The following is a 57,671-nucleotide window of genomic DNA, read 5'->3' on the forward strand; positions in this document are numbered from 1 at the left end:
ATTAACGAGTTTAATTCTAACCACCGACACGCCGTGGGCATTAATTTCCTTACGGATCTCATCGATAATGGTCCGTAATCCAGTGGTTTCATCCACGGTTGGGCCATTTGGATGCAGGGCTATCTCATCGATATATTCATGGTTGATACAGAGTAAACCGTCATCGCCTGCGTCATTCAATGGGAAGAAATGCATACCATCATGGTGCATACCGACGGAGTTTGCTTGGTCATCGGCGGTATTGCTGCCATCGGCTTTCCAAGGCGCGGCCTTAGAATTTAATGGTGTTCCCCAAGGGGCGAGTACTTGTGCGCTGTAACCTTCGGGTACCACAACCGCATCCAAGCGAGCACCAGCGACGGATGTGAAGTTTAATTTGGCGCTACTTTGAGTCGGTGGCAGTGGCGGCACGGGATCGATAGGTGTTGGGGCAGGGGAATTGTCCGAACCACAACCCACTAATCCCATGCCTGCGAAGGCGGTCATCGCACCTAGGCCTAATCCGCTTTTAACAAAATTACGGCGGGATAAATGTTTATCCAACACTTGATTAAAAGGTTCGTTATTACTTTTATTATAAAGTGTCGGGTCAAAGGTGGCCTTGCTCATATTTTATTCCGGCTAGTTCGATGAATTAAATTTCGAACCTAAGCCTAAAGTAGCAATATGACACTAAAGCTGAGTTTATATGACAGTAATACTGCAATATGTAAAACTTATTGTTTATTAATTTTATCTTAAAAATTACAGTGTTTTTTAATCAATAGATAAAAAGAGAGTTGTTAATTAAGAGATAATATTGCGGTTAATCTTCTTTCGGTTTTAAGTAATGACGCAGTGAACGGGGATCCGTATGTCCAGTTCTAGCCATGATATATAATGTATCTTTATTATTTTCATGTAGTTGTGTAACACAACCGCTACGCAAACTGTGGGCGCCATAATATTGCGAAGGTAATCCCGCTTTTACACAATATTGTTTAATGATCCGATAAATATCATCACCATTTAAGAACCCACTATTTCTGACTAATGATGATTTGCAAGTGACTTTATCACTTATCTGATAGGGTCTTAATGTTTTACCGTCACGGGAAATGGAACGAAATAGATGCCCGTCTGTAATTTGACTCTCCTTTAGCCAGTCCTTAACGGCATTATATGCAGCAAAAGGTTCTGAGTCGGGTAAATTCTTCCATTCCCTTAGTCCCTGTTGATTGCTTTTAGAAAATGGCAGCCGTACTTTTAATTTGTCCCGCATAAAACTTAAATATTGTACTTTTAAATTGGCCAATTCTGAGCGGCGAAATCCGCCCTGTAGTCCAAGTTGAATAATGGCTTTATCCCTTGAGCGCAGCAGTGGATGGGGTTGTTGCTCTATCGCTTGGATCAATAACTCGACCTCATCGTACATGATTGGTTGCTGATCATAATCTTGGACTTGCCTATGGTGATTACGACTAAGGCCGCGCATCACACGGATCACCAACGGGTGTTCGGTGGGGGATGGAAATCCTGCTTGAATATGATAGTAACGGATCGCGGCTAGCCGAGTCGTTAAGGTTTGCTTTGAAAGCTGAGTCCCACTGCTTGCTTGGAGCAATTCTTTTTGATGACCGATAAAAGAAATAATACTGCGCGGATCGGCGGGTAAGGACTGCAGCTGATGCGCCACGCAATATTGTTCAAATAGGCCAAAGCTGGTCCGATAAACCCGACGGGTATTGATGGAGATTTCGTATTCAGTTTCAGCGGCCGCGTTAAAAAAATCACTGTGAACCGATTGGGGCAGTGAGCTTTCCTCAAAAAATGGCGTATCCATTTTTTTATCGCTTGCTGTGAAATTCGATGCTATGCCAGAGGAACGGCTAGGAGCACTTCCACCTGTGGAATAATGGATAATCGATTTAGACATGGAAGTATTTTATGGCCGATAAAACTGGCGCAATTATACGTAAAAGCAGCCTTTATCTACCAGTGATAATCGTTATTATCACTGGTAGAGCAGTTATTTGTATTTTAATTAATCGTATCGGTCAAAAAGAAAGCATTATTTAAGATGGAGGGGTAGGCAAGGCGGGCTCAATACGAATTAAATGTATAAGGTGGACTCAGATAACAGATTAATAAGCGATAAAGATGAACTTGGTTAATTGGTTGTTATTTCGTCAATTACAGCTGTGCTAGTTAAATTTGGCGAGAAAACAACCTGCATTTATTTTGCTAGTTGGCTAACTGTGTAGGTTAGTAGCTATATTTTTAAAAGATGGTTTAACCATTTTATAAGGTTGAAAAGTAGCAGAAAAATTTAACTTATGATTTGCTGATGTAAAACTGATATCGATTTAGCCATGCTAAAACAGGGGATTAGAGGACAAGAGAACTACGAGCTCCATCTCGTTTGTTTGTGGAGTGGAGCGTTTAACCTTGTGCTGTAAAAATGAACCTATAAAATGGTGTAACCATTCTTTTAATCTATGTTGTTTGTCGCTATCATAACTCTATTCATAAACCATTATTAGAAAGTATAAAACGATACCAATGACGACAAACACGCTATGGGAATATCATCATGCCGCGCCTACCGCGGGCCGAAAATTATTACTGTTAGATAAATCTGAATTAGTGTTTGCCTTGCCGTTAATTTATCGCATGGTTCATCCCGAAAGTGTCACTGAGCGGGCAGAGTGGTTTCAGTTAAATCAGTCTCAATCCAGTTATACCGAATTAATTGCTAATTTAAATTTACTGGTTCAACTGCGCAAAAAAAATCAGCCCGTTGACCAACAACTACAATCTGTAAATCGAATGCTGAATCAATATTTCAGTGATTTGGGCTGGCGCATGGTGCGAAAAGAACTTTCACAAATTAAAAAGCGCCAAAAGAAATCCCACATCGAAGTCAGTAAAGATATTATTTTACGTTTGAAGCGTTATATGGAACTCGAACGTTTGGACAGTTTTGATCAAGCGCTCGATACGTTATTATCGGAACATGCCGCGGCCGTAGCTGCCATGGCTGAAGACGAGAGTCAGGTTTAAAATATTCGTGTGTGTTTTTAACCTTAGCGTACGTGACTTCTTGCGGGTGTCACATACACTCAAAGAGAGGAAGCTTAAGCGTGAATATAGCTAATTCGCTGCTGCCACCTCTTAGTAACTTTCTATTTTTGATGAGTTTTATACAGGGAATAGCATGTCACAGCATAGAACTGTTGCCGTCCTTTGCCGCGTGGAGCCAGGGTGTTTGGGGCCCGATGGACGTGAGCATATTGAAGCTTTTTGTGCCTTAGCACAGCAAGCTATGAAGCTTTTTGCCGCCGATATGGTGACTTGGACGCTAGTGCCCCGTTACGATAAAACACTGCCAGAAATGGAATACAGTATCGCCAACAAAAGTTTATCTCGCGTGCAAGTGACACAGTATTTCAATACCTTAGGTCAAGATGTTGATACCTTTGAAGAAGCCTTCAACGACAAACTCACCGCCTTTATCAATTTATATTTAGCTAGAAAATCATAGCGGCACGCTTACTCGCATTCACTCGCCCATTCATCTGTTTGCGTGGTCGCCACCGCCGCCACACTTGTGGTGGCATAAGGATTTGTTTATGTCTTATTCAATAACGCCGTCAGCGAACGCCGCGGATTATGCTTCTTTATTACAGCAACAGTTTGGTTTTGATGGGTTCAGGCAAGGGCAACATGAGGTTGTCTCGCAGTTGTTGTCGGGCCATTCGAGCCTTGCTATTTTTCCCACCGGCTCAGGAAAATCACTCTGTTATCAATTTACCGCTCTGCAACTTCCCCATTTAACCTTAGTGGTGTCACCCTTGCTGGCGTTGATCAAAGATCAACTGAGTTTCCTGCATGGGAAGGGCATTAAAGCGGCAAGTATCGACTCAACCTTAACGCCTGAATTAACCCAACAGGTCATGCGTGATGCTCGCTCTGGCGAGTTAAAACTCCTGATGGTATCGGTTGAACGTTTTAAAAATGAGCGCTTTAGGCAATTTATTCAATCAATTCCTATCTCTATGCTGGTTGTCGATGAGGCGCACTGCATCTCGGAATGGGGACATAATTTTCGCCCCGACTATTTAAAGCTTCCCGATTATCGCCGTGAATTAGCAATTCCATTGGTGTTGTTACTCACGGCGACCGCGACACGTAAAGTGAAACTGGATATGGCGGCGCGTTTCGATATCAAGCCACAACATATTGTTCAAACAGGCTTTTATCGTTCAAACCTTGACTTGACCGTCTTACCTGTAGCGAGCCAACACAAACTGACAGCACTGCAAGAACAACTTAATCTCTTTACTGGTGCGGGGATTGTGTATGTGACTTTGCAGCATACTGCGGAGGATGTTGCGGCGAAACTGTGCCAAATGGGCTTTGATGCGAGTGCCTATCATGCGGGGTTTGAGGATGAAAAACGTCAGCAAATTCAGCAGGATTTTATGCAAGGTAAGATCCGCATCGTGGTTGCGACTATCGCCTTTGGTATGGGCATAGACAAAAGCAATATTCGCTTTGTGGTCCACTACGATTTGCCTAAATCCATTGAGAATTATTGCCAAGAAATTGGCCGTGCAGGAAGGGATGGCCAGCTCTCCCATTGCGTGACCTTGGCCAATTTAGATGGCATAAACACGGTCGAAAATTTTGTTTACGGCGATACGCCGGAACTGGCCAGTATTACTGCCGTGATTGATAACATTCGCGAAGAAACCCATAACGGACGTTGGGAGCTGCAACTTCATCAGCTATCAAATGTGAGTAATATCAGGCAGCTTCCCCTTAAAACCTTGCTAGTTCAGCTTGAAATGATGGGCGTGATTAAGCCGCTATATGCTTATTACGCCGATATCAGTTACCGTTTTATTGAGCCACAGGCGCAGATCTTGAGCCAGTTTTCCCCCGAGCGTCAGGCATTTTTAAATGACATTTTTACCCATACACAGATGAAGCGAGTATGGGGCAGTTTAGATTTTTCCGCGCTCTACCAAGCCACAGGTGCGGAACGTACTCGAGTATTAGCGGCGTTAGAATATCTTGCCAGTCAACAACTTATCGAATTGGAAGCTAAGCGAGTGACGGATGTCTATCAAGTAAATACTGAGGTGTTAGCACAGGGGCATTTAGCCGACGAACTCCATCAGTACTTTACCGACAAAGAGGCGAAAGAAGTCGCCCGTATTGCCCAGTTAGTCCGATTTTTTGAGCTAACGACTTGCTTAAATTACAATTTGGCCCGCTATTTTGATGATAACGCCGCGCCTCAATCCTGTGGTCATTGCAGTGTATGCCGTGGCCAATTGGCTAAATTGGCGTATTCCGAAGTGCCAAAGTGGCCTGATGATGCGCAGCTTAAGGCCGATTTGCATGAGCTGGCGCGTACGGCGGAGTCGAAAGGTTTAGCTTCATTATCCTTAGATACTCAATGCCGGTTTTTGGCCGGCATGGCATTACCGCTATTTACTCGTCTGCAAGTACGGAAATTATCGGGTTTTGGTCGCTGCGAACACCTCAGATATGCAGAAATTAAAGCTAAATTAGCGCAGTTAGCTGACGCAGCTTGCTGATATAAAGGGCATATCTTGTGAGATATGCCCTTTATATCACCGCAGTAATACCATTAAATAAACAACTTATATTGATTCGCGTTTATTTAGCGTAGTGATATGTTGAATCGACTTTCCAGGTTCTAAAGCGCAGCTCTGTGCCTTCTGGTAGATAAAATACCTTAGGCAAACGGCTGTCGTAACGCATTTTAAGTTCACCTGGAATGCGGACAAAGGCTTCTTTTTTCGCCATATCTAAACAGGCCATCATAGTGCTTGGGCCTTCTGATACTTCAGACACTTGATAATAGCTATAACCCCAGCCCTTAACCGAGAGTTCTTTTAACTCGCCGTTCAGACCATGCTTATTACAGTCGACTAATTGGGTCTGGCCAATTTGGATTTCAACCATGTAATCGTCTTCATTTTCGAGTTTAGGTAAGGTCAAAATATGTTGCACCATACCCGCCTCAGGCGCAGGAAACATTTTCGTGGCTTCTTGCTCGGCATAATTTTTATGGTTAAAACTTGCGACACTGATCATAGGTGCATTTAATCCCGTTGGATGTGGTGGGCTCACTGCTGCGGCATTAAAAGACAGTAATGCGAAGGCAAGGGGAAGTGCCGCAGTGTTAAATACGTGAGTCAATTTCATAATAGTCTCCTAGTGATGTTGATAAGGCCTAGCACAGATGGTTGTATCATCATTTGCTGTATTCCTATCTTTGTAAACGCAGTTGCAGCAAAAAAGGGTTAATCTTTTTGAAAAAAAATTTCAAAAAAGATCGGTATTTTCTACAACCTTATGAAAATAATAGCTTTTAAAACTTAATCTATGCGTAAATTTCTAGCGTTATGATAGCTTCGTCGCGGTTAACCTGAGCTGAATAGCGCGGGAATATCCACCGAATGATTGATGGGGATATCTCTAAACGGCTTAATTTGTTGACTATAATCTGTTCAGAAACAATCAATATCGGGTTGAAATAGGGCATGAATGAATTTGAGCCATGGGATCAAGAAACGGTTGAACAGATTAAACAGGATCCGACCATTCTCAAGTTATTGGCCAAATTACCGCCACACGTTGCCGACAGTTATACAAAAGAACAATTAATGGGGATACGTGTGGCCTTGGGGGATAGAACTTGGGGTAAACACTTTATAGATAACCGAGGTACGTTTGCGCTGCCTTTTATTAAATGGCGCTTTTATTATGTCTTTCTTTTAGGCAAAAACAGACGTGCTTATACACGCCGAGAAAAACGCTTCTCCTTGGTTATGTTTAGCCTGTTCTTTATTGCTTTTATCTTGCTGTGTACCTTGTTCGGCCTCTTGCTGTTATATCTGCTCAAATCGGCGCTCGGTATCGATTTATTACCCGAAACCTCACTCGGGATCTGGGATTGGTTTAAAGACACCTTCTTATAAATGGCTTTATACCAGAGCCTTAATATCTGAACTTTCATATTTGAGGCTTAATATCAGTGCCAAAGGCAAACTTAAACGACTGAGTTTGCCCTTGGCGTAGATGCCGCTCTATGCGTGCAAAACTGTCATCATGCCTTTCATTGATAGATACACCATCAATAGACAAACCATCAGTCACTAAGTTATCCGCAGATAAACCCGTAGCGTGCTGCGACCAATACAAACGCTGTAATTGTTGGTAAGCCTCGCAGGGCTGGGGTTTGGCGTTAAGGTGACTCATCTCCTGCAGCAATGCCAATAAGTCATCGAATTGATAGGCGACCTGGCCAATACTGAGCGGATCTTGACCTATATCGTAGCAATCGCGGCTCTGATTGAGATACTGCTCATGGTCAAAACGGAAGAAGAGAACAGGGATCTCAAGTGGCAGTACATCGATAAATAACGACGAATAATCGGTGATCAGCAGGTCGACACGATGCAAGATCCCATAAACATCGTCCCAATCGCTGATATCGAGTACATTGGGATAGGCACAAAACTGCGCTGCGTAGTGGCGTTCATTGGGATGCAGGCGTAACAGTAACAAGGTATCGGTATCGACTAAATGGTGGGACAGGCTTTGCCAGTCAAAGGCGGCTTGGTAGGGCGAATCGCTATTACCGCTCGTTAAATGTGGGGTCGAATGTGAAGTTAAATGTTGACTATTTTGCCATAGGGCATCCCGCCAAGAAGGGGCGTAGAGAATCACTCGGCGATAGGCCGTCGCATCCGTCTTTAAGGGCAGGGTTTGGCGTTGCTCTGGATAACGCAGATAGTAATCGGTGCGCGGATTAGTGCTGGAAAGCAGCGAATCCTCTTTTAACCGAAAGGCGCGTTGGAAACTCTCTCCGACCAATGGGCTTGGGCTTAGCATCAAACTCGGACGGACATATTCCTGATGATAACGCAGCGCCTGTAGCCCAGCTTGCCAAAGGGACTGGGTTTGATACTGGGCGGCTAACGGCCCAGTGGTGATATCAAACTCAATTTTTTTAAGTGGCGAGCCATGCCAGAGATTGATACGAATCGCGCCTGCTGCAAGCCACTGATTAATATCGCCAATATAACTATTGTACACATAGTATTTGGCCGTAAGCGCATGGTAAATGCCCAGCAGGCTCCAGCGTGAATGGGCGGTATAGCCTTGTTGCCTGAGGGCATGGATAAGGGCTTTATCGCCGCTTATCCAAATGGTTTGCATGAAGTGTGTCTGCTGCCAATGCAAAAACAGGTATTTGCTATTGTCGGCAAAACGGTTTTTGTAGCAACCCAATACCGCCTTGTTGGCGTTTCTTGGCACCAGCCAAGAGAGGGCGAAAATGCATTTCTTCACTAAGGCTAACGCTAGATTTGTGCCCATGATATCCCTCGCTTACCCATTGAGATCCTGTAACTGGGTTCTGCTTACTTGACCAATAGTGGCGTTGCCAAATTGCCCCGAGTTTGCGGTATCGCTAAGTTGGTTTTGATTTCCGTCGTGGAAATGGCTTCGGTGCGGCCTAAGTAAATCACCTGACAAAGGGTGCCGAGGTAATCAAACTTGCCTTGCCAGTCATCACCCATGCCGAAGATGTCGACATCTAACGCCACAATATCCTGAGGTTTTTGCTGCCAGTGCGTCTCGGGGATCACGACATCGACATACTTACAGGCGGCCACCATTTCGGCGCGCTGTTGATAGTTGAAAAAGGCTGCTTTGCCCTTGAGCGCATTAAACTCATCGGTCGATACGCCAACGATCAGTTTATCGCCCATGGCCTTTAAGCGCTGAAACAGTCTCACATGGCCATAGTGGAACAAGTCGTAGGTGCCATAAGTGATGATGGTTTTCATTGTCCGTTCCCCCATTCATTGGCGATATCTTGCTGGTTTGGAGTAAGTTGGTTTGCACTAAGCTTATTTGCATTGGATTGTGTTGCCGTGGTTGAGCCTGTTGAAGCCACTGAAGTTGAAAGCGAAGCGAAACACAGTTTGAGTATGTGGGACCATTGTGCTGCCTTAGGCTTGGCCAGAAACTCCTGCTCAATCAGCGCTTGTTCTTCCTCTGGTAGTTCGGCGCCAAGCAGCTGCAGCGGGCCGTAAACGCCATATTGCGGCGCGGCGTCGCTAATCGAGGCGGCTGAATGTACCTCGGGAGATTGCGCGCCTAGCAGGAACAAGCGCCCCTGACACACGTGATAGAGTTGTGGCAACAGTGCTAATCCCATGCAGGATTGCGGCAGATTGACGCGCCAGAGTGTAATGGGGTGATGCTTAATACTCAGTGCCTGCCTTGATGCGCCAGCAGTTGATAAATTGCACAGACTCCACAGCCAGAGTATTACCAAGAGTGGAACACTAAGGCCAAGTAATATCAACGCCATAAGCCGACTTGTCCATGGCACATTGGCCTGCAACTGTGGTTGGGTTGAGGCGATAAGCCTAGGGTCTTCAACCTCAATGGCGGTATTAAAGCCGACATTAATCAGCAGGTTTTTACTGATAATGCAGTTATCGACATTCAAGCCTTCACCGACAAAACTGTTGGTTAAGATCACGCTGTTACTCAAACGGCAGTTATTCTCGATAACACATTGATCGCCTATCATCAGTTGATCGTGCATATCCACATCGGGGGCTATCCAGGTTTGCTCACCAATTGCGCCCCAGGCTGCCTGTTGGTCTAATTTGCCCGTTTGCGCCTTAGCCCCAAGGTGAAAAAACTTGGCGCTTCGGCCACTTGGAATAGGACGGCCTGAGGGCACGAGTCCATCGAAGCAACCATCGCCGATCGCTAAGTTGGCATTTAAGTAGGACTCGAAGCTGTCCAACATGGCGCATTGTCCATGGAGCGGCTCCATCATGGCATTGGTAATATTTGGATCTCGCTCCAACGGCCAATCGAGCAGATATAGGTGATTACAAGCACTTGGCAATAGCAACATGCCAGGGTTGCAATCGGCCAGCACTGGCAGGACTAAATGATTGGGTCTGTTAACACTGTAATCGACAAAACGTTTGATGCAGGGGGAGCGCAATATATCGCCCCTTACCACAAGGTAGCTTTGGTCGAAATTCAGTTTTAAGCGCGACATTACGCAGTTAACAGGTTCTTGTTCTCTACTGAGGAAGTAATCAATCTTAACGCCCCAGCGGCTACCGTCGCCAAGATGCTGCTCTAAGGCTTTGGCATGGCTTGAGATAATCAGTTTTACCTCAACAATCCCCGCACTGGCGACATCTTCTAGGGTGTATTCAATCAGGGCACGGTTTCCCATGGGGAGCAATGCTGGACAGTATTGTTTATCCAGCGGCGCCAGTTCGTGTCCATGGCGATTGGCAAAAATAATGGCTTGCATAGTAACCCCCTTAGTAGGCTCCACGGCTGAAAATCACGGCGGGTATGGTCTTGAGTAGCAAGTACAGATCCGCCATTAAAGATTGTTGGTAGATATAATCCACATCCAACTCGACCTGTCGGTCGAAGGGAATGTCAGAGCGGCCAGACACTTGCCAGATACAGGTAATGCCGGGTTTAACTTCTAAACGGCGGCGATCGCTTGGGCTGTATTGCGCGACTTCTCTTGGCAGCGCTGGGCGCGGGCCAACCAGTGACATCTCGCCCTTGAGCACATTCCATAACTGTGGCAGCTCATCGATGGAGGTTTTACGGATAAATTGACCGACACGGGTGATGCGTGGGTCTTGTTTCATCTTAAACAGGACACCGCCTTGCATTTCGTTCGCCTGTTGTAGGCTAGCGAGCCGCGCCTCGGCGTCTTGGTACATGGAGCGGAACTTCCACATGGTAAAAGGTTGATTCCATTTGCCGACGCGCTGCTGGCAAAACAGCACTGCACCGGGGGATTCTAAACGGATAAGTAATGCGACTATCAAGAGCAGAGGCGATAGCAACAATATGGCGATGGCCGCGACCCATATATCGAGGCAACGTTTGACTATGCGGTTTAATAGCAGATGCAAGCGGATGCGTTTGCAACGTTTGAGTGAGCCTGAGTCACTCAAGTTAGGATACAGTAGCGTTTCTTGCGGCTGTGCCTCTGCTTGAGTTGTCGCCTTGAGGCTGGCGTTAGCACGCAGCGCTTTGTATACCCGATATAAAAACAGGGGGTTACCGATAATATAGCGGCGCCACATTCTCTTGGGCTCTTGCATTAACCGCCAAATCCACTCCATGCCAATTTGTCTTAACCAGAGCGGGGCACGGCTAATGCGGTTGGAGTAAAAATCGAACAGCCCGCCCACACCTATCCCAACGGCTGGAGTGAGTTTGGCTTGATATTGATTAAGCCAAAGCTCTTGTTTAGGTGCGCCCATGGCCACCAACAACACGGCAGCGCCAGATTGATTAATCTTTTTAATGACTTGCTTGGTATCAGCCTCATGGAAATAACCATGATGTGTGCCTGCAACTTGCAATTGGGGAAAACGGCGTTGTAACTGCTCAGCAGCTTGGTGGGCTACTTCTGGCGCACCGCCCAGAAGATAGAGCGACAGATTGGCCTCAATCAGGCGCTCACATAGGAGTGGCAACATATCGGTGCCATTCAAATTTCCTTTAAGATCGACACCTTGCCAGCGGCAAGCCATACGTACGCCAATCCCATCGGCAAACACGGCCTCGCACTCATTGAGTTTTTGATGATATTGAGGATCGCAATAGGCTTTGTTTAAACAGTCGGCATTCACAAAGGCAAACGGGGTTAAGTGATGCTTTGGCCGCTGCGCTTGTTGTAAGAGCATATCCAGCATTTGATTCATACTGAGGTTACGCATGGTCACGCCAAAAATGGTGACTTGACTTGCGTGTGATCGGGACTCTGAGGTCATAAGACGATTCAATATTGCGCTCGCTAGTGCAAGGAGGTAACGACTGAGGCTGCTATAGGCGCTAACTAAACTTTGCTCGCTGGACTCAAACTCAATCCCCATACGGCGCTGCATGGCACTAATCGAGAAAATCCCGATCCGGGAGATGCGGATTTCTTGCGAAACATGGATTGAAGCTTCGATGGCAAATTGCGCTTCAACACCCAACAGGCCGATTTCTCCTTTGAGTAGATTCAGCAGCTGCGGCAGGCGATACCCCGCACCTTGATAGGCAAATTGCCACAAGCCCACTTGGCCTTGAGCGCCATGTACATATACGCGTTCGAATACGCTTTGTCCCTGAAGCTTACGAAACACACAAACGCCAAGGATAAAGGGCGAGCAGATCAAGAGGGCCAACGCCGCTACTGCGCTATCGAAGAGTCGAATAGACCAGCGTACTTGAGTCGAGTTCTGAGTATTCATCATGACCTCCATGCATTTCGCTTAGCATTACGCCTTGTGCCAAGTAGGGACGCTCGCTAACGGCTTAGTTGTGCGCTTGGCAAGAGTCACATAGCATAATGCAGGCCAGATTGATAACTCATTTAAAAACAATAACTAAGGCGCTTTCGTTTCATAGGCTAAGTGATTTTTCGCAGTTTGCTTTGCAAGCTGCAAATCCTTTTGAGATGGAAGTATCGGCTAGGGTGTGACTATCTAAGGCGTTGTTATTGCCTTCATCACCAATGCTCAAAAACAAACGCCCGAAATCGATATCAAAGTCATAGAGTGCCACTTACGACAAAAGCAAGGCGGCTGTGTGAGCCGCCTTAAATCTGCAAATGATAAATGTGTCACGGTTAATACTGCCATTTATCTCATTTTAATTGGGTCGTGAGTAAGCTTGCCGTCACCCCATCACGTTTGATTTGCATACGTTGGCGATAGCCTAGGTACTTTTGCCCAAGGGTTTCGCACATTTGATATAAACCGCGTGGCATTAACCATTGCAAATAGGCCGCGACCAGTGTGGTCAGGGTGCGATTAGTTTCCTTGATTAAGATCTGCGGCGAAGTCAGCAGCGCTTGATTGACTAAGTTTTTCGCCATACGGCCATCGCCTAGGCGAATGGCTTGTCTGGCTAAATAGCGAAGCTGATAGGCTCTGGCGGCATTTTCATGCTTTAACAATATCTTAGGGGCATAGCGGCGCGCTTTAGTGACCATTTGCTCCCAGGATGCCAGTTGTTTCACTAAATTCGCCGACAAGCCGCCGTGGTTTAAGCGGTAGTAAGTTAATGGCTCGGGGATCCCCTCCATTTGCCACTGGGTTGTCGCCACGATGCGAAACCAACACTCAATATCTTCCGATTGGCGAAATTGTTCATCGAAATAACAAGTGTAATGTTCGCTGTGGTTCAGCGCTTGGAAGCGAATGTCATTTAAGGTCTCGCGGCGGATCACCGGCGCAGAGCCATTGCCCACCGGATTGCGGCACAGCAAATGGCCCGCATCTATGTCTGTGAGCTGCGGCATCTGGTAAAAATTGATCGGGTTGCCCCGATAATCGATAAAGCTTGAGCGCGAGAAGCTTATCCCCACCTTAGGCGATTTTTGTAGGTGATCCACATGCAGCTTTAACTTATCAGGATGCCAGAGGTCGTCCGAATCGATAAAGGCGACATAGCGACCAATTGCATGGCGTATGCCGGTATTACGTGCGGCGGCTAACCCCTTATTCACGGCGTGCTGCACGAGTCGAATGCGGCTGTCGCAAAATTGTTTACAGCGGGCAAGGCTATTATCGGTGGCACAGTCATTGACTATGATTAGCTCAAAATCCGTAAAACTTTGAGCTAACACAGAGGAAATGGCTTTTGATACAAAAGCTTCCACATTATAGACCGGCATCACCACTGAGACGGTAGGGATCATAATGAACCTCCTAATGAAGGGGATAAGGTGGGTAAACGCAGTTTTTGTGCGGTGGGTTTCATCACAAAATAAGCAAACAGCGGCATATAAATCAGGTAACAGAGGAAGATGCCCATGGCGACACCTTCTAGCCCCCACAGGGTGCCGAGGCTGATACTCATGGCCAGTAGGCCAATAAAACTAGCATTAGCGACTAAGTTGAGTTTGCTAAGCTCGCAGGAAATCAGCAGTTGGCTCGCTGCCTCGCCTAAGGGGCGAGTTAAACCACTTAAACAGAGCAGAATAAAGACCGGCAATGCGCCAGCGTCGAGCCAGTGTTGGCCGTAGACAAAGGGTAAGTACCAAGGGGCGAGTGCACTCTGTAACCCTATGATAGGCAAGGTTACCAGCATGATACTTAGCAGGGCGTGGCGATACTTTAGCAGCGGATCTTCACCATCACTCTGACAAAGATGGGAGTAAAAAGCGGTGCCAAAGCTTTGAATAAGACCAAGACTCATGCCAAGGCTGGTATTGACCGCGAAGAAATAGATCCCAAGCGCTTCGACACCTAAAAAGTAACCCACTAATAAATAATCAATATTTTGTCTCAGGGCGAGGCAAAGATCCCCAAGCGACACCTGAGTACCAAAACGAAATAGCGCGCGACATTGGCCAAAATCTATCTTGGAGAAACAATGCGCTAATGGGGTGGTGTGAATATTATTAATGCCCGAATGCTGCTTGTGCACGGCTATCCAAATCAAGACCACCAGCACCTTAGGCAGAATAATCCCCCAAATCCCCATTCCGCACAGCGCCAGAAGGGCGGTGAGCAAACCATCGGCCACCGTCTGCCACAGGTTGGCTTTTGCGACGATACGCATCTTATTTTGGCGTAGGTTGGCGGCGGCATGCAGCATGCCAAAGGGGAGAAGCAAATAGCTTGTTGCCATGAGTATCATAGGTTTCACTATCTGTGCGTCTTGATAGTAAAGGGCGAGCAATCCACTGAGTAAGCTCAAGGCAACAAAAGACAGTACACACACAAAAATATTGATCAGATTGGCGCTGGCAAGATGAGCGGCAAAGGCGTTGTCGTCCATCTTGATCAGCGACGCCGAAGTGATCCTGCGAATGAAAATGCTGAGGATCTCAAAATTGGTCAAAATGATCGCGACTTGACCGAAGACCTCGGGGGTGAGTAAACGGGCTAAGATGATGCTGCTGCCAAGGCGCACGATACGCCCGCCAACTTGGGCTGAGCCTAACCAAAGTATGCTGCTGGCCAATTGGCGAATACCTTGGTTGTCCCTGAGGGTTTGTATCAATGCCCATCTGCTCATCGCAACACCTATCAGTTAAGAGTGCCTGTTCTGACTATTCAGTTTCTATGCCAGCTTTTTAATGTTTATTTTCTAATTTAAAAACAGGTGGTTATAGCGATTTTAACTAGTTTGCAATTTAGCAGAGCCTTAGGATTTGCGGCCTATTGCAAAATGCAAATCAAGATGCAACGGCCGCGAGTATTGAAAGGACAACGAAAAACTCGCGAAGGGATTTCACTGAGCACTTGGTTGAGTGGCTTCTGATGATTGTTGCGATGATTGTTGCGATGGTTCCAGTAATGAGCTCTTATGGCGAAGACTTGCCGATTGTCTTGCCTGATTGAGGGCAATACCGAGCACTATGAGTCCTGGCCAGAAGAGATAGGCGAGGATCTCAAGATTTTCGCCAAAGGTGTAAAGCAGTAAAATCATCAGTACCGCCATTCCTACCGCCGAGAGTCTCGATTGCATCAAACTGGGTAGCAAGCAGAGCACGCTGACAAACAAGGCCAACGCCAGTGCGAAGGCGCCAACGATCCCCTTCACAAACAAAAGGCCGTACCAAGTGTGATGCGAGCCAATCGGCATGTACTCGACCATATGGGGGCCGCGTTCGACAATGCCATGACCCCAGACAATCGCCTCGTTTGCCCAGCGCTCAAGGGCGATTTGGCCAAGGGCCTCACGTACCCGAGTCGAGTCGGCTCTGGCGGCTTTAACGCTGTGAATACTGGCCTCAATGCTAGAGAGTACCGCCTCGCCAAAAATGCCCGCCAATAAAAAACACGGACTGACTAATAAATACAACCAAGGGGATTTGGCATAGCGGATAAAGTTGAAATAACAGACGAGGGCAAGGCAGCTGAGGATGGCGAGTCTAGATTGGGAGATAAGCACCATCAAGATGCTGCCTGCCAAGCCATAGAAGCGATAACGTTTGTTGGTTTCCTGCAGGGCAAACAGAAAATAAAAGTTACCTACCATGCCAAGTGCGGGCGCCCAAGGGGTAAATAGCCGCCACCTTGGCATACCGCTGCCTGGGTCGATTTCATACAGGCTGACGGCGAAAAATTCAGGCCCAGGGCCGCCGACAATGCTTAAAGGGGAGACATATAAGGTCGTCGGCAGGTGGAGCAGCCAAGCGAGTACAAACAGCGGAAACAATATCAAGGTATGTTTGCCAACTACGCAGCAGGCGCGGTAAATCAGCTGTGGCCGAATTTGCAGACCGCCAATCAGTGGAAATACCGCCAGCAGCGCCCAGCCCTTAGCCCAACCAATGGAGGATTTAATCAATTGGGCTATGCCTAAATGCTCTACCAGATGGCCAATGATTAATGCCAGTAGCATCAACAACATGGCAAATATCCAACTTATTATCGGTAATGAAATCCGGCATCCTTCTGCGTAAAACAGCAGTCTGCCGAGCATTCGCAGCACTAAGATCCAACCGATCACTGGCGCAATCAAATACATGGCACCTAAGAACCAAAAGAAGTAAGTGCCCGTAATAGCCAACCAGACTAGTCGTTCGTCAGAATTTTCTGGAGTATAGGTTTGCGTATCCATAGTATGCTCAATCCGACAATGACCATCATCGAGGCGGCAATGCCACCCACTAAGGTTAGAATCAAGCCCAGCTTGTCAGGCTTTTCGGGGCGAGTCGGTGCTGCAAACAGCTGTAATAACGGGTAAGCGGAGAAGATGTCTGCCTTACCCACATCAATTTTAGCAATGGCGGAAGTAAACACTGCGGTGGCAAGTTGATGGTCGCGGTGTAAATCCTCAAGCTTAGCGGCATCGTCATTACTGTGTTTAAGCCGGGTTTCCCATTCATCAATCTGGGTGCTCAAGGACGCCAGTTCATGGGCTAAGCCTTCGTTTTCTGTGGTGATATTAATCAGTTTTTGCATCAGCGCGGCGCGGCCATCGATATCATCGACGGAGAGGATCAACATCAACTTTGGATCGCAACGCGCCAACAATTTTTGGCAGCGACTATGCAATGCATCCAACATGGTTTTTTGCTCTGTCTTAGCGCTCAGCACTTGCGGATGTTGCTCGCCATAATGACCATTGAGCCCCACCAGTAGCGCGGTCGATTCGGTATATTTGAGTAAGAGTTGTTGGAACAGCTGATCGTTTTTCAGCTTGAGTAAGTCAGTGGATTGGGTTGCCGTCAGGGATAAATCGGCCTCCAACAGTTGCTGGCTGGCAAGGCCACCATTGAGTTTAGCGGTAAGATTGACTTGGCTTTGGCGTAAATGCTCAATGGTGACCGCCACTTCCTTAAATTGATCCAACGAGACCAGCCCAGTCTTAGATTGGAAGGCGACGATATTGGCCTGACTCTGATGCACTTTATCGGCAAAGCTCTCCAGTCCCATTCTGACGCCGTTTTCACGGATATGGATTTCATCGATCCTCAGGTGTGAGAGTGTGCCCTGCAGAGTACGATAGTGTGCCCATGCCTTTTGTTCAGCAAGCTCGGCGCTGTTAGCGCTGATGCTGAATTCCATCAATCCAGTTTGGCTGGGGAGCTTTAACTTCGGCGTTCCCAGCGCAGAGGCTTTTAGGTCTAATTGCGCTGCGGCATCGCTTAATAGCTTGTCGCTTAAGGCGATGGCCTTGTAGTTTTCCCGCGGATCGATGGCAGAACTCAGATAAGGAGAACTGCTCGAACTGCTGGCTTGACCTAGGCTGTCCAAACTCACGACGGCGCCTGCGCCCGCACCGGGTAAAATCAACACCCATTTGCAGGTGTAACGGGTTGGAGTGATAACGATGACAAGACCTGTGATTAGCCAAATCACCGCTAATGCCGACAGCACAGTCTTTAAATATAACTTACGGCGGGCGGGGGCGGGCAGGCTGCTGCCATTGACCAGCGCACGCTTTAACCACTGTAGAGGGTAGCCTTCCTGAGATGCTTTCATGATCAATGTCCCCTCGTCGAATCATCCTAGGGGTGACGTAACCTGTCACCCAAGCGCTGGTTCCGAACTACAAGGTTCGTACTACAGCAAACCGAGTAAACTTGCGGGCACCAGTAAGTCGGTTAAGCTGCGTGCAATCTCACGCACATTGGTCACGCCAGAGTCATAACAGGCTATGCCGTCGCCGGGGAGCAACACAGGGTTCATTTGTGGCTGCCAAGACTCACGGATCAAGCTGTCCAATGAACGCTCGACGATATCGGTTTGATCCGAGAGCGGATTGCGGGTCACCAGTAACACATGGCGACTGGCATTGGTGCTTTGGGCGCCGCCAACACAGTTGGCCGCAATAGCCCCCGTGAGCAGACGTGTGCCGTAGGGGAAACGTGTCGCTTCGGTATCCACCGCAGATTGTGAGTTACTGCTCGCCGGTTGAGTTAAGTTTGAAATAAACACGCGGATCCCTGGCGCGGTGATCTGCGAGGGACGCACCAGTTTATCTTCAAAACGGCGGGTACTTGGGACAAAGATTTGATCGCCAGCACTTAAGAGGAAGCGTGGCACTTGGGTGCCGCTAATTACCCCAGATAAATCCAGTAAAAAATGTTGCTGGCCGCGGATCACGCGTACCTGGCGGATCTGGGCGTCGGGTCTAACACCTCCGGATGCGCGAAGGGCGGCGGCTATGGTTCTATCACTGGCCTGATCGCCGCTATGGCTCTTATCGTCATCCTTAATTTCGGTATCGGATTTTTGATTGATAAAGTGCTGCCCAGGTTCAAACACTGAACCTAATACGGTCACTTCAATCGGTGCCCAGGCGATGGGGCTGATATTGACGCGCACACTGCTGGCCTGCATCAATTGCTCGCTCACTAAGGTTTGGCTTATACGCTCTTTGAGGGCGGCGATTGTTAAACCTTGGGCATTGATGGGCGGTAAGTAGGGCAGATAGATTTGACCGTTGGCATCAATCTCGACATCGGCACTGAAATCCTCGCCATGTAAAACTCCTACCCGCAATTTATCACCTACTGAGAGCTGCACATCTAAGGCGGCAGTATCGCTGAATGTGGCGCTAATGTTTTGAACTTCTGCTGGATTAAAACTGAGGTTTTCCGTTTGTGCCGTTAACAACTGTTGATCCGCCTGACGCAGATAGGAGGTTTGCGGCCCAAAGTAGTGGCAATATTCTCCTGCCTGTTGCTGACAGAGTTGATCCTGAGTGGTGCGCTGGGGAGTGACGCAGGCCGTTAACATGCAAATAGTGGCACCTAGGGTTGCTAGGCTCAAGGAAAAACGGCGTTTGCATTCAATCTTGCCTACATGGCGGTGTGATAAGGTTTCCATGATGTCACTCCCTCTTAGTTGATGCTCTCGCTCGACTAGTGGCAACTAAAGTGCGCGATGGCCGCGTCTTGATCTTCATAAATACTGAATATCTGATGTAAGCGCGTCAGTTCAATCAGAGCACGCACATGGGCCGAGGGTGATAACAGCAGAATTTCACCATCTTGCTGCTGCGCCCGCTTAAGGGCGGAGATCAGCACCGACAATCCGCTAGAGTCGATATATTTCACTTGTTCAAGATTGATGATTAAGCGGTTGGTATTCTGCTCCATATGCCGCAATAGCGCGGCTCTATGGGTAGGTGTGTTGGCCATCATCATCTCTGTTGGAAATATCACTAGGCTCGCGTTGTATTTTTCAAGTGGGAAGAATTTCATGATAATCACCTCTGCCTGCCAGTTAGTATTGAAACCGCATCTTCAGATAGCATTTATCAGGCCAAGATTTTTATTGATTAAAATCAGGTGGTTAATTTGCTTATTAACTGGGCGCTATAGTCAGATTTGAAAATGCATTGCAATTTGCAATGGGGATTGTGTAACGCGAAAACCAAACCTAGCGGTTGGTAAGCCTACCGCTAGGTTTGATATCGAGCGGGTTTAATGATGACGCAGTAAGGTTAATCTTAAGTGTGAACCAAGCACTGTGGTTTGAAAACGCACTGCATCCATCCAGTTGTACATGATCCACAGGCCACGGCCATGCTCGCTCAGTTGGTTTGGACACTCCTCGAAGGCAACCTTTGGCACTGTGGGGGAATGATCGAGTAAATCGACGATGATACGGTCGTGGCTACAATGCACGATCAACACAATAGGCTCATGGGTGTCCTGAGTATGGCTAATCACATTACTTACCGCTTCGAGTACGCAGGTAATCACTTTAAAGCGTTGGCGCTCATGCACATTTTGCATCAGCATAAACTGCTCTAACTCGTCACAGAAGGGATGTTGACGCCACTGTTCATGGGTGAGATTAAACTGCAAGCTGTTCATAGGGCCTCCAGAGCCATATTGGCATAGTTGGCAGATGGGTAAGTAATTAACATCATGGAAATATCATCTTGGGTTGTGCCGCTTTGCCACAGCTTTAAGGCGTGGCTTAAATGGCGCAGCAAGTCTTGGTCGTTTAGGCTGTAGGCATTACGGCACAGGGCTTGTAACCGTTCTAAGCCAAAAAAACCAAATTTAGGGTGTTGGCACTCGTAGGCACCATCGGAAAACAGCAATAATCGAGCCCCAGGTGCAAGCCTTATGAGTTGATCTTGATACTGCACGGCGGCGTGGATCCCAAGGGGCAATTCGGTATCAAGAGGCAAAGGCGCGCAGTCAGTTTCACTCAGCAGTAACGGCGCAGGATGGCCGGCGCTGCACAGGCGCAGCTCGCCAGTCTGGGTATGGATCTTTCCAAGTAGCAGAGTCACGAAACGGCCAGTATTATCGGGATCGCTTAACTCACGATTGAGCTGATTGACTATCTCCTGTGGCGACAAGCCACGCCAATCGGTTCGCTCTAGCGACAAACGCTGGGCAAGGCTGACACTCTGCAGCGCGGCGGCAACGCCATGGCCTGCGGCATCGATCAGGAAAAAACCAAGTTCACCATCACCCAAATCAAAACACTGATATAAATCCCCTGCAAGGTAATGGGCGGGTTGAAACTCATGGTGTAACTGCCAGCCCCTTGGCAAGGTTTTACTGCGGGGCAGCAATTCCCGCTGCACTTTCGCGGCAGAAACTAAATCTTGTTTTAGGGTACTGAGCAAGGCGGATTCCTTAGCCAGCCCTTGCTGTAACAGTTGATTGTTGCGGCTCAGATGGTGCTGCAGCTGCACGATACGCATCGCGGCTAACATTCTGACCTTGAGTAGCTCTGGGTGAAACGGTTTACAGATAAAATCATCGGCGCCGGCTGCAATACCCAGCACTATGTCGGCGGTCTGATTATTAGAAGTTAACAGGATAACAAAGGGCGGTAATTGATGATTTTTAACGATTTGGCACAGCTCAATACCATTCATCTTGGGCATGCGCCAATCGCTGACAATGATATGTACCTCGTTGTGCGCGAGATAATCCACCGCCTCCTGACCATTGCTTAGGCTCTGAACTAACCAACCAAACTGCCTCAATAGCTGAGTGATATAAAGGCGCTCACTGTCCGTATCTTCCACGACCAGCACAGACAAGGTAACGGCTTGCATGGATGACAACGAAGAGAACGGCATAGTCTGGCTCCGATAATGGCGAATATTCTTCGATAGCAAGAGCTATGCCCATTTAAAAAAAGCCTGCTAATTGAGGTTGATACTGTCTACATGCGCTGGCAAGGCCAAGCTAAAGACTGATTTTTTGTAGTTTGTTGCAAAATGCAAATCCGTCATCCATAGTGAGTTTATCTTTTGTGCAATGTTCTCCAAGGTGATTGTTTTTATTGGTGGTATTTTTTGTGGCATAGGGGTTGCTGATATCACCTCAGGGCGCGCTAGGTTGAGGCTCCCTGTGTAGCCTGCATATCATTAACAAAAGGACATTTAGCATGGATAAGTTTTCGACATTAAGCACCCAGTCGACACCGAATAAGGCGAGTCATTGGCAATTTATCTATTTGATAATCCTCATGATAAGTTTAATTTCACCGGTTAATGCCCAAGCTCCTCTCGACGCAAAAAACACAAAACCCATATTGATCTTTGGCGTAGTTCCCCAGCAATCGGCTATTCAACTGGCTAAGCTGTGGCCGCCAATCTTGGCGGCCTTGTCCGAAAATGCAAATTATCAATTGCAATTTGCAACGGCGCCCGACATTCCCACCTTTGAGCAACGCCTGAAAGATGGGCAATACGATATTGCCTATATGAATCCCTATCATTATGTGGTGTTTCATGAAGCGCCTGGCTACCAAGCGCTTGCGCGGGAAAAGGACAAAAAACTGAAAGGATTGCTCGTTGTCCGTAAGGATTCGCCGATAAAGTCCTTAACCGAGCTTGCGGGCAAAACCTTAGCTTTTCCCGCACCTGCCGCATTCGCGGCCAGCGTATTACCGAGAGCGCATTTAAAGCAGGGTAATATCGATGTGCAGGTGAAATATGTTGGCTCCCATGACTCGGTTTACTTAGCCGTACTTCAAGGACTCGTTGATGCCGGTGGCGGGGTGCAGCGCACTTTTAACAATTTGACCGATGCACAAAAACAGCAGCTAAATGTGCTTTGGCAGTCGCCAACCTACACGCCCCACGCCATTGCAACCCATCCCAGAGTGACAAAGGCGCAGCGTCAGCAGTTACTCGAACAATTAATGGCGCTATCCACGACGCCACAGGGGCAAGCCTTACTACAATCCGTCGACTTTTCTTCCTTTGTGGCGGCAGAAGACAAGGATTGGGATGATGTTCGTGAATTAAAACTGGGGACATTAACCAAGCCGCTCGAGGAGAAATAGTGTGTCCTTTAGACTGAAAACCATTTTAGGGATCGCCTTAATCGAAGGCTTACTATTGTTTTTGTTGGTGTATACCAGCATTAACTACCTTAAATTGTCCAATCAGTCGCAAATTGAAAAACGGGCCGAGACCACCTTAACCTTGTTTTCGGTCGCCGCGCAGGATGCGGTGATCAGCAACGATCTCGCAACGCTGCAGTCATTGATCCAAGAGCTGCTGAGTCACAAGGAAGTGCTGTACGTCACTGTGTCAGATCAGAACCGTATTTTGGCCTATGGCGGCGCCGATAAATACATTCAAGTCTCCCATCAGGCGGATGAACACTTAGATCAAGTGGATGATGGGATCTTCGATCTGGTGCAATCCATTGAAGTCAACGGCTATCATTTTGGCTCAGTCAGTATGGGCTTTGAGACACAAAGCCTTGAGAACCTCGTTCATACAGTGACACAGCAGATCCTCTCGATAGCAGGGGTTGAAATGTTGCTGGTGGCCTTGTTTTCACTGTTGTTGGGGCATTATCTCACCCGTAATTTAACCCAACTGACCAGCGCCTCGAAACGCATTTTAGCGGGGGAATTGGGGGTGCGTGTCCCCGTGAAGGGCAAGGATGAAATCGCCCAGATGACTCGCGCTTTCAACAACATGGTGGATAAGGTCGATGCGCGGACCAAGGCGTTGGAAGCGGCGAATATCCGACTCAATACTATTTTAGAGTCAGCGGTCGATGGCTTTGTGATCATCAATGAGTTTGGCATCATCACCGACATCAACCCCGCCGTCAGTCGACTCTTTGGTTATGCTCACAATGAATTGATTGGCCAGAATGTATCGATTTTCATGCCGTTCGACCAAAGACCGCTGCACGATGGTTACATTCAGCAGTACTTCACGACCCATGTTGCCAAAATCATCGGCACCAGCCGCGAGTTAACGGCGCAACGTAAGGATGGGCAGTTATTTCCCATTGCTTTATCCGTGTCGCAGATGAGCATCGACAATCGGGCGATGTTTATCGGTTTAGTCAAAGACTTATCCGAAGCAAAACGCAAAGAAATTGCAGCGGCGAAAACCGAGTCCGTGCTGCTTGCCACCTTAGCGGCGAGCCAAGATTGTTTGATCACTATCGATATGTCGGGGAAAGTGATCGAGTTTAACCTCGCGGCCACACGGCTCTTTGGTTACAGCCGCGAAGAGGCGGTAGGGGCCTTGTTAGAAGACTTAATCATTCCTGATGAGCACCACCATGGGCACCGACAAGGGATGGCCCATTATAAACAAACGGGTGAAGGGCAGATCCTCAATAAACGGGTTGAATTGCAGGCCCGTTGCAAGGCGGGTCATCAAATTCCCATTGAGCTTGAGGTGGTGCCTATTCAGCTTGGTGATGAAGTGCTGTTTACGGCGTTTTTACGGGATATTTCCGAGCGCAAAGCCAACGAACTCAAGTTGCAACTCGCTAAGGAACAAGCTGAGCAGGGCAGCCGGGTGAAATCGCGCTTCTTAGCGACCATGAGCCATGAGATCCGCTCGCCACTGAATGCGATTTTAGGCGGGGTGGAATTATTACTCGATTCGTCCCTGAGTAAGGATCAGCGCATTCACGCCAATATCGCGCGGGAAGCGGGCAGTGCGTTGCTGCATACCATTAACGATATTTTGGACTTCTCTAAGATTGAAGCCGGACAAATGGTGCTTGAGTCCCATGAATTTGAACCGGACAAACTGGTAGCCCAGGTGCTGCAAATTCTGGAGCCTAAGGCCTTTGAGAAAGGATTACAGCTGGTGAGCTTTGTAAACCGTAATGTGCCCCGCACTGTGGTTGGCGATCAGCAGCGCTTACGCCAAGTGCTGCATAACTTGGTGGATAATGCGATTAAGTTCACTTCCTCTGGCACCATTACCGTCGAAATGTGGCTGCCGGACAATCATCAAACAGAGGTGCAACTCTATTGCCGCGTTACCGATCCCGGTATTGGGATTGCGGCGGAGGCTCAAAGCAAATTATTCCAAGAATTCAGCCAAGTCCATGATACCCACAACACCAACTACAAGGGCACGGGTCTAGGTTTAGCCATCTGTAGCGAGCTTATCACTATGATGGGCGGCAGTATCGAATTACGCAGCGAACTCGGTAAGGGCAGTTGCTTTACCTTTTATGTGTCTTTGCAGCTGCTTGATAGCAACTTCTGCCATAGCTATTACTTCCCCGCGCATTCGCGGGTACTGCTTGCCCATCAAGACGCGACCTGGCTCAGGCTCGTATCGAAACAATATTCGCAATATGGCGTGGAAACGGTCGAGGTGCAGGATTGGCCATCGATTAAACGCGCCAAGCAATTTAAGGGGCCGTTCAATCTTATCCTGCTCGATGAAACTTTTTTCTTCGAGGTGGATGAAAAAGATGTCCACCAATTACGAAAAGCACATTTAGCGCCCGATGGCTCCATGGTGGCTTTGGTGTCGGGGATGAGCACTGAGATAGGCCAAACCTTGACGACCTTAGGTCTAGACCAAGTGATCAATAAGCCGTTAAGCCGTGCGATGCAGTTGGCACTCTTGAGTAAGGATGCGCTTGCAAACGAATTTGAAGAGGAATACGTGGCTCAAGAGAGATTCCAAGGCCACATTTTGCTGGCGGAGGATAGTCCCGCCAACCAAATCATTGCTGGAACTATGCTCACCAAGGCAGGCTTTGATGTCACTTACGCCTGTAACGGTGTCGAGGCGGTTAACTTAGTCGATAACAAGCCCTTCGATCTCGTCTTGATGGACGTGCGTATGCCCGAAATGGATGGGCTTGAGGCCACACAAATTATTTTGCAGCAGCACCCAGAGCAAGTGATCCTCGCTATGTCCGCCAATGTGATGAAAGAAGAGATAGAGCATTGTTATCAAGTTGGAATGAAGGACTTTATCGCCAAACCGGTCAAACAAAAGACCTTGTTGCAGGTGATTCAAAAGTGGTTGCCCAATGCCGTTGTCAGTTTACAAAGCCCGGTAAAACCCGCTGAAAATACTGCGAGTCTGCTCGATGAGCCGCTGCTTGCGGAGCTTGAGCAAACCCTGGGTAAGGCGAGTCTATCGAATATGATGAGTATCTTCTGCGATGAGTTAGCGCAGCGGCTCGAGAACTTAAACGCTCTTAAGGCCAGTCAAGTGGACGAGATAGAAGATCAAGCCCACACTCTAAAAAGTAGTTCGGGCAGCTTTGGGGCGGCGGCATTATTTGTACTTGCCCGAAAATTAGAAACCTGCGCCCGTGAGCAACAACTGGGCGCCATCCCAGAGCTGATGGCACAAATTGATGCCCTTGGTAAGCAGACACACAGCGTATTAACGGAACGTTTTATACAATAGGGATAGCTATGAATTATTCTGCATTATTGGTCGAAGATAGCCTGTCACTCAGCGCGCTCTACACTGAGTATCTGCGTGCCGAGGACATAAAAGTGACCCATGCCCATTGCGGCGCAGACGCCTTAAGTGAATTGTCCAACTGGCAGCCCGATCTGCTGATCCTCGATATCAAGCTGCCGGATATGTCGGGGCTGGATATCCTCAAGCAAGTGCAGCAGCGCTATCCCCATATCAGCACAATTATGATCACCGCCCACGGCAGTATCGATATTGCCATCGACGCCATGCGTTCAGGGGCATTCGATTTTTTAGTCAAACCCTTTGATAGTAAAAGGCTTTCTATTACCGTTCGCAATGCGCTCAAGCAAAAGCAACTCTTAGAGCTCGTCACTCAGTATGAAAACAGCTTACCGAAAGGCCATTACCAAGGGTTTATCGGTGATTCGCTGGCAATGCAGAGCGTGTACAAAACCATAGATTGTGTCGCTAACAGTAAGGCGTCGGTATTTATTATGGGGGAGAGCGGTACGGGTAAAGAGGTGTGCGCTCAGGCCATTCACCAAGTGGGTAACCGCGCCGACAAGCCTTTTATCGCCTTAAACTGCGCCTCTATTCCAAAGGATCTGATTGAAAGCGAAATTTTTGGCCACTGTAAGGGCGCATTTACCGGCGCCCACAGCAACCGAGATGGCGCGGCGACTCGTGCCGACGGTGGCACCTTGTTCCTCGACGAAATCTGCGAAATGGATTTAGAGCTCCAGAGTAAACTACTGCGGTTTATCCAAACGGGGACTTTCCAGCGGGTGGGCGGCTCCAAGGAAGAGCATGTGGATATTCGTTTTATCAGCGCGACCAATCGCGAACCCTGGGAAGAAGTCAAACTTGGGCATTTTCGCGAGGATTTGTTCTACCGCCTGCATGTTATCCCCATTGAACTGCCCCCTTTGCGCGAGCGGGGCAGCGATGTGCTTTTACTGGCTAAACAGTTATTAAAAACCTACAGCAAGGAAGAAGGTAAACAGTTTGTCGACTTTAACCCTCAAGCCGCGAGTATGCTGCAAGCCTATGATTGGCCGGGTAATGTGAGGCAACTTCAGAACGTGATTCGCCAAATTGTGGTGCTCAATGACGCAAGTCATGTCGAGCCCAGCATGTTCCCCGCACCGCTGAAGCAGGCCTCGCAACTGAGGAGCAATGTACAAGTTCATACCAGTATGCTTTCACAAAATAGTGCCCAGACTGAAACCCATACGCAGCCTAACAATCCACTGAACATAGATAACGCTATTCCACGGATGAACAGCGAATTAGTGCCAGAGTCCACGCCAGAGGCGCATCCACACATCCAAGAGACGCGGATCCAACCACTGTGGTTAACCGAAAAGCAAACGATAGAAGGGGCGATTGCCCTGTGTGATGGTAATGTTCCTAAAGCGGCAGCACTACTGGATATCAGCCCATCGACCATTTATCGCAAACGGATGACATGGGAAGAACAAGCGGAACGTTCAACTTAATAAATCGCTGCATTTGAGCCGCAGACACTTGTATTAACACAGCTTCAACAGTGTCTGCGGTTAGATATTTATCCTCTTTTGTTGCGCAGCCTAGGCTCCAGTAATCTAGACTCCACTAACCTAGGCTGTGCTAAATCTCAAGCGTGCTAACGCTGAGAGGTTCGGTTTAACTCACAATCGACCCACAGCCTTAAACCTATTCCCTAATCAATGACGACGTTTGGTCTTGAAGAAAGCGAGTAATTGTTTTTGCTTACCCGCTTCTGATAACACATCGTGGCAAGCCTTACTGGCGCTGCCGACGCCCACCACGTTTTGATCGACCATTTCTACCGTTGAAGAGATATTTCTGGAAATATCCTCGGTCACGCTCGATTGTTCGCTCGAGGCCGTAGCGACCACTGTATTGACGTTAGAAATCGCATTGACTGAGGCAGAAATCCCCTGGAAAGCTCTGCGCACTTTTTCCGATACCATTTGGGACTCATCCAGCAAACTGGTGTTGGCCTTCATATAATGGTCGGCCTTTTCCGCCTGAGACTGTAATTTTGAAATAATTTCTTGGATATCAATGGTGGATTGCTGGGTTTTAGCCGCAAGAGAGCGAACCTCATCGGCGACAACGGCAAAACCGCGACCCGCTTCACCAGCCCTTGCCGCTTCAATCGCCGCATTGAGTGCCAATAGGTTGGTTTGTTCGGAAATACTGGTAATCACATCAATAACCGAGCCAATCTCAATAGAATAGTCTTTCAACTGATTCACAATCGAGCCTGAATCTCGGATCGCCGCCCCGATTTTTACTGAAATATTATCGGACTCGCCGAGCGATTTATTGCCCTCTGAGACGTTTGCCATTGCTTCGCCGGCGCTGGTTTCGGCCTCGGTCGCATTTTTACTCACTTCTAGCGCGGTGCTGGACATTTCATTGAGCGCCGTCGCGATTTGCTCGACCTGAACCAACATGTGCTGGGAATTATGTTCAACCTGATTCATGGTGGAGGCGAGGATTTCGGCCGAAGTGGCGGTATTGTCGGCGACGGTAATCAATTGCTCTGTCATCTCAGAAATTTTATCGGCTGTCTCATTACACCCCTGAGCCAAGAGGCCTAATTCATTGCTACCGGTATCCTGAATTCGGTCGGTAAGATCGCCATTAGCCAGTTTGGCAATAAAACTCTGCACAGTATTAATGGAGGTAATAATAAATTTTGAGATGAAGATGGAGGTGGCTAACACCAATAGTGACACTATGACTAAGATGGATACCATTATTGTGATCGATTCATCGTAAATCACATCGCCATAGCTGCTTGCATCCTGCGCGCCTTTGTAATTCAGATCCGATAACTTCAGCAATAAATCCGAATATTCGTTATACGCAGCGAGTGACTCCGTCAGCAGCAATTGCTTAGCATCTTCGTTTTTATTTGCCCGTGACAGTACCAGCAGCTTCTGATGAACGACCAGATATTCCTTATATAAGCGCTGAAAATTATTGAAGATATTTCGTTCTTCATTGCCGCTGATCAGTTGCTCGTAGGTGCGGATAGATTCATCGATTTGCGCTTTGGTTTTATCCAGCTCTCTTTCGGTTTCTTGCATCTGATCACTATCCAACGAAAGAATATGTCGGGATTCTAATACCCTAAGATCTGCGGTTTGACCGTTGAGTCGCTCAATGACCCGTACGGAGGGCAACCAGTCGTTGGATATGACGGTGGACTGATCATTGATGACTTGCATTTTGCCAATAGCCATCATGGTTAACCCTAGAATCGCAATAATAGGAATCGCAAACGCGCCAAGTAATAGGTGACTTATCTTTAGATTACGCATGTAAACCCCAGCAATGATGATTATGCTCAAATGTGTTTATCCGACGCCTGATACAGGCTTATTCCCTCCATAAATATATAAGCCAGACATTCAACTTTCGCTATGCCAACGGATAATTAATCGCTGAATTAACAGCAGTTATTTGCTGGTTTCTAAAGGAGCTTTGTTTCCCACATCGGTTGAACTGATTTTGATGTAGATTAGCAGAACGGCATGATTTTCAGAGCAATCAAGCCACTTACCTTAAGTCTCCTATAAAAACGCCAACTCGAAACAATACAACCAAGTGCCTTAAATAACTTAGGTTCGTTTACCTTCAGGCCCGATGAGCAGGCTATTGCTCAGCGACTTAGCCATTACCTCCCTCAATCTCAGAAACGGCTATGTACAGAATAGAGTAACTACTCTGCGATTGTTTAAGTATACGAAATTACAACGCGCAAGTTGCCGATACTCACGCCATGCACAAGTCACTGAATAACTGACTTGGCCAGGCATGTCTGAAACTCAATATCTCGTGTGACATTTAAACAAATAAATTGAATTTGTTGCCGTTATTAGGTTTGGATAACAAAGTCTCTGGAATTAATTCCATAAATCTGCATAAGTCAATTTTCTTAGAGAAACTAACGTTACTTAATACTTCTGCGATGTTGCCGATTTGGATTAAAGCAACTTTAAATGTTCTCTCGTTTTGGAATGCGTTCCATCTTTAATATGTTCCTGTCTATTAAAACAACAAGGGTGATGACAGATGAGCAAATATGATCTGCTAGGACGCCGTAATTTTATTAAAGGCTTAGGTGCCGCTACAGGTGTTGCGATTGCTGCACCTGCTATGGCGTTATCAGAAAAGGCCGACGGTGTTAAATGGGATAAAGAAGTTGAAGTGCTAATTGTGGGGTCTGGTTTTGCGGGATTAGCTGCAGGTATAGAGGCTATTCGCAAAGGCGCTAAAGATGTACATATATTTGAAAAAATGTCTTATTTCGGCGGTAACTCTGCAATTAATGGCGGTTTATTCGCGGCACCTGGGACGCCAATGCAGAAAAAAGAAGGCATTGATGATTCAGTTGAAAAAATGGTTGCGGATCAAATTGCATCTGGCCGCGGTATTGCGGACGAGAGCTTATTACGGCATGTGGCTTCACATGCTGTAGAGGCGCTGCAAATGACGTTAGATGCAGGAGCTGAATTTCATCCATATTTGCAGCAACTGGGTGGTCATTCCGTTGCTCGAACTTACCAAACGAGTGTGAGTTGTGGTGCCGGTATTACTCAACCTCTGCTAAAAGAGTGCCGCAGGCTAGGTGTAAAGACCCATAACCGCGCTAAGTTTGAAGGTTTCATTTTGGGGGATAAGGGAAATGTTGTCGGTGTGAAAATGCGCGAAAACTATCACTTTGCTGAAGATCAACCAGGGAAGGTTGTTAATATTCGAGCATTGCGAGGCGTGCTGATGGCGACCGGCGGCTTTGCGCAGAATATCGATTTTCGGATGGCGCAAGATCCGACGCTAACCTCTGAAGTAGGCTGTACCAATGCGCCTGGCGCGACCGGTGAGGGCATGTTGGAAATGTTCCGCTTAGGGGCAGTGCCTGTCCACCTTGCCCATATCCAATCTGGGCCATGGGCTTCGCCCGATGAAGGCGGCTTTGGCTATGTATCTAATTATTCTATTTTTAATTTCCCACATTCAATTGCGATTAACTGTATGACTGGTAAACGCTTCATGGATGAGATTGCGGACAGGAAAACACGAGCCGATGCGGAGTTGGCATGTCGTGATGCTAAAGGTGAACCGCTACCACCCATTTTAATTACGAGTTTTAAGGACTCTAAGCAGCATCCTAATACTGCCAAAGTACTTAAATATAATGTGGGTTGGAAGTTCGATACTCTTGAGGAGTTAGCGAAACACTTTGGCGTACCAATCGAGCCATTAAAAGCACAGATTGAAGAATATAACGGCTATGTCAAAACGGGTGTTGATAAGCAATTTAACAAGAATATGACAAAAGCCAAGGATAAATATATTGAAGCGCCATTTACCGTAGTTCGCCTATGGCCAAAAGTGCATTACTGCCAAGGTGGTGTGCAGGTCAATACTAAGGCGCAAGTAAAAGACAGCTTTACGGGTCAACCTATCCCTGGTTTGTATGCCGCTGGTGAAGTTTGTGGCGGTATTCACGGTGTTAGCCGTTTGGGGAGCTGCTCAATTCCAGAATGTATGGTGATGGGTATGACAGCCGCCCGCAGCATGATGCAAGCCTAAGTGGCTAGTAAATAAGAGGAATCAATAATGAAAATGTTAAATATTGTACTCGCGCTGGTCTTAGGTGGCTTGGTGAGTCTGTCTGCTCAAGCCGTAGAGCAACGTCCTTGGCATAAAGAAGTCATTGGCAAAGATTGTAAGGTATGTCACGACAATGGCATCAAGCAATTTCCTTCGGATCAAGCTTGTTTGCAGTGTCACGATGTGGATGATTTAGCCCAGAAAACGGCTCGTAGTGAAGAGGATAAGTGGCAGAATCCACATAATAATCTGCATTATGGTAAAGATTTGCCGTGTCAGGAATGTCACGGTGAACATAAGTCGAAGCAACCTTTATGCAGTAATTGCCACACCTTTAAGTTTGACAAGTATAAAAAGTAAAGGCTCCGACATGGCCTAGGATTACCCTAGGCTATCACTCGATATTAGCTCGCTTTATTTTTTAAGATGATATAAATTGGGCGCAACTAAGCTTGTGAAATAAATATAGCGAATTGACAAATTAAATTATCCCTGCAAAGAAATTTATAGTTAACATCCTCGCCTTATGTGCCCCTTAGTGATTATGACTAAGGGGCTTTTTTATTTTTTTAAATTAGTCTCCCTTGTTAAATATAATTTTATAAATTGTGTGACTAGCGTTGTTTTGTGCCTGCTAGGCAAAGTTACTTATGTGCTGGCTACATTTTTGGAATGGATTCCAAGCGTATTATTCACTCGGTAAGTGGTTAGAAAAATAATATGTGAATAAGGATGAGATGAATGAAAAAGGCAATCATTGCTCTGTCATTGTTATCAGCAAATGCTGCAATGGCGACTGATATACCTGACTTTTTAGATGAGACAGATATATACAACGCGCGGTTTAAGTGTTTGGGAGAACCTGTCAAGCATTCGAAAGCAGATCAAAAGTATCTCGATATGCTTTGGGATGAGACGCTAACCTACCTTAAGGCCTACGCTATCGCGTTAACCAATGGCGAAAACAGTCACTGCCTGAATTCTGATGAGGCCATTGTCGATTCGACCCTGAGTGCAAATAAGATGTGCATTATGGATCGTAGAGACATGCAGTTGATGGTGAAAAACCTCTATCAGGTGATCCACAACGCCGACAAAGCCAAACAATGTTTCGGCGCCCGTGAAGAGGTTAATTGGATTTATAACCCCGGTGGCGAATTAACCAAACACTCACCCGTTGCGCAGTATTTCAAGCGTACAACGTTTGATGAATTCTTTAAAACAAAGGTGACAAATAAAGAGGTACAGAAATTAGGTCAGATCTTCACTGATAATTTCTATAAGATGGTCACTGGTGATGAAGTGAAAATGCCTTCAACCTTTCCATATGATATCAGCGCCAACACTCTACCCAATTTGTGGGCAGCAGCAGGTTGGTTTCCTATGTATGCCGAAGAGAGTAAGCGAAATGATAAGAATTTTAACAACATCCGCGGTGGTTATGCCTATGCTGAGATCTTCGGTCATTGGGGGTTACTGCGTATCGATGAGATTAATGGTGAAAAGGTGGGTGCTGAAGTGGGGATGACGGTGCAGTCAGTCGATACGCTTTATCCCTATCACAATCATGCGATTGCGGAAATCTACTACAACATGCGCGTGCCCGCATGCGTCAACCAATTTAAGAGTTTTGCAGTACGTGCTGATTCACCCTTGCTCAAGACGGTGAAGCAAGATGACAAGATGCGCAGAGTGCAATTCGATGCCGCACAGCACAATGGCCATACCATGTGGTTAGCCAGCAGCTATCAGCAAGATCCCTTGATGTATTTTCACCAGAACACAATACATGCTTTTGATATCGATGGTAGCTGTGAAGCTAAGCCTCATGAGCGGGCTATTGTTTCGGTTTGGGCCAGAAGTAATGCCCATGACAAGCGCAATGACTATGGCACGACACTGCTGTGTGAGTCGGCGAAACATCCAGGGACTCCGGCAAATAAAGATGAGGTTATTCAGTGTGATCTGACTAACTTGAAGTGGTAATAACGGAAAAACAAGGCCAAAAACAAGGCTAAATGAAGTGGTACCGTGCACCTAAAATTGCATGGGAAATAAAGAGGTAAATGATGAAAAATCTAAACTTATATCTTGTCGCGGCATGGATTTTCCTTGCATTGACAACGAGTGCGGTGCAGGCAGAAGAACCACAAAATGGCATTGATATTGGCGGTACAGTTAGGGTGAATTATGCCTATAAAGATTACAGTCAGAGCTCAAAAGATAAGGGCGGCGATCTTACTTTCGATATGGCGGCAATTAAGTTTAACGGTAAGCTGGGTGAGTGGGGACTTGCCAGTGAATACCGTTTTTATGATGGCTGGCAAGCGCTGCGTTATGGTTATGGATTTTACGACCTTAGTGCTGACTGGCAGATTCAGTTTGGCGTGAATCAGGTTCCTTTTGGTAATCCTGGATTTATTTCAAACAGCTTCTGGTTTGGTGTGCCTTACTACTTAGGATTCGAAGATGATTACGACTTAGGAGTGAAAGGGGTATACCAGAAGGGCGCTTGGGGGACCGAAATGGCCTTCTATAAGAATGCAGAATATGGTGCTGGCCGCGCCGATCGTTACTCAACTGATCTGTACAGCGGTATTGTTAACGGCACCGAATACAATAACGAAGAGACGAACCAGTTAAATCTACGTCAAATGTACGAGATGAGCTATGAAGGCGGCAAAACACTTTTGGGTGGCTCTATCGAATACGGCCAGATCTATAACGATGCAACAGGCAACAATGGTGACCGCTATGCTGTCGCGATTCATCTGGATGCGACCTACAATGGTTGGGGCCTACAACTGCAGGCTATGCAGTATGAATATGATGCAGCCGATGCCATAGATAGTAATAAAATAGCGGTCGCTGCTTACAATTGGCAGTATGAGATTGCCTCTAAGGCGCAGGCATACAGTGTTAATATCGCAAAGACAGTCACGACCGATTGGGGTAGTCTTAAGTTCTATAATGATTTTGGCATGGTGACACCGGATGTATCCGATGATAGCTATGATACCAGCTATCAAAATGTGACTGGCTGCGCCATTGCTGCAGGCCCGACTTATACCATGGTCGATTTTATTATGGGTAAAAACATGTATGCCTCCACTCGTGACAATGGTCATGTTGGTTTACCTGAAATCGGTGATAGTTGGGATAAGCGAGTTAATATTAATTTCGGATATTATTTCTAAGCGGTGCTAAAAAAGTATTTCCGACTTATATGTATGCCAATATTTATGTTGGCATACGTTCAAATAGGTTAGCGATAAAACGTTGTTTATCTCACCGAGATTACGCATGATTCTGCATTTTCTAAATGATCTACATTTGCTTTGAGTAATGCGATTAGCTGAATTGTGGCGTCTGTTTGCGTTTCTGGATTGAGATAAATAGATTCATTAAAGAGAGGAAGAGGTGGTAAGCCATATTCGAGTGGATCCAATATTTGCATCTGTTCATTAATGCGAAACTCGGCAATGGGCGCAATGACAAGATCATTCTCTACCGCCATACATAAGGCCTGTGGTGATGGAGTGGATAACAATACATGAATTGGCCGCATATTGAGTTGATGATTGGCAAATACCTGCGCACGTATCGGGCAGTTTTCTGGGTAAAGCGCCATCGGAATCGTCTCGCGTTTATGTGCGTTGCCATCTTTGGCTGCAACCCAATAAAAGCGTCTGGAGAACAGCAACTCACCGTTAATAGGTGTTTGCCAGTGGGTTGCCACGATGAGGTCAAATTCCCCCTGCTGTAGGCGCTTAAACAGATTCCCACTGACATCAGTGTCGATCACGAGTTCGATACAGGTGAATTCTCGAATAAATTCCAATAAACAACTGTTCAAATAACATCCGATGTAGTCGGTAGGCACCCCTAATCTGATAGTTTCTCGGTTGGGACAGTCTTTTAATTCATTCATTGCCTGCGAATTGAGTTGCATCATTTTATAGGCGTAATTTAATAGCGTTAAACCAGCCTCGGTTAAGGCTACGCCTTTGTTGTCTCGCAGCAACAACGATTGACCAACGACCTCTTCAAGCTTTTTGACTTGTAAACTCAAGGTTGATTGTGTGCGGCAGACTTTATCTGCCGCTTTTGATAAGTTGCCGCATTCCGCTATTGCAATAAAACTCTCAAGTAGTTCAATTTTTAACATTTGTTGCTATTGAGTTTATTCATGATGGTATCAGTATTACTCAATTTGGCCTTGCGTTAAACACTGTTATTGTTTGATTGTGAAGTTGCAATGTTATTGATTGTCAGAATGTGGTGAGGTCGAGATGAGTAGTTGGGAGCAAAGGAGAGACTACCTAACACAAGTTGCACTGCGTAGCTTGAGAGGACACAAAACATTTGATTTATGTCGTTCTCATTTGGTGCAGGTGAGTCAAATATCGAAAGGCACTATCTATAATCATTTTACAACAGAAGCTGATCTTATCGTTGCCGTCGCTTCTGCCCAATACGATGAGTGGCTCTTTGCGGCAAAGCAGGACGCACAGCGATATCCAGATCCTTTTAGCAGATTCTTATATCATCACTGCTATCGACTTCATCAAGTCTTATCGCAACAACGGTTTGTGATTGAGCGTATTATGCCCAATCAAACTTTATTATTCGAAGCGACAACGAGTTGCCGGCAGCGATTTGAAAAAATATGTGATGAATACACTCAATGGAATAGAAATACGATCTCAGAAGTTGGTGATATTCCAGGGTTTAATCGAACTGAACTCGTCATGGACTATCTTCGTGGCGCAATGATAAATAGTGATGACTCCAATAGACAAGCGAATGATATACAGCTCTATTGTCAATTTAGTTATGCGTTAACTCAGTTAATGGGGCACTCGGATAAACGTATTCCAACTGAGTTTGTATTTGCCAAGTGGTTATCGAACTTATCTTGCGCTTCATCGGCTGCTTGACGATAAAGCTTTTTGAATTTATGAGACTGCATATCCATAAGAGTCTCGTTGTTAATATGTTAATTTTTTAATATAGCTTGCGGAGAAAACTTATGTTTGATGCTTTAGTTTTAACCCAAATAGATGGTCGTATAAACGCTCAAGTTACACAGATTAATGATGCTGAACTACCAGAAGGTGAAGTTTTAGTCGATGTAGCATACTCCTCATTGAATTATAAAGATGGTTTAGCAGTGACTGGCACGGGCAAAATCATTCGCCAGTTTCCCATGGTTCCAGGCATCGATTTTGCGGGTGTGGTGCGCGGATCCACAGATACGAGATACCAAGTCGGCGATCAGGTGATTATGACGGGCTGGGGTGTGGGTGAAAACCATTGGGGTGGTATGGCGCAAAAAGCGCGAGTTAACGCCGACTGGCTAGTGCATCTGCCGCAAGGTTGTGATGCCGCGAAAGCCATGATGATAGGCACGGCAGGGCTTACTGCGATGTTGTGCATGCAAGCGCTGCAACAGGCAGGGGTGACACCCCAAAGTGGCGATGTTCTCGTAACAGGTGCCAGTGGTGGTGTGGGTTCTGTGGCAGTGGCTTTGCTCGCCAATGCAGGCTATCGTGTGGTTGCTTGCAGTGGTCGGGTTGAAGAGAATGCGCCATTATTGAAAGCACTAGGTGCTGTAGATGTGATCGCTCGCAGTGAACTTGAACAAGATGCTAAACCGCTTGAGGCGCAGCGCTGGGCGGGGGTGGTCGATACGGTTGGCAACAAGATCCTCGCTAAAGCATTAGCGCAAATACAATATGGTGGTGCAGCGGCTATCTGTGGATTAGCGGGCGGTTTTGCATTACCAACAACTGTTATGCCGTTTATTTTGCGGGGTGTGAAGTTACTTGGGATCGACTCCGTTTCTTGTCCATTTGAGAAACGAAAAGCGGCATGGGAAGCTGTGATTGAAGCACTACCAACTCATTTTTATCAACAAGCTTGCCAACAGATTTCATTAGCAGAGGTTCCTGATTTCGCACATAAAATTGTGCAAGGTCAAACGACTGGGCGTGTACTAGTTAAGCTGTAATTTACTTTTAAACATCGACTGTCAAGCAATATGATTAACCAATGTTTAATGCACTTATCTCAATAAATCGTTAGCAAAATAAAACCTTCTCACTTAAGGAACAACAAAAATCGTCAAAAGCATTTTGTGCCAACTGGTTTGGCACGAAATGGGCTCACATTTAGAAAACGGCGAATTTGAGAGAAATTCCGGTAAATCTGGATTAAGCAATAGAGGCAAAATTAGGTATAACCGAAGGGGGGGGCATGTTTGAATGTTTTAGGAAAAATCGAGAATAGGCATGAAGATTTTATCTTAGGCACAAATATGCATCTAGAATCCTAATGGGGTAAATCATAATAAATTGAGGTTTTATAGCGAGGTAAAGCAAGATATGGTACACCCGAGTGGACTCGAACCACCGACCCCTACCATGTCAAGGTAGTGCTCTAACCAACTGAGCTACGGGTGCACTGTTTGAATTTCGAAGTTTATACTCTTTGAATAGAGTGGTACACCCGAGTGGACTCGAACCACCGACCCCTACCATGTCAAGGTAGTGCTCTAACCAACTGAGCTACGGGTGCATTGTTTTAATCGTTACGACAACACTACTTTGCGTTGTGCTTCGGAACGAGCGCTATATTAGGGGGATAGCGAAAGGCTGGCAAGCAAAAAAATGAATTTTATTGTCAAATGGTGAATTGCTGTGCAACTTGTCCAGTGTTTCAGCAAAGTTGTTGATAAAACGGCAAGTTAGATTGTTATGCAAGCCAAAATCACCCCGCACGGAATAAAACGGCGAGCATTTAGCTCGCCGTTTATCTTTCCATCTACTTAGTGATGCACGCTGTCGCCTTCAATCAAACTTAAATGCACACCATGCTTTTGAATATAACGAAGGCGGATGAAAAACAGCAGCGCCGCCGAGGTGAGGCCTGCAATTAATCCTGTCCAAAAACCATGGGCGCCCATGGCGGGGACGATTAAGTCGGTATACGCCAAGGTGTAACCTAATGTCATGCCGATGCCCCAATAGGAGAACAGCGTGATATAAAACGCACTGCGGGTATCTTTATATCCACGCAAGGCGCCGGCGGCGACCACTTGGACAGAGTCAGATAATTGATACAGCGCGGCCATCAGCATCAAACTGCCCGCAAGTACCACCACTTCTGGATCGCCGTTATACAACTCGGCGATTTGGAAACGGAATAACACAGTTAAGATTGCCGTCGACAAGGCCAATGAAAGCGCCAACCACAATCCGACCTTTGCCACCACGGCAGAAATATCCGCACGATCGCGGCCGAGGTAGTAGCCAATACGAATCGAGACGGCAATACCTATCGAAAGTGGCAACATAAATACTATGGCGGAGAAGTTCAACGCAATCTGATGGCTGGCCACCACAGTCGCGCCTAATGGCGCCAGCAGCAGGGCGATAATCGCAAACAGGCTCACCTCAAAGAAGAGGGCCATCGCAATCGGCATCCCAAGCTTCGTCATCTTCTTCATAGTGGCAAAATCGGGGCGATGGAACTGGCTAAAGGGCGCCAATGCGGCAAACTTTTTATGAAACTGCATATAAATCGTCATGGCTATCAACATGGCCCAAAACACCAGTGCGGTCGCGACACCACAACCGGCGCCGCCCATGGCAGGCACGCCGAAATGGCCATAGATAAAGATATAGTTTGCCGGAATATTCACCGCTAACCCCACGAATCCGATGATCATGGTCGGTAATGTGTAAGAAATCCCTTCACTGCAACCGCGTAATACCTGGTAGAGCACAAATGCGGGCGCGCCCCATAAAATACCGTCGATATATCCTATGGTTAAGTTGTACAATTGGGGCTCTAAATTCATATGGCTGAGCACGAGTGGGGCGGATGCAAGAAACACCATCACGCCAAGGCCACCGATTAAGGCCAGATAAGCGCCTTGAAACGCCAACGGTTGAATGGCTTTTTGATTATTTGCACCATTATGATGGGCAAATAAAGGCGTAAATGCCATTAGTAACCCTTGAACGAATAGAATTGCGGGTAACCACAGACTAGTTCCCACAGCCACGGCGGCCATATCGACAGCACTGACGCGGCCCGCCATAACGGTATCGATAAAGCCCATCATGGTCTGCGTGACTTGGGCGATCAACACTGGGAGTGCGAGTTGAATTAAGCGTTTGGCCTGAAAGCCTGAATGATTCATAAATACAGCCTTTAACGAATAAGCGAGCAAAAAATGTTTACTGGTATAGTTCAAGCCACCTGTGAGGTGGTTGCAATACTTAAGAAAGATGGCCTAAATACCCTTGAGGTAGCGTTTAAACCTGATTTGCATGAGGGACTTGCGATTGGCGCAAGTGTGGCAAATAACGGGGTATGTCTGACGGTGACTCAGGTCGTTGATGATAGGGTATTTTTCGATGTAGTGGAAGAGACCTTAAGGTTGACAAACCTTGCCAATTTGACCGTTGGTCAGCGGGTGAACATTGAGCGTTCTTTGACGTTTGGCAGCGAAATCGGCGGCCATATCCTCTCGGGACACATTCATACTAAGGCGAAAGTGAGCCACATTAGTCATACCGAGCTGCATTATGATCTGACTTTAAGCGTCGAGCCCAAATGGATGAACTATATCCTTTATAAAGGTTTTGTCGGGGTAAACGGTTGCAGCTTAACGGTAGGCGAGGTGACCGAAAGCAGTTTTATGCTGCACTTGATCCCAGAAACCCTCAAATTGACCAATTTAGGCCAATGTCAGGTTGGAGATGAGTTAAATATCGAAATTGACAGCCAAACCCAAGCCATAGTCGACACCGTCGAGCGCGTGCTGGCCAAACGTTTTAGCGACCAATCTTAATCCAGATGCCTAGTAGATTTGCTCGTCGTCCGAGTCAATATATAACTCTATAGTTCGGCGGGCATCATCCACATGTAAACGCAGGTGGATGGGATTACAACAAATTCGGCAGTCATCGTAATAATCCTGATCGCCGCTGCTGGCATCAATACTTATATGTTGATGGTGTCCGCAGTGGGGGCAGGCAATCACTTTATTCATGATCCTCATGGCGCAACTCCTCTCTAACGAAAGCTAGGGATGACACTTGTCGCTAAGCCTTCACACTGGCTTTAGTTGAGTATACAAGAATGTGCCGTGGCAACTTAGATAAAGTCGGTATCAAAATCTCAGCAACTAGATTTTTCCGTTCCGCTCAGCGCTTGGTACTTTTTTAATGGAATTTATCTAGCGTAAGAACCATCAAGCACTACGCACCTATTTAGTTAACTCAATCCTTTACTGTCATCAGTTCGACAGGCGCTGTCGGCAATATGCCTTCCTCTATATTGTCACTTATGGCCTGCGATAGCTGTTCTATCTGCAGCAAAAGCTCGGCGTGGATATCGGCCTGCAAACCAATGGCGTCAAATTGCACCGCTTGGCGTTGAACCGCTCGGTGTTCAGGTTGAGTGGGTGGCGTAGGACTAACTGGGATTGGGTTCTGGCCGACTTGGCTAAGTGCAACCGTCAATAGGATACTCGTGAACATACCAACTCCTTTGGCTTCATTATTTAAAGCGATGCGACTGCGCGGTATGCGTGGAGGTAAACCTCCACCCCACCCGCAATCATTTAACGCGCATAGCGTAGGGGCGTTAAATGACTGCCACATGAACGATTGACTGCAATATGATGAATTCACGGCAAACTTTGTGGATGATGTTAATAACGGAGCTAATTTGGGGGCTAAGCCTCGCAATTGTGCCATTTAACTTGCGTGCCTTAAAGACTATCCCGTAGAATAACTGTCCTGCTACGCAAGGCGGCTAAGACTCCTGTACTGTCTTAACCTCGCGAGCATTCTCTTTTTACTTAATCACCATGTGGCCCTACGTGTGGGTCACCACTGGACAAGGATATTTCATGCCTGTAATTACACTTCCTGATGGTAGCAAACGCGAGTTTGCACATCCCGTATCGACTCTCGATGTTGCCACTGATATCGGCCCTGGTCTTGCTAAAGCCTGTATCGCTGGACGCGTGAATGGCGAACTCAAAGACGCTTGCGATCTAATCGAAACCGATGCTGAACTTTCTATTATTACCGCTAAAGACGAAGAAGGTATTGAAATCCTTCGCCATTCTTGCGCGCATTTATTAGGTCATGCAATCAAGCAATTATGGCCACAAACCAAGATGGCGATCGGTCCCGTGATCGATAACGGCTTCTATTACGACATCGATCTTGAGCACAAGCTGACTCAAGAAGATATCGAAGCCCTCGAAAAACGTATGCTTGAACTGGCGAAAACCAATTACGACGTAGTCAAACGCGTTGTAAGCTGGCAAGAAGCCCGTGATACCTTCGCCGCCCGCGGTGAAGAATACAAGATCGCGATTCTGGATGAGAACATCAGCAAAGATGCGACTCCAGCGCTCTATCATCACGAAGAATACACCGACATGTGCCGTGGTCCACACGTGCCAAACATGCGTTTCTGCCACCATTTCAAATTGATGAGCATTGCCGGCGCTTATTGGCGCGGTAACTCTGAAAACAAGATGCTGCAACGTATTTACGGTACAGCATGGGCGGATAAAAAAGCACTGAGCACCCATTTAGCCCGTCTTGAAGAAGCGGCTAAACGTGACCACCGTAAGATTGGTAAACAGCTTGACCTCTACCATATGCAAGAAGAAGCACCTGGCATGGTGTTCTGGCATAACGACGGTTGGAGCATCTTCCTCGAATTAGAACGTTTCATTCGCCGTAAGTTAAATCAATACACTTACCAAGAAGTGAAAGGTCCGTTGATGATGGACCGCGTACTGTGGGAACGTTCGGGTCACTGGGATAAATACTCAGAAGCCATGTTCACAACCAGCAGTGAAAACCGTGAATACGCGGTTAAGCCAATGAACTGCCCAGGCCACGTACAGATCTTCAACCAAGGGTTGAAATCTTACCGTGATCTGCCACTGCGTATGGCGGAATTTGGTTGCTGTCACCGTAATGAGCCATCAGGTTCGCTGCACGGTTTGATGCGCGTACGTGGTTTTACTCAAGACGATGCCCATATCTTCTGTACTGAAGATCAAGTTCAAGCAGAAGTGAGCTCTTGTATCCAAATGGTATACGACACTTACTCGACATTTGGCTTTGAAAACATCGTTGTAAAACTCTCGACTCGCCCAGAAAAACGTATCGGTGACGATGCCATGTGGGACAGAGCCGAAGAAGCACTTAAACAAGCCTTACGTGCGAACAACATCGAGTTCACCATTTTACCGGGTGAAGGCGCCTTCTACGGTCCTAAGATTGAGTTCACGCTGCACGACTGTTTAGACCGTGCATGGCAGTGCGGTACTGTGCAATTAGACTACGCATTACCAAGCCGTTTAGGGGCAACTTATGTCGCCGAAGATAACAGCCGTCAAACACCAGTGATGATTCATCGTGCGATTTTAGGCTCGTTGGAACGTTTCTTAGGTATTTTGATTGAAGAATACGCAGGTCGCTTCCCAACTTGGTTGGCCCCAATGCAAGTTGTCGTGATGAATATCACCGACAAACAGGCTGATTATGTTGAAGAAGTGGTCAAATTCTTCAAAGAACAAGGTATTCGTGCCTCATTTGACTTGAGGAATGAGAAAATAGGCTTTAAAATACGCGAGCACACCTTAAGGCGTGTTCCTTATTTATTGGTCGTTGGCGATCAGGAAATGGAAAATAAGGAAGTTGCGGTGCGTACACGTGATGGAGTCGATTTAGGTAAGATGCGAATCGAAGATTTCGCCGCCAAGATCCATCAACAAATTTCGCTCCGTAGTCTCAAATTGTTGGAGGAATAGGTCATAAAGATCAAGAAAACAGCAGGGCGTCAGCCGGCCCCTAATAGAATCAATGAAGAAATCACAGGTGTACCTGAAGTACGCTTAACTGGCATTGATGGTGAAGCTATTGGTGTGGTAAGCATCAGAGATGCTCAGAATTTGGCAGATGAAGCGGGTGTAGACCTAGTCGAAATTAGTCCAAACGCTGAACCTCCAGTATGTCGCATTATGGACTACGGTAAGTTCCTATTTGATAAAGCGAAAGCTCAAAAGGAACAAAAGAAGAAGCAAAAACAGGTTCAGGTTAAGGAAATAAAATTCCGTCCTGGAACTGACGAAAACGACTATCAGGTAAAACTACGCAACCTGATACGTTTTCTGGAAGACGGGGACAAAGCGAAAATTACGCTGCGTTTCCGAGGCCGCGAAATGGCTCACCAAAACCTGGGTATGGATCTATTGAACCGTATCAAAACAGATTTGGATGAGTATGCAATTGTTGAATCCTTCCCGAAAATGGAAGGCCGACAAGCCATTATGGTGCTAGCGCCTAAAAAGAAATAAGTAGGGCAACCTATAAAAGTAGCGAAGGCTATATGCCTTCGCTCGCCTTGCTTTTTATTTAACATCCCAATGCGGAGTTTTAGTAATGCCTAAAATGAAAACCGACAGAGGTGTAGCGAAGCGTTTTAAGAAAACCGCCAATGGTTTCAAGCGCAAGCAAGCCCATTTACGTCACATTCTGACCAAAAAGAGCACTAAGCGTAAGCGTCACTTACGTAACAAGTGTTTAGTTGCCAAAGTTGACGTTCCAGCAATCGCGCGTCAATTACCATACGCTTAATTTAGGAGATTAGAAAATGCCAAGAGTTAAGCGTGGTGTAACCGCACGTGCTCGTCACAAGAAAGTTTTAAAATTAGCTAAAGGTTATTATGGCGCTCGTAGCCGTACTTACCGCGTTGCTGTTCAAGCAGTAACTAAAGCTGGTCAATATGCTTACCGTGACCGCCGTCAGAAAAAACGTCAATTCCGTCAACTGTGGATTGCACGTATTAATGCTGCAGCTCGTCAAAATGGTCTGTCTTACAGCCGTTTCATCAACGGTCTGAAAAAGGCGTCTATCGAAATCGATCGTAAGATTTTGGCTGACATCGCTGTATTTGACAAAGTTGTATTCGCAACTTTAGTTGAAAAAGCAAAAGAAGCGTTAAACTAAGCAATTAGTTTGTCGCACTTAAGAGGGGACCATTTGGTCCCTTTTTTTGTTGCTGCTGTGACCGTCTTAAATAGCGTTGAGGCTTGCTTCAAGCGAGTCACAAGATACAGATAAAAAAATAGCAGGCTAATGCCTGCTATTTTTATTTGAATCTAAGACTAAGATTCGATTAGTTTTTCGCGTGATTACTTTTTAGCGTCTAAGTAACGCTCAGCATCTAATGCAGCCATACAACCGGTCCCCGCAGAGGTAATCGCTTGACGGTAATGTTGGTCCATAACGTCACCTGCGGCAAACACACCTTCGATGCTGGTTTGGGTCGCGTTACCTTGAAGGCCGCTTTGTACCTTCAGATAACCGTTGTTCATCTCTAATTGGCCTTCGAAAATCCCAGTATTTGGGCTGTGACCAATGGCCACAAACACGCCGGCAACGGCCAGATCTGTGATAGCGCCATCTTTGGTGCTCTTCATTTTCAGGCCCGTTACACCCATAGCATCACCAACCACTTCTTCCATGGTTTGGTCAAGGTGCAGGATAATGTTGCCGTTTGCCACTTTATCCATTAAACGATCGATAAGGATTTTCTCTGAGCGGAAGGTGTCACGGCGGTGAATTAAGTGCACTTCGGCGGCGATGTTACTCAAATAAAGTGCTTCTTCAACGGCAGTGTTACCGCCACCTATGACTGCAACTTTCTGATTGCGATAGAAGAAACCATCACAGGTCGCACAGGCCGATACGCCGCGTCCTTTAAACGCTTCTTCAGACTCAAGGCCTAAGTAACGGGCAGAGGCGCCTGTCGCAATGATCAGCGCATCACAAGTGTATTCGCCATTGTCGCCTTTTAAACGGAAAGGGCGCTCAGTCAGCGTCACTTCATTGATATGGTCGAAAAGGATTTCAGTATCAAACTTTTCCGCATGCTTTTGCATACGCTCCATTAATGCGGGACCCGTTAAGTCTTCTGCATCACCTGGCCAGTTTTCAACTTCAGTCGTGGTGGTTAACTGACCACCTTGCTGCATACCTGTGATCATCACAGGCTTTAAGTTTGCGCGCGCAGCATAAACTGCGGCCGTGTATCCTGCGGGACCTGAACCTAAAATCAATAGGTTACTGTGTCTGACTTGGCTCATTTTTCTCTCCGTGCCTTTAGCAAATTGCATGGATTGTAGGGAATTTAGCTGTAGGGGTAAAGCGCTGTTTGGTGATTCTTTTAGATTATGCTAATCGAATCCTAAGGCAAATTGTCAGCCTGAGTTTACTAAGACCCGCACGGATGAAGATATTTGTGATCAGCATAAAAAATCGGCCTCAACAGAGTGAGGCCGAACAAAGCAGAGTAGGCCAGAAAGACCTAGGCTCTCATATGATTAGGCTAGTAAACTTGCTGGCGCTGTGTACTCAAGATTTAATGCTTGCGCCACTTCTTTACAAACCAGTTTGCCGTGCATCACGTTCAAACCGTTCAGTAAGTGTTTGTCTTGTAACAAGGCGGCTTTATAACCTAAGTTAGCTAACTTAAGAATATAAGGCAGAGTCGCGTTATTCAGAGCGAAGGTTGAAGTGCGGGCTACGGCACCTGGCATGTTTGCCACACAGTAGTGCACCACGTCATCAACGATGTAGGTTGGATCTTGGTGAGTCGTTGCATGTGAAGTTTCCACACAACCACCTTGGTCGATTGCTACGTCAACGATAGCACTGCCTGGCTTCATGCGTGCGATCATGCTACGTGTTACAAGCTTAGGCGCTGCAGCACCTGGAATTAAAACGCCACCAATCACAAGATCAGCTTCTAATACATGGCGCTCAATCGCATCGGCAGTTGAGTAAACAGCCTTAACTGCAGAACCAAATTGTACGTTTAAGCGACGCAGTGCATCGATGCTGCGGTCAAGTACAACGACATCAGCGCCCATGCCTACAGCCATTTGTGCAGCATTGGTACCGACCATGCCACCACCGATGATCACGACTTTTGCAGGCTCAACACCAGGAACACCGCCTAATAACATGCCGCGACCACCAGAGGATTTCTCTAATGCCATCGCGCCTGCTTGAATCGACATACGACCAGCCACTTCAGACATTGGGGCCAGCAGAGGTAAGCCACCACGGTCATCAGTCACGGTTTCGTAAGCGATACACACGGCACCACTTTTAATTAAATCTTCAGTTTGTGGTAAATCTGGCGCTAAATGCAGATAAGTGAATAAAATCTGGTCATGACGCAGCATAGCGCGTTCGACTGCTTGAGGCTCTTTTACCTTTACGATCATCTCTGCTTTAGCAAAGACTTCAGCAGCAGTTGCTAATATTTTGGCACCTGCATCAACATAATCCTGATCAGAAAAACCAATTCCCGTGCCGGCATTAGTTTCAACAAACACTTCATGACCTTTGATGGTCAATTCGCGAACGCTTGAAGGAACCATACCGACACGATACTCGTGGTTTTTAATTTCCTTTGGTACACCAATAATCATTTTTGAGCCTCAATTGCCTGAAAAACCCACTTTTAATGGGCATAATTGTTATTTTATCGTGACCTGAACGTGATTAATTCAGGGATATCTAGTATAGTATCGGCGACGCAGTTTATGCTGCTGAACTTTTGACATACGTAGAATAAAATGTTGTTTTAGTGATAAAGCAAGGTTAAATAAATGGCATATAATAAAAAGAGTCCTGTAAAAGACTTGGATCGCATCGATCGCAACATTCTTAATGAATTACAAATTGATGGACGCATTTCAAATGTGGAACTATCTAAAAGAGTAGGATTAAGTCCGACTCCGTGTTTAGAAAGAGTGAAACGACTCGAAAAGCAAGGATATATCAATGGCTATACCGCCTTGGTCAATCCTCATTTCTTGGGTGCATCCCTACTGGTATTCGTGGAAATCACCTTAAGCCGTGATACTCCCGAAGTATTTGATAAGTTTAATCGCGCTGTGCAACTGTTAGATGATATTCAAGAGTGTCATCTGGTTTCTGGTGACTTTGACTACTTATTAAAGACACGTGTTTCTGATATGTCAGCTTATCGTCGTTTACTCGGTGAGACGCTGTTGAAATTACCTTCAGTGTCCGATACCCGTACTTACGTGGTGATGGAAGAAGTGAAACACACTAGCCGTGTCGCGATAAACCATCTGCTCTCCGATATTTAATACCCTGAACGTTTACAATAAGGGGCCTAGGCCCCTTATTTATTCCTACGTTTGCCGTTTCTAACTCAAAAATGACCTTGCTTAGCCCTTAGGTTTGCCAGCTTAAGGGCCGAATTTTTATCTGTTTTTTATCTTCTCAATAGCGCGTAAATTGGTTGCGTAATAGCCAGTTAGTGCTGAAAACCTGTGCTTTAGCTCATTAGCGCCGATTTTTTGTCTTGTACCAGTAATTCTTAGGATAAAAACGCCCTAAGATGCTCCACATTTAGTGGGATTCTGGTATCGTTAGCCCACCTGTTTTCATTTTTATGGATTAAGTCGTTTGTCTCAAGGAAATAGTGTACGCACGCTCTCAGGGCTGCAGCGTCTGCTCGAAGGCGGACTCATCATTTGCTGTGTTTTAGCCACCTATATTTTGCTTGCCTTAACCAGTTTTAGTCCGTCCGATCCGGGCTGGAGCCAGTCTCATTTTCAAGGCGATATCAAAAACTGGACGGGTGCAGTCGGGGCGTGGATTGCCGACATTCTGCTGTACTTTTTTGGCGTCACTGCCTACATCATGCCCATTATTGTGGCCTCTACAGGTTGGCTGCTTTTCAAACGCGCCCATGATTTATTGGAAATTGACTACTTTTCAGTTGCACTGCGCATCATAGGTTTTCTGCTGCTTATTCTTGGTTTTTCAGCATTAGCCAGCATGAATGCCAATAATATCTATGAGTTTTCCGCAGGCGGCGTGGCAGGGGATGTTATCGGTCAAGCCATGTTGCCGTATTTTAATAAGCTCGGTACGACCTTGTTGCTGCTGTGCTTCTTAGGCTCGGGCTTTACGCTGTTAACTGGGATCAGCTGGTTGACTGTGGTCGAGAAGGTCGGCTTTGTCTCCATTTGGTGTTTTAGAAAGCTCAAGCGTCTGCCGCAAGCGCTAAAACGCGAGCGTGAAACCGAAGATACTCGCGGTTTTATGACGGTCGTTGATAAGTTTAAACAGCGCCGTGACTCACAGCATCAGCTTGAAAAAGCCAAGGGGCGTGAGCCAGAGGTGGCACCGAGTCGTATCTTTACGACTCGCCCCGCGAAAGAAGAAGAGGCCAGCGACGAAATCATCACCGAAGCAAGCTCCGGTAAAGGCAAGCTGTCGGCGCTCGCGAAAATCTTAAGTTTAAACAGCAATAAAGCCAAGGCTGAACCTAAAGGCCTGCAAAGAGTTGAGCCCCAATTAGATCAAGCCAGTGCCGTGGCTGAGCATGGTCATTTTGAAGCGCCGCCTTGGGTCGCCAAGCCTAAAGAGGCCGAGTTAGCTTTAGATGATGAAACTGAGTTCAAGGCGCACGTTTTCGAAGATGAAGATGACGACGATGAACCCGTATTCCATCGTGAAACCATGCTCGATGACGAGGATGAAGACGAGTTAGGTTTCAACGATGAAGATGTCATCGATTTTGATACTAAAGCCTCAACGGGCGCAGTGACTCAGGCGCAACGTCAAAAAGAAGCGCCAAAGGCGAAGATTGTCGATGGTATTGTGGTTTTACCGGGACAAGAAAATAAACCTGTTCCAGCAAAACCTATGGATCCGCTGCCAAGCATCAGCTTGCTCGATGTGCCTAATCGTAAAAAGAATCCGATAAGCCCAGAGGAATTAGAGCAAGTTGCCCGCTTAGTCGAGGCCAAACTTGCCGACTTTAACATTGTGGCCACTGTGGTGGGGGTTTATCCCGGTCCTGTGATCACCCGTTTTGAGCTAGATTTAGCGCCAGGTATTAAAGCTTCTAAGATTTCAAACCTCGCAAACGACTTAGCGCGTTCGCTACTGGCTGAGCGTGTGCGTGTGGTTGAAGTCATTCCGGGTAAATCTTATGTGGGTCTAGAGCTGCCGAATAAGTTCCGCGAAACCGTGTACATGCGCGATGTACTCGATTGTGAAGCCTTTACCGAAAGCAAATCGAACCTGACCATGGTGCTTGGCCAAGACATTTCCGGCGAGCCTGTGGTGGTTGATTTAGGCAAAATGCCGCACTTACTGGTGGCTGGTACCACAGGTTCAGGTAAATCGGTCGGGGTGAACGTGATGATCACCAGCTTATTGTATAAGTCTGGCCCTGAAGATGTTCGCTTTATCATGATCGACCCTAAAATGCTGGAATTATCGGTTTATGAAGGCATCCCACATTTACTTTGTGAAGTGGTTACCGACATGAAAGAAGCGGCCAATGCGCTGCGCTGGTGTGTAGGTGAGATGGAACGTCGCTATAAGCTAATGTCTATGATGGGCGTTCGTAACATCAAGGGCTATAACGCTAAGATTGCCGAAGCGAAAGCAAATGGCGAAGTGATTTTAGACCCCATGTGGAAATCATCTGACAGCATGGAGCCAGAGGCGCCAGCCTTAGATAAACTGCCATCGATTGTGGTTGTTGTCGACGAATTTGCCGACATGATGATGATTGTCGGTAAAAAAGTGGAAGAACTGATCGCCCGTATCGCCCAAAAGGCCCGTGCTGCGGGTATCCATTTAATCCTCGCGACCCAACGTCCATCGGTGGATGTGATCACGGGCTTAATCAAGGCCAACATCCCGACACGGATGGCCTTCCAAGTGTCTTCTCGTATCGACTCCCGTACCATTTTGGATCAGCAGGGCGCTGAAACCTTATTGGGCATGGGTGACATGTTGTATTTACCGCCCGGCACTGCGGTGCCAAACCGCGTCCATGGTGCCTTTATCGATGACCATGAGGTTCACCGTGTGGTGGCCGATTGGTGCGCCCGGGGTAAGCCACAATACATTGATGAGATCCTCAATGGCGTGAGTGAAGGTGAACAAGTGCTCTTGCCGGGTGAAACCGCCGAATCCGATGAAGAATACGATCCGCTTTATGATGAGGCCGTCGCCTTCGTGACCGAAACTCGCCGCGGTTCAATTTCAAGCGTTCAGCGTAAATTTAAGATTGGTTATAACCGCGCAGCGCGTATTATCGAACAAATGGAAATGCAGGGCGTGGTCTCGGCTCAGGGCCATAATGGTAACCGCGAAGTGCTGGCACCGCCGGCCCCGAAACACTATTAATGTTAAGCTAGATGTCAGTTTGAACTCGCCATAATGCGGCGAGTTCAACTTTTAGTCCAAAGGATACCTATGAAAAAACTGTTGTGTGCTGTGTTGTTATCACCATTGTTATACAGCAATGCAGTATTGGCCGATGACGCAAAGCAATTACGTGAAACCTTAAACGGCACTGAGTCACTCAAGGCGGATTTCAAGCAAACCGTTACAGATATCAATAAAAAGGTTATCCAAACGGGCGCGGGTGTATTCGCACTGGCCCACCCAAACCAGTTCTATTGGCATTTAACCGCGCCCGATGAATCCCAAATTGTCGCCGACGGTAAAGATTTATGGATCTACAATCCCTTCGCCGAAGAAGTGGTGATCATGGATTTTGCTGAAGCCATTAATGCATCGCCCATCGCCTTATTAGTTCACCGCGATGACGCCACTTGGTCGCAATATAGCGTGACCAAAAAGCAAGATTGTTATGAAATCAAACCTAAGTCCACGGATGCCGGAATTACCTCGGTCAATGTCTGTTTTAACAAAGGCACACTGAATAAATTTAATGTGCTCGATGATAAAGGCAACCTGAGCCAATTTGACTTGAGTAACCAACACAGCATTAGCGCCGCGGATAAAGCACTGTTTAAGTTTGTGTTGCCAGAAAACGTTGATGTGGATGATCAACGTCTTAAAACTCAGTAGGTTAGCGCGTGAGCAGTTTATCGTTTAATTTTGCGCCTGATTTTCGTCCCTTAGCCGCGCGTATGCGGCCAAGGACGATTGCCGAGTATATAGGTCAAACCCATTTGTTGGAGGAAGGCCAACCACTGCGCCAAGCATTAGAAGCGGGCCGTGCCCATTCGATGATGTTATGGGGACCGCCGGGCACAGGTAAAACGACACTTGCCGAACTTATTGCCCATTATTCAAATGCCCATGTTGAACGCATCTCTGCGGTCACCTCGGGGGTAAAAGACATTCGCGCCGCCATCGAGCAGGCCCAAGCAGTGGCCCAATCCCGTGGACAACGCACCTTGCTGTTTGTCGACGAAGTGCATCGCTTTAATAAGAGTCAACAGGACGCCTTTTTGCCCTTCATTGAAGATGGCACTGTGATTTTTATAGGGGCGACCACTGAAAACCCTTCATTTGAAATCAATAACGCTTTACTGTCGCGGGCACGTGTCTATCTTATCAAGCGCTTAAGCCAAGACGAGATAGTGCATATCATCACCCAAGCCTTAACGGATACCGAGCGTGGTTTAGGGCAGCGTCAGTTAATTATGCCAACGGATGTGCTCAATAAGCTGGCGCAGCTCTGTGACGGTGATGCGCGCAAGGCGCTAAATCTGCTTGAGTTGATGAGCGATATGGTGGCCGATGGCGGCAGTTTTACCACTGAAATGCTGGTACAAGTCGCAGGCCATCAAGTGGCGGGGTTCGATAAAAATGGCGATCAGTTTTACGATTTGATTTCGGCGGTACACAAATCGATTCGCGGCTCGGCGCCCGATGCCGCATTGTATTGGTTCTGCCGCATTCTAGAAGGCGGCGGCGATCCGTTATATGTCGCCAGACGCTTATTAGCCATAGCCTCGGAAGATGTGGGCAATGCCGATCCTAATGCCATGACAGTCGCGCTCAATGCCTGGGATTGTTTCCACCGTGTCGGACCTGCCGAAGGTGAGCGGGCGATTGCCCAAGCGATTGTGTATTTAGCCAGTGCACCTAAGAGTAATGCCGTTTACACCGCCTTTAAAGCGGCGAGGGCGCTGGCACGCGAAACGGGCCAAGAGGCCGTGCCTTATCATCTGCGTAATGCGCCGACCAAACTCATGGCGGAAATGGGCTTTGGCGCCGAGTATCGCTATCCCCACGATGAACCCAATGCCTATGCCAGCGGCGAGAATTATTTCCCCGAATCCTTACAAGCTTCACAATTTTATTTCCCGACCGAACGCGGATTTGAGAAGCGAATTAAGGACAAATTGGCGCAATTAGCGCAATTAGATCAAGCCAGTGGGAGAAAAAGGTATGAATAATCTCCTACTTGTGGCCTTGGGTGGTTCCATTGGTGCGGTTTTTCGCTATCTTATTTCAATATTCATGATCCAAGTATTTGGCTGCAGTTTTCCTTTTGGTACACTGTTGGTCAATGTCCTCGGTTCATTTTTAATGGGCGTCATTTACGCACTGGGACAAATGAGTCATATCAGCCCAGAACTCAAAGCCCTGATCGGCGTTGGCCTGTTAGGCGCTTTGACAACGTTTTCAACTTTCTCAAACGAAACTTTATTGCTGATGCAAGAAGGAGATTGGTTGAAGGCGGCTTTGAATGTGGTGTTGAACCTAAGTCTATGTTTGTTTATGGTTTACTTAGGCCAACAACTGGTTTTTTCTCGCATTTAACTATTAAGAATATATCACATGTTAGATCCTAAATTTTTGCGCAACGAATTAGCAGTTACCGCTGAGCGATTAGCTACCCGTGGTTTTATTTTAGATGTCGCTCATCTCACTCAATTAGAAGAAAAACGTAAGTCACTGCAAGTGGCGACTGAAGAGTTACAAGCTTCGCGTAATGCTATTTCCAAGTCCATCGGACAAGCAAAAGCCCGCGGCGAAGATGTGGATGCCATCATGGCGCAGGTTGGCGATTTAGGTGCGCAATTAGATGCGAAGAAAGTCGAGCTAGCCGCGGTACTTGAAGAAGTGAACGCGATTGCCATGTCGATGCCAAACCTGCCGGATGAGTCTGCGCCTATCGGTGCTGACGAGACTGAAAACGTCGAAATCCGTCGTTGGGGCACACCACGCAGCTTCGATTTCCCTGTTAAAGATCATATCGACTTAGGTGAAGGCCTAAACGGTTTAGATTTTAAGAGCGCCGTGAAAATCACAGGCTCACGCTTTATCGTTATGAAAGGCCAAATCGCCCGTTTAAACCGCGCTTTAGGTCAGTTCATGTTAGATCTGCACACTACTGAGCACGGTTATACCGAAGCTTACGTGCCATTACTGGTTAACGAAGCAAGCTTACTGGGTACAGGCCAATTGCCTAAGTTTGGTGAAGACTTGTTCCACACTAAACCTGCGACCGAAGAAGGCCAAGGTTTAAGCCTGATCCCAACCGCAGAAGTGCCATTAACGAACTTATTGCGTGACAGCATTGTCGATGAAGACGAATTACCGATTAAGTTAACCGCGCATACCGCCTGTTTCCGCAGTGAAGCTGGCTCATACGGTAAAGATACACGTGGTCTTATCCGTCAGCACCAATTCGATAAAGTGGAATTAGTGCAACTGGTTAAGCCTGAATACTCAATGGCGGCGCTCGAAGCATTAACAGGCCACGCTGAAACCGTGCTGCAACGCCTTGGCCTGCCATACCGCACAGTGATCCTGTGTACTGGTGACATGGGCTTTGGTTCAAGCAAAACCTACGATATCGAAGTGTGGTTACCAGGCCAAAACACTTACCGCGAGATTTCTTCATGTTCAAATATGAAGGATTTCCAAGCGCGTCGTATGCAAGCCCGTTACCGCGTTAAGGCCGATAACAAGCCAGCCTTGCTGCACACCTTAAACGGCTCAGGCCTAGCGGTAGGTCGTACTTTAGTTGCGATTTTAGAGAACTATCAAAATGCCGATGGTAGTGTGACCATTCCTGAAGCTCTGCGTCCATACATGGGCGGACTGACTCAGATCGGTTAATTGGCGTAACACAACACCATGGATAAAGGTCAACGTTATCTTCGTTGGCTTTCCTACACCGCTGTCATCGCCGTGTTTTGCGCTGTGATGTTGGCCACCCTAGGTAAAGCCGTCTGGGTTGTGTTAGAAAACGTGAAATAGCACGACTCAAATAAAAAGGTATATTCCACTGGAATATACCTTTTTTGTTAGCAGAAGTGATTAAACCTTAAATACACTTGGCAGGTTTAGGCAGACCCGCAATCTTTGTCGCCTGTTTGGCAGGACCAACCGGAAAGAGGGTATAGAGGTACTTAGAGTTACCTTTATCCGGCCCTAAGGCTTGACCAATGGCTTTGACTAACACCCTGATCGCAGGGCTGGTTTTATATTCCAGATAAAAATCTCGAACAAAATGGATCACTTCCCAGTGGGCACTGGTCAGTTCAATCTGTTCTTCTTGGGCTAACAGCGGCGCCATATCCGGCTGCCAGTCGGCGATATTCTTCAAATAGCCTTGATGGTCGCGTTCAATTTCGACGCCATTGAATATAAGCGGATTTACCACGTGATCACCTTATCGTGCTGCAAAGATTGAGCGACAAACTCGTTGTAATCAATCTGACTAATGTTTTTAAGACGTTCCGTTAAGCCGCGGGCGATGACATCGTCTTTCAGCACCATCACTTTAAAGGGCGATAGCGCCATGGCCCATTGGCGCAGTAATAATGCGTTAACGCCATCGCTAGAGAGTAAAATCGCATCCTCTTTGCAAGCATAACGCAGGCAAAGTTTGAGGGCATTGTCTCGGCTGGGCGAGGTTTGGATATGATGTAAAATCATTAGAATACTAAGACCTCATCGACGGCTTTTAAGTGAGCCGAGATGGCTTCATCGTTTAAGATAGTCACAGGAATCGACAGCAGGCCATGGCTTAAGCCGTAGTCCCCTAAAGACTGTTTACAGGCGAACACTGATTCGATATCGTACAGCGGGAGCGCTTTTAGCGCCGCGAGGTAATCTTTACCGTCGATAAGCTCGGGTTGTTGGTCTTTTAGCAGATGCAACACGCCTTCATCGACAAACACTAAACTCACTTCTTGCTCAAAGCTGGCGCTTAACAGGGCAAAGTCTAAGGCTTCGCGGCCCTTAGTGGTGCCATGGGGCGCGCTTCGGAACAATATACAGATTTTTTTCATAACATTTCCGAAGCTTAAAAGCAGATCAAACGATCGGCTGATTCAATTCCCGTGACCAGTTCACCCAGTCCACCCATAATAAAAGAATGTTCAACATTCCAGTGGCTTAGTCCGTTCTCTTGCGCCTCTTGCTGCGAGACTATGCCACGTCGTAATGCCGCTGAGACACAGTTCACTAACGAGACTTGATGCTCGGCTGCCAGTTGTTTCCAACCTTTAACCACATCATATTCATCGGATGCGGGTAAGTTAAAGTCCGTCGCGTTATACACGCCATCCTGATAGAAAAACACGCAGACAATCTCATGTCCGCTTTGCAAGGAGGCTTGGGTGAAACGTAGGGCATTCACACTTGCCGACGTGCCATAGGCAGGCCCGTTTACTTGGATAATAAATTTGCTCATCATAAAAAAAATGGCCCTAAAAGTAGGGCCATTTTAGCGTAAGTTTCCCGAAAAGGGGATTAATCATCGTTACCAATGCCAAGCAAATGCAAAATGGCAATGAATAGGTTTAAAAAGTCCAGATACAAGGAGATAGTGGCGCGGATATAGTTAGTCTCGCCACCATTCACGATACGGCTAGTATCGAACAGGATAAAGCCGGTCATTAACAGCGCAAGACCCGCGTTAATCGCCATAAAGGCCACACTGTTACCCACGAAAATGTTAATCAGCGCAGCGGCGATCACCACAATCAATCCGGCGAACAGGAAACCACGTAGGAAAGAGAAATCTTTCTTCGTTGTGACTGCATAGGCTGAGAGCGCAATAAAGATAACCGAGGTTAATCCTAAAGCTTGCATGATAAGCTCAGAGCCATTGGTCATGCCAGCGTAGTGGTTAAGCATGTAACCTAATGAGGCGCCTTCCATACCGGTGAAGGCAAATACCCAGAAGATGCCCGCAGCCGAGTCGGCTTTGCGTAGGGTAACGAACAACAGCACTAAACCACCGATAGATAAACCGAGTGACATCAGGGGGCTGATATTAAGTGCCATCGCTAAGCCTGCACACAATGCCGAGAAGGCGAGGGTCATGGCCAATAATAAATAGGTATTTTTAAGAAGTTTATTCACTTCGAAGGTGGATGCACTCGCTGAGTACAAGGTTTGCTGAGTCATATCTTTCTCCATTAGCTTTTAAATCCAAACTGATCATTTTGATTTTTAACGGGGATGAGAGTTCCCATCAATTTCGCAAATCCAGTAAAACTGGGTGAATACTACCGAAAACAGCGCTGTGCTTAAAGGATTCACGCCACAAATAACAAGTTGTAATGACTGATTTTTCTGTGCGGCCTAACGCTTAAGGCGTATTTCGTTACACCAGTGCAACACAAAGACTTTAAAACAAGCTTAATCCTGTGGTAATACGGAAATATTACGCCAGCCATTCACGATGTAATTTATCGGTATCCCCTAAGTAGTCGAGCACCCAAGCCAGAGCAGGCGACATCTTATCGGCGTTCCAAGCTAAGCAACAAGGGCTGGTTAATTTCGGATTTTCAAGCTGCTTTTCAACCAAGGCACCCGCTTTAATAAATACGCTGGCCAAATGTACTGGCATATAGCCGATACCTAATCCCTCTCTAAAGCAGTTAATTGCGCGGATCCAATCCGGCACCACGAGTCTGCGTTGATTCTCCAATAAC

54 protein-coding genes and 2 tRNA genes (2 of these 56 running past the window's edge) are annotated in these 57,671 nt (G+C 46.8%); 26 read left to right on the forward strand and 30 right to left on the reverse strand.

Going from position 1 to position 57,671, the window contains the following annotated elements:
- A protein-coding gene (locus CBX96_RS05450) for a PhoX family phosphatase (protein ID WP_109285989.1) crosses the window boundary here: on the reverse strand, positions 1 to 609 show its 5' end (the start). It extends 1,449 nt beyond the left edge of the window; the window shows 609 of its 2,058 coding nt (coding positions 1–609); it begins with the start codon at positions 607 to 609; its stop codon lies beyond the left edge, outside the window.
- Between the two features lie 196 nt (positions 610 to 805).
- Positions 806 to 1,915, reverse strand: a complete 1,110-nt coding sequence (locus CBX96_RS05455) for a tyrosine-type recombinase/integrase (protein ID WP_109285990.1) — start codon at positions 1,913 to 1,915, stop codon at positions 806 to 808.
- Between the two features lie 11 nt (positions 1,916 to 1,926).
- Between CBX96_RS05455 and CBX96_RS21640 the strand changes: the two genes are divergently transcribed.
- The 4 genes from CBX96_RS21640 (at position 1,927) to CBX96_RS05470 (ending at position 5,588) form a co-directional block, all read left to right on the forward strand.
- Complete coding sequence (locus CBX96_RS21640; protein WP_258294132.1) at positions 1,927 to 2,058, forward strand: hypothetical protein; 132 nt, start codon at positions 1,927 to 1,929, stop codon at positions 2,056 to 2,058.
- A gap of 483 nt (positions 2,059 to 2,541) precedes the next feature.
- Complete coding sequence (locus tag CBX96_RS05460) at positions 2,542 to 3,042, forward strand: hypothetical protein (protein ID WP_109285991.1); 501 nt, start codon at positions 2,542 to 2,544, stop codon at positions 3,040 to 3,042.
- A gap of 154 nt (positions 3,043 to 3,196) precedes the next feature.
- On the forward strand, positions 3,197 to 3,523 hold the full coding sequence (locus CBX96_RS05465) for a hypothetical protein (RefSeq protein ID WP_109285992.1): 327 nt from the start codon (positions 3,197 to 3,199) through the stop codon (positions 3,521 to 3,523).
- An 88-nt stretch (positions 3,524 to 3,611) separates the two neighbouring features.
- The gene (locus CBX96_RS05470; RefSeq protein WP_109285993.1) at positions 3,612 to 5,588 is read left to right on the forward strand and encodes an ATP-dependent DNA helicase RecQ; all 1,977 of its coding nucleotides are present in this window, start codon (positions 3,612 to 3,614) and stop codon (positions 5,586 to 5,588) included.
- A gap of 82 nt (positions 5,589 to 5,670) precedes the next feature.
- Here CBX96_RS05470 and eco read toward each other — a convergent pair whose 3' ends face one another.
- The gene (gene eco, locus CBX96_RS05475; protein ID WP_109285994.1) at positions 5,671 to 6,222 is read right to left on the reverse strand and encodes a serine protease inhibitor ecotin; all 552 of its coding nucleotides are present in this window, start codon (positions 6,220 to 6,222) and stop codon (positions 5,671 to 5,673) included.
- A gap of 338 nt (positions 6,223 to 6,560) precedes the next feature.
- On the opposite strand from eco, the gene CBX96_RS05480 reads away from it, so the two are divergent.
- On the forward strand, positions 6,561 to 6,998 hold the full coding sequence (locus tag CBX96_RS05480) for a hypothetical protein (RefSeq protein WP_109285995.1): 438 nt from the start codon (positions 6,561 to 6,563) through the stop codon (positions 6,996 to 6,998).
- Between the two features lie 34 nt (positions 6,999 to 7,032).
- On the opposite strand, the gene CBX96_RS05485 is transcribed toward CBX96_RS05480, so the two are convergent.
- The 12 genes from CBX96_RS05485 to CBX96_RS05540 all read right to left on the reverse strand — a co-directional run bounded on the left by CBX96_RS05485 (position 7,033) and on the right by CBX96_RS05540 (position 21,606).
- Complete coding sequence (locus CBX96_RS05485) at positions 7,033 to 8,400, reverse strand: CDP-glycerol glycerophosphotransferase family protein (RefSeq protein ID WP_109285996.1); 1,368 nt, start codon at positions 8,398 to 8,400, stop codon at positions 7,033 to 7,035.
- 44 nt (positions 8,401 to 8,444) lie between these two features.
- Positions 8,445 to 8,873: an adenylyltransferase/cytidyltransferase family protein gene (locus CBX96_RS05490; protein WP_109285997.1), complete on the reverse strand. Its 429-nt coding sequence runs from the start codon at positions 8,871 to 8,873 to the stop codon at positions 8,445 to 8,447.
- Entirely contained in the window at positions 8,870 to 10,378 is a 1,509-nt protein-coding gene (locus CBX96_RS05495) for a sugar phosphate nucleotidyltransferase (RefSeq protein WP_109285998.1), read from the reverse strand. Before CBX96_RS05495 ends, CBX96_RS05490 begins: the two co-directional genes overlap by 4 nt.
- A 10-nt stretch (positions 10,379 to 10,388) precedes the next feature.
- Positions 10,389 to 12,335, reverse strand: a complete 1,947-nt coding sequence (locus CBX96_RS05500; RefSeq protein ID WP_109285999.1) for an exopolysaccharide biosynthesis polyprenyl glycosylphosphotransferase — start codon at positions 12,333 to 12,335, stop codon at positions 10,389 to 10,391.
- 395 nt (positions 12,336 to 12,730) lie between these two features.
- On the reverse strand, positions 12,731 to 13,786 hold the full coding sequence (locus CBX96_RS05505; RefSeq protein WP_109286000.1) for a glycosyltransferase: 1,056 nt from the start codon (positions 13,784 to 13,786) through the stop codon (positions 12,731 to 12,733).
- Complete coding sequence (locus CBX96_RS05510; protein ID WP_109286001.1) at positions 13,783 to 15,111, reverse strand: oligosaccharide flippase family protein; 1,329 nt, start codon at positions 15,109 to 15,111, stop codon at positions 13,783 to 13,785. The genes CBX96_RS05505 and CBX96_RS05510 overlap by 4 nt, the downstream gene beginning before the upstream one ends.
- Before the next feature lie 216 nt (positions 15,112 to 15,327).
- Complete coding sequence (locus CBX96_RS05515; protein ID WP_258294135.1) at positions 15,328 to 16,662, reverse strand: O-antigen ligase family protein; 1,335 nt, start codon at positions 16,660 to 16,662, stop codon at positions 15,328 to 15,330.
- Entirely contained in the window at positions 16,617 to 18,029 is a 1,413-nt protein-coding gene (locus CBX96_RS05520; protein ID WP_181382144.1) for an exopolysaccharide biosynthesis protein, read from the reverse strand. The genes CBX96_RS05515 and CBX96_RS05520 overlap by 46 nt, the downstream gene beginning before the upstream one ends.
- Positions 18,030 to 18,110: 81 nt before the next feature.
- Complete coding sequence (locus CBX96_RS05525; protein WP_181382145.1) at positions 18,111 to 19,379, reverse strand: polysaccharide biosynthesis/export family protein; 1,269 nt, start codon at positions 19,377 to 19,379, stop codon at positions 18,111 to 18,113.
- Between the two features lie 35 nt (positions 19,380 to 19,414).
- Positions 19,415 to 19,756 (reverse strand): STAS domain-containing protein, encoded by a 342-nt coding sequence (locus CBX96_RS05530; RefSeq protein ID WP_089067812.1) that lies wholly within the window; start codon positions 19,754 to 19,756, stop codon positions 19,415 to 19,417.
- 222 nt (positions 19,757 to 19,978) lie between these two features.
- Positions 19,979 to 20,374 (reverse strand): ATP-binding protein, encoded by a 396-nt coding sequence (locus CBX96_RS05535; protein WP_109286002.1) that lies wholly within the window; start codon positions 20,372 to 20,374, stop codon positions 19,979 to 19,981.
- The gene (locus CBX96_RS05540) at positions 20,371 to 21,606 is read right to left on the reverse strand and encodes a PP2C family protein-serine/threonine phosphatase (RefSeq protein WP_109286003.1); all 1,236 of its coding nucleotides are present in this window, start codon (positions 21,604 to 21,606) and stop codon (positions 20,371 to 20,373) included. The genes CBX96_RS05535 and CBX96_RS05540 overlap by 4 nt, the downstream gene beginning before the upstream one ends.
- 311 nt (positions 21,607 to 21,917) lie before the next feature.
- Here CBX96_RS05540 and CBX96_RS05545 point away from each other — a divergent pair, with 311 nt between their 5' ends.
- The 3 genes from CBX96_RS05545 to CBX96_RS05555 are packed head-to-tail and all read left to right on the forward strand — an operon-like array spanning position 21,918 to position 27,698.
- Positions 21,918 to 22,820: a phosphate/phosphite/phosphonate ABC transporter substrate-binding protein gene (locus CBX96_RS05545; RefSeq protein ID WP_109286004.1), complete on the forward strand. Its 903-nt coding sequence runs from the start codon at positions 21,918 to 21,920 to the stop codon at positions 22,818 to 22,820.
- Position 22,821: 1 nt separating this feature from the next.
- Positions 22,822 to 26,181, forward strand: a complete 3,360-nt coding sequence (locus CBX96_RS05550; RefSeq protein ID WP_109286005.1) for a PAS domain S-box protein — start codon at positions 22,822 to 22,824, stop codon at positions 26,179 to 26,181.
- 8 nt (positions 26,182 to 26,189) lie between these two features.
- On the forward strand, positions 26,190 to 27,698 hold the full coding sequence (locus tag CBX96_RS05555) for a sigma-54 dependent transcriptional regulator (RefSeq protein ID WP_109286006.1): 1,509 nt from the start codon (positions 26,190 to 26,192) through the stop codon (positions 27,696 to 27,698).
- 207 nt (positions 27,699 to 27,905) lie between these two features.
- On the opposite strand, the gene CBX96_RS05560 is transcribed toward CBX96_RS05555, so the two are convergent.
- Positions 27,906 to 29,537 (reverse strand): methyl-accepting chemotaxis protein, encoded by a 1,632-nt coding sequence (locus tag CBX96_RS05560; RefSeq protein WP_109286007.1) that lies wholly within the window; start codon positions 29,535 to 29,537, stop codon positions 27,906 to 27,908.
- 754 nt (positions 29,538 to 30,291) lie between these two features.
- Between CBX96_RS05560 and CBX96_RS05565 the strand changes: the two genes are divergently transcribed.
- The 4 genes from CBX96_RS05565 to CBX96_RS05580 all read left to right on the forward strand — a co-directional run bounded on the left by CBX96_RS05565 (position 30,292) and on the right by CBX96_RS05580 (position 35,030).
- On the forward strand, positions 30,292 to 31,812 hold the full coding sequence (locus CBX96_RS05565) for a flavocytochrome c (protein WP_109286008.1): 1,521 nt from the start codon (positions 30,292 to 30,294) through the stop codon (positions 31,810 to 31,812).
- Positions 31,813 to 31,839: 27 nt separating this feature from the next.
- The gene (locus CBX96_RS05570) at positions 31,840 to 32,193 is read left to right on the forward strand and encodes a cytochrome c3 family protein (RefSeq protein WP_109286009.1); all 354 of its coding nucleotides are present in this window, start codon (positions 31,840 to 31,842) and stop codon (positions 32,191 to 32,193) included.
- A 381-nt stretch (positions 32,194 to 32,574) separates the two neighbouring features.
- Positions 32,575 to 33,819, forward strand: coding sequence for a hypothetical protein (locus CBX96_RS05575; protein WP_109286010.1), 1,245 nt, complete (start codon positions 32,575 to 32,577; stop codon positions 33,817 to 33,819).
- 80 nt (positions 33,820 to 33,899) lie between these two features.
- The gene (locus CBX96_RS05580) at positions 33,900 to 35,030 is read left to right on the forward strand and encodes a hypothetical protein (protein WP_258294138.1); all 1,131 of its coding nucleotides are present in this window, start codon (positions 33,900 to 33,902) and stop codon (positions 35,028 to 35,030) included.
- A gap of 86 nt (positions 35,031 to 35,116) precedes the next feature.
- Here CBX96_RS05580 and CBX96_RS05585 read toward each other — a convergent pair whose 3' ends face one another.
- On the reverse strand, positions 35,117 to 36,001 hold the full coding sequence (locus tag CBX96_RS05585; RefSeq protein ID WP_109286012.1) for a LysR family transcriptional regulator: 885 nt from the start codon (positions 35,999 to 36,001) through the stop codon (positions 35,117 to 35,119).
- A 124-nt stretch (positions 36,002 to 36,125) separates the two neighbouring features.
- Here CBX96_RS05585 and CBX96_RS05590 point away from each other — a divergent pair, with 124 nt between their 5' ends.
- Together CBX96_RS05590 and CBX96_RS05595 are read left to right on the forward strand one after the other, a co-directional pair.
- Positions 36,126 to 36,773, forward strand: coding sequence for a TetR/AcrR family transcriptional regulator (locus tag CBX96_RS05590; RefSeq protein WP_109286013.1), 648 nt, complete (start codon positions 36,126 to 36,128; stop codon positions 36,771 to 36,773).
- Positions 36,774 to 36,865: 92 nt separating this feature from the next.
- On the forward strand, positions 36,866 to 37,846 hold the full coding sequence (locus CBX96_RS05595) for an MDR family oxidoreductase (RefSeq protein ID WP_109286014.1): 981 nt from the start codon (positions 36,866 to 36,868) through the stop codon (positions 37,844 to 37,846).
- Between the two features lie 374 nt (positions 37,847 to 38,220).
- Here CBX96_RS05595 and CBX96_RS05600 read toward each other — a convergent pair.
- The 3 genes from CBX96_RS05600 to CBX96_RS05610 form a co-directional block, all read right to left on the reverse strand.
- Positions 38,221 to 38,297, reverse strand: a tRNA-Val gene (locus tag CBX96_RS05600).
- A gap of 38 nt (positions 38,298 to 38,335) precedes the next feature.
- A tRNA-Val gene (locus CBX96_RS05605) sits at positions 38,336 to 38,412 on the reverse strand.
- A 250-nt stretch (positions 38,413 to 38,662) separates the two neighbouring features.
- A complete protein-coding gene (locus CBX96_RS05610) occupies positions 38,663 to 40,042 on the reverse strand; it encodes an MATE family efflux transporter (RefSeq protein ID WP_109286015.1) in 1,380 nt (459 codons plus the stop codon).
- A 33-nt stretch (positions 40,043 to 40,075) separates the two neighbouring features.
- Here CBX96_RS05610 and CBX96_RS05615 point away from each other — a divergent pair, with 33 nt between their 5' ends.
- Positions 40,076 to 40,696: a riboflavin synthase subunit alpha gene (locus tag CBX96_RS05615; RefSeq protein ID WP_109286016.1), complete on the forward strand. Its 621-nt coding sequence runs from the start codon at positions 40,076 to 40,078 to the stop codon at positions 40,694 to 40,696.
- Positions 40,697 to 40,705: 9 nt separating this feature from the next.
- Here the strand turns inward: CBX96_RS05615 and CBX96_RS05620 are convergent, their stop codons facing one another.
- Complete coding sequence (locus CBX96_RS05620) at positions 40,706 to 40,906, reverse strand: CPXCG motif-containing cysteine-rich protein (RefSeq protein WP_011622722.1); 201 nt, start codon at positions 40,904 to 40,906, stop codon at positions 40,706 to 40,708.
- A 220-nt stretch (positions 40,907 to 41,126) separates the two neighbouring features.
- Positions 41,127 to 41,387, reverse strand: a complete 261-nt coding sequence (locus CBX96_RS05625) for a hypothetical protein (protein ID WP_258294145.1) — start codon at positions 41,385 to 41,387, stop codon at positions 41,127 to 41,129.
- Positions 41,388 to 41,761: 374 nt separating this feature from the next.
- Here CBX96_RS05625 and thrS point away from each other — a divergent pair, with 374 nt between their 5' ends.
- The 4 genes from thrS to rplT all read left to right on the forward strand — a co-directional run bounded on the left by thrS (position 41,762) and on the right by rplT (position 44,889).
- A complete protein-coding gene (gene thrS, locus CBX96_RS05630) occupies positions 41,762 to 43,690 on the forward strand; it encodes a threonine--tRNA ligase (protein WP_109286017.1) in 1,929 nt (642 codons plus the stop codon).
- A gap of 3 nt (positions 43,691 to 43,693) precedes the next feature.
- Entirely contained in the window at positions 43,694 to 44,236 is a 543-nt protein-coding gene (gene infC, locus CBX96_RS05635; RefSeq protein ID WP_083757895.1) for a translation initiation factor IF-3, read from the forward strand.
- Between the two features lie 85 nt (positions 44,237 to 44,321).
- Positions 44,322 to 44,516 (forward strand): 50S ribosomal protein L35, encoded by a 195-nt coding sequence (gene rpmI, locus CBX96_RS05640; protein ID WP_011072303.1) that lies wholly within the window; start codon positions 44,322 to 44,324, stop codon positions 44,514 to 44,516.
- Positions 44,517 to 44,532: 16 nt separating this feature from the next.
- Positions 44,533 to 44,889 carry a 50S ribosomal protein L20 gene (rplT, locus tag CBX96_RS05645; RefSeq protein ID WP_006081652.1) on the forward strand — a complete coding sequence of 119 codons (357 nt, stop codon included), beginning with the start codon at positions 44,533 to 44,535 and terminating at the stop codon, positions 44,887 to 44,889.
- A 185-nt stretch (positions 44,890 to 45,074) separates the two neighbouring features.
- Here rplT and trxB read toward each other — a convergent pair whose 3' ends face one another.
- Positions 45,075 to 46,028: a thioredoxin-disulfide reductase gene (gene trxB / locus CBX96_RS05650; RefSeq protein ID WP_011717030.1), complete on the reverse strand. Its 954-nt coding sequence runs from the start codon at positions 46,026 to 46,028 to the stop codon at positions 45,075 to 45,077.
- A 237-nt stretch (positions 46,029 to 46,265) separates the two neighbouring features.
- Positions 46,266 to 47,381 carry an alanine dehydrogenase gene (gene ald, locus CBX96_RS05655; protein ID WP_011622728.1) on the reverse strand — a complete coding sequence of 372 codons (1,116 nt, stop codon included), beginning with the start codon at positions 47,379 to 47,381 and terminating at the stop codon, positions 46,266 to 46,268.
- Between the two features lie 180 nt (positions 47,382 to 47,561).
- Between ald and lrp the strand changes: the two genes are divergently transcribed.
- The 7 genes from lrp (at position 47,562) to CBX96_RS21645 (ending at position 54,981) form a co-directional block, all read left to right on the forward strand.
- On the forward strand, positions 47,562 to 48,068 hold the full coding sequence (lrp, locus tag CBX96_RS05660) for a leucine-responsive transcriptional regulator Lrp (protein WP_007647640.1): 507 nt from the start codon (positions 47,562 to 47,564) through the stop codon (positions 48,066 to 48,068).
- Positions 48,069 to 48,390: 322 nt separating this feature from the next.
- The gene (locus tag CBX96_RS05665) at positions 48,391 to 51,138 is read left to right on the forward strand and encodes a DNA translocase FtsK (RefSeq protein WP_109286018.1); all 2,748 of its coding nucleotides are present in this window, start codon (positions 48,391 to 48,393) and stop codon (positions 51,136 to 51,138) included.
- A 69-nt stretch (positions 51,139 to 51,207) separates the two neighbouring features.
- Positions 51,208 to 51,828, forward strand: coding sequence for an outer membrane lipoprotein chaperone LolA (lolA, locus tag CBX96_RS05670; protein WP_086904825.1), 621 nt, complete (start codon positions 51,208 to 51,210; stop codon positions 51,826 to 51,828).
- Between the two features lie 8 nt (positions 51,829 to 51,836).
- Positions 51,837 to 53,168, forward strand: a complete 1,332-nt coding sequence (locus CBX96_RS05675) for a replication-associated recombination protein A (RefSeq protein ID WP_109286019.1) — start codon at positions 51,837 to 51,839, stop codon at positions 53,166 to 53,168.
- Positions 53,161 to 53,535, forward strand: a complete 375-nt coding sequence (crcB, locus tag CBX96_RS05680) for a fluoride efflux transporter CrcB (protein ID WP_109286020.1) — start codon at positions 53,161 to 53,163, stop codon at positions 53,533 to 53,535. Before CBX96_RS05675 ends, crcB begins: the two co-directional genes overlap by 8 nt.
- Positions 53,536 to 53,553: 18 nt before the next feature.
- A complete protein-coding gene (gene serS, locus CBX96_RS05685) occupies positions 53,554 to 54,840 on the forward strand; it encodes a serine--tRNA ligase (protein ID WP_109286021.1) in 1,287 nt (428 codons plus the stop codon).
- 18 nt (positions 54,841 to 54,858) lie between these two features.
- On the forward strand, positions 54,859 to 54,981 hold the full coding sequence (locus CBX96_RS21645) for a hypothetical protein (RefSeq protein WP_011622734.1): 123 nt from the start codon (positions 54,859 to 54,861) through the stop codon (positions 54,979 to 54,981).
- A 67-nt stretch (positions 54,982 to 55,048) separates the two neighbouring features.
- On the opposite strand, the gene CBX96_RS05695 is transcribed toward CBX96_RS21645, so the two are convergent.
- The 6 genes from CBX96_RS05695 to punR form a co-directional block, all read right to left on the reverse strand.
- Positions 55,049 to 55,387 carry a TusE/DsrC/DsvC family sulfur relay protein gene (locus CBX96_RS05695; protein WP_011622735.1) on the reverse strand — a complete coding sequence of 113 codons (339 nt, stop codon included), beginning with the start codon at positions 55,385 to 55,387 and terminating at the stop codon, positions 55,049 to 55,051.
- Positions 55,381 to 55,662: a sulfurtransferase complex subunit TusB gene (gene tusB, locus CBX96_RS05700; RefSeq protein WP_011622736.1), complete on the reverse strand. Its 282-nt coding sequence runs from the start codon at positions 55,660 to 55,662 to the stop codon at positions 55,381 to 55,383. The genes CBX96_RS05695 and tusB overlap by 7 nt, the downstream gene beginning before the upstream one ends.
- Positions 55,662 to 56,018, reverse strand: coding sequence for a sulfurtransferase complex subunit TusC (tusC, locus tag CBX96_RS05705; RefSeq protein ID WP_109286022.1), 357 nt, complete (start codon positions 56,016 to 56,018; stop codon positions 55,662 to 55,664). The genes tusB and tusC overlap by 1 nt, the downstream gene beginning before the upstream one ends.
- Before the next feature lie 14 nt (positions 56,019 to 56,032).
- On the reverse strand, positions 56,033 to 56,422 hold the full coding sequence (gene tusD, locus CBX96_RS05710) for a sulfurtransferase complex subunit TusD (RefSeq protein ID WP_181382150.1): 390 nt from the start codon (positions 56,420 to 56,422) through the stop codon (positions 56,033 to 56,035).
- Positions 56,423 to 56,481: 59 nt separating this feature from the next.
- Entirely contained in the window at positions 56,482 to 57,141 is a 660-nt protein-coding gene (locus CBX96_RS05715) for a Bax inhibitor-1/YccA family protein (protein WP_011626179.1), read from the reverse strand.
- A 259-nt stretch (positions 57,142 to 57,400) separates the two neighbouring features.
- A protein-coding gene (gene punR, locus CBX96_RS05720) for a DNA-binding transcriptional activator PunR (protein ID WP_109286024.1) crosses the window boundary here: on the reverse strand, positions 57,401 to 57,671 show its 3' portion. Its footprint extends 632 nt past the window's final position; only the last 271 of its 903 coding nucleotides appear in the window; the start codon falls outside the window, past its right edge — the gene reads right to left on this strand; it ends in the stop codon at positions 57,401 to 57,403.

This window comes from Shewanella sp. BC20 (assembly GCF_003129585.1).
Lineage (GTDB): Bacteria > Pseudomonadota > Gammaproteobacteria > Enterobacterales > Shewanellaceae > Shewanella > Shewanella seohaensis.

Excerpts from the sequence above, each read along its gene's own strand:
- CBX96_RS05535 (WP_109286002.1), bottom strand. The coding sequence starts at position 20,374 with ATGAACAGCTTGCAGTTTAATCTCACCCATGAACAGTGGCGTCAACAT.
- CBX96_RS05530 (WP_089067812.1), bottom strand. The coding sequence starts at position 19,756 with ATGAAATTCTTCCCACTTGAAAAATACAACGCGAGCCTAGTGATATTT.
- CBX96_RS05575 (WP_109286010.1), top strand. The coding sequence starts at position 32,575 with ATGAAAAAGGCAATCATTGCTCTGTCATTGTTATCAGCAAATGCTGCA.
- CBX96_RS05465 (WP_109285992.1), top strand. The coding sequence starts at position 3,197 with ATGTCACAGCATAGAACTGTTGCCGTCCTTTGCCGCGTGGAGCCAGGG.
- lrp (WP_007647640.1), top strand. The coding sequence starts at position 47,562 with ATGGCATATAATAAAAAGAGTCCTGTAAAAGACTTGGATCGCATCGAT.
- CBX96_RS05540 (WP_109286003.1), bottom strand. The coding sequence starts at position 21,606 with ATGCCGTTCTCTTCGTTGTCATCCATGCAAGCCGTTACCTTGTCTGTG.
- CBX96_RS05495 (WP_109285998.1), bottom strand. The coding sequence starts at position 10,378 with ATGCAAGCCATTATTTTTGCCAATCGCCATGGACACGAACTGGCGCCG.
- CBX96_RS05585 (WP_109286012.1), bottom strand. The coding sequence starts at position 36,001 with ATGTTAAAAATTGAACTACTTGAGAGTTTTATTGCAATAGCGGAATGC.
- CBX96_RS05570 (WP_109286009.1), top strand. The coding sequence starts at position 31,840 with ATGAAAATGTTAAATATTGTACTCGCGCTGGTCTTAGGTGGCTTGGTG.
- tusB (WP_011622736.1), bottom strand. The coding sequence starts at position 55,662 with ATGATTTTACATCATATCCAAACCTCGCCCAGCCGAGACAATGCCCTC.
- CBX96_RS05490 (WP_109285997.1), bottom strand. The coding sequence starts at position 8,873 with ATGAAAACCATCATCACTTATGGCACCTACGACTTGTTCCACTATGGC.
- CBX96_RS05505 (WP_109286000.1), bottom strand. The coding sequence starts at position 13,786 with ATGATCCCTACCGTCTCAGTGGTGATGCCGGTCTATAATGTGGAAGCT.
- CBX96_RS05615 (WP_109286016.1), top strand. The coding sequence starts at position 40,076 with ATGTTTACTGGTATAGTTCAAGCCACCTGTGAGGTGGTTGCAATACTT.
- thrS (WP_109286017.1), top strand. The coding sequence starts at position 41,762 with ATGCCTGTAATTACACTTCCTGATGGTAGCAAACGCGAGTTTGCACAT.
- CBX96_RS05510 (WP_109286001.1), bottom strand. The coding sequence starts at position 15,111 with ATGAGCAGATGGGCATTGATACAAACCCTCAGGGACAACCAAGGTATT.
- serS (WP_109286021.1), top strand. The coding sequence starts at position 53,554 with ATGTTAGATCCTAAATTTTTGCGCAACGAATTAGCAGTTACCGCTGAG.
- tusD (WP_181382150.1), bottom strand. The coding sequence starts at position 56,422 with ATGAGCAAATTTATTATCCAAGTAAACGGGCCTGCCTATGGCACGTCG.
- CBX96_RS05485 (WP_109285996.1), bottom strand. The coding sequence starts at position 8,400 with ATGGGCACAAATCTAGCGTTAGCCTTAGTGAAGAAATGCATTTTCGCC.
- CBX96_RS05595 (WP_109286014.1), top strand. The coding sequence starts at position 36,866 with ATGTTTGATGCTTTAGTTTTAACCCAAATAGATGGTCGTATAAACGCT.
- CBX96_RS05560 (WP_109286007.1), bottom strand. The coding sequence starts at position 29,537 with ATGCGTAATCTAAAGATAAGTCACCTATTACTTGGCGCGTTTGCGATT.
- CBX96_RS05715 (WP_011626179.1), bottom strand. The coding sequence starts at position 57,141 with ATGACTCAGCAAACCTTGTACTCAGCGAGTGCATCCACCTTCGAAGTG.
- CBX96_RS05610 (WP_109286015.1), bottom strand. The coding sequence starts at position 40,042 with ATGAATCATTCAGGCTTTCAGGCCAAACGCTTAATTCAACTCGCACTC.
- CBX96_RS05520 (WP_181382144.1), bottom strand. The coding sequence starts at position 18,029 with ATGAAAGCATCTCAGGAAGGCTACCCTCTACAGTGGTTAAAGCGTGCG.
- lolA (WP_086904825.1), top strand. The coding sequence starts at position 51,208 with ATGAAAAAACTGTTGTGTGCTGTGTTGTTATCACCATTGTTATACAGC.
- CBX96_RS05625 (WP_258294145.1), bottom strand. The coding sequence starts at position 41,387 with ATGTTCACGAGTATCCTATTGACGGTTGCACTTAGCCAAGTCGGCCAG.
- CBX96_RS05590 (WP_109286013.1), top strand. The coding sequence starts at position 36,126 with ATGAGTAGTTGGGAGCAAAGGAGAGACTACCTAACACAAGTTGCACTG.
- CBX96_RS21645 (WP_011622734.1), top strand. The coding sequence starts at position 54,859 with ATGGATAAAGGTCAACGTTATCTTCGTTGGCTTTCCTACACCGCTGTC.
- CBX96_RS05620 (WP_011622722.1), bottom strand. The coding sequence starts at position 40,906 with ATGAGGATCATGAATAAAGTGATTGCCTGCCCCCACTGCGGACACCAT.
- CBX96_RS05580 (WP_258294138.1), top strand. The coding sequence starts at position 33,900 with ATGATGAAAAATCTAAACTTATATCTTGTCGCGGCATGGATTTTCCTT.
- CBX96_RS05525 (WP_181382145.1), bottom strand. The coding sequence starts at position 19,379 with ATGGAAACCTTATCACACCGCCATGTAGGCAAGATTGAATGCAAACGC.
- rplT (WP_006081652.1), top strand. The coding sequence starts at position 44,533 with ATGCCAAGAGTTAAGCGTGGTGTAACCGCACGTGCTCGTCACAAGAAA.
- crcB (WP_109286020.1), top strand. The coding sequence starts at position 53,161 with ATGAATAATCTCCTACTTGTGGCCTTGGGTGGTTCCATTGGTGCGGTT.
- CBX96_RS21640 (WP_258294132.1), top strand. The coding sequence starts at position 1,927 with ATGGCCGATAAAACTGGCGCAATTATACGTAAAAGCAGCCTTTATCTA.
- CBX96_RS05470 (WP_109285993.1), top strand. The coding sequence starts at position 3,612 with ATGTCTTATTCAATAACGCCGTCAGCGAACGCCGCGGATTATGCTTCT.
- CBX96_RS05565 (WP_109286008.1), top strand. The coding sequence starts at position 30,292 with ATGAGCAAATATGATCTGCTAGGACGCCGTAATTTTATTAAAGGCTTA.
- rpmI (WP_011072303.1), top strand. The coding sequence starts at position 44,322 with ATGCCTAAAATGAAAACCGACAGAGGTGTAGCGAAGCGTTTTAAGAAA.
- CBX96_RS05515 (WP_258294135.1), bottom strand. The coding sequence starts at position 16,662 with ATGGATACGCAAACCTATACTCCAGAAAATTCTGACGAACGACTAGTC.
- CBX96_RS05545 (WP_109286004.1), top strand. The coding sequence starts at position 21,918 with ATGGATAAGTTTTCGACATTAAGCACCCAGTCGACACCGAATAAGGCG.
- CBX96_RS05480 (WP_109285995.1), top strand. The coding sequence starts at position 6,561 with ATGAATGAATTTGAGCCATGGGATCAAGAAACGGTTGAACAGATTAAA.
- CBX96_RS05460 (WP_109285991.1), top strand. The coding sequence starts at position 2,542 with ATGACGACAAACACGCTATGGGAATATCATCATGCCGCGCCTACCGCG.
- tusC (WP_109286022.1), bottom strand. The coding sequence starts at position 56,018 with ATGAAAAAAATCTGTATATTGTTCCGAAGCGCGCCCCATGGCACCACT.
- CBX96_RS05455 (WP_109285990.1), bottom strand. The coding sequence starts at position 1,915 with ATGTCTAAATCGATTATCCATTATTCCACAGGTGGAAGTGCTCCTAGC.
- ald (WP_011622728.1), bottom strand. The coding sequence starts at position 47,381 with ATGATTATTGGTGTACCAAAGGAAATTAAAAACCACGAGTATCGTGTC.
- CBX96_RS05555 (WP_109286006.1), top strand. The coding sequence starts at position 26,190 with ATGAATTATTCTGCATTATTGGTCGAAGATAGCCTGTCACTCAGCGCG.
- trxB (WP_011717030.1), bottom strand. The coding sequence starts at position 46,028 with ATGAGCCAAGTCAGACACAGTAACCTATTGATTTTAGGTTCAGGTCCC.
- CBX96_RS05500 (WP_109285999.1), bottom strand. The coding sequence starts at position 12,335 with ATGAATACTCAGAACTCGACTCAAGTACGCTGGTCTATTCGACTCTTC.
- eco (WP_109285994.1), bottom strand. The coding sequence starts at position 6,222 with ATGAAATTGACTCACGTATTTAACACTGCGGCACTTCCCCTTGCCTTC.